The sequence below is a fragment of the Mucilaginibacter sp. P1_D10 genome (assembly GCF_056406215.1).
This window is the reverse complement of record NZ_JBFUAP010000009.1, coordinates 1-57671: the sequence shown is the minus strand read 5'-3', so window position 1 is coordinate 57671 and position 57671 is coordinate 1. Positions and strand designations below refer to the sequence as shown.

The 57671-nt window shown below is 46.5% G+C and carries 46 protein-coding genes and 1 rRNA gene (1 of these 47 running past the window's edge); 24 read left to right on the top strand and 23 right to left on the bottom strand.

Going from position 1 to position 57671, the window contains the following annotated elements; all coding sequences use genetic code 11:
* Positions 1 to 788: the 3' end of an ABC-F family ATP-binding cassette domain-containing protein gene (locus AC1DYT_RS15550; RefSeq protein ID WP_477470499.1), read on the top strand. It extends 835 nt beyond the left edge of the window; only the last 788 of its 1623 coding nucleotides appear in the window; its start codon lies off the left edge, out of view; the stop codon is at positions 786 to 788.
* A 718-nt stretch (positions 789 to 1506) separates the two neighbouring features.
* Positions 1507 to 1947 carry a tetratricopeptide repeat protein gene (locus AC1DYT_RS15545; RefSeq protein WP_477470498.1) on the top strand — a complete coding sequence of 147 codons (441 nt, stop codon included), beginning with the start codon at positions 1507 to 1509 and terminating at the stop codon, positions 1945 to 1947.
* Between the two features lie 477 nt (positions 1948 to 2424).
* Here AC1DYT_RS15545 and AC1DYT_RS15540 read toward each other — a convergent pair whose 3' ends face one another.
* The gene (locus tag AC1DYT_RS15540) at positions 2425 to 3570 is read right to left on the bottom strand and encodes a hypothetical protein (protein ID WP_477470497.1); all 1146 of its coding nucleotides are present in this window, start codon (positions 3568 to 3570) and stop codon (positions 2425 to 2427) included.
* A gap of 139 nt (positions 3571 to 3709) precedes the next feature.
* Here AC1DYT_RS15540 and AC1DYT_RS15535 point away from each other — a divergent pair, with 139 nt between their 5' ends.
* Both AC1DYT_RS15535 and AC1DYT_RS15530 read left to right on the top strand, forming a co-directional pair.
* A complete protein-coding gene (locus AC1DYT_RS15535; protein ID WP_477470496.1) occupies positions 3710 to 4261 on the top strand; it encodes an REP-associated tyrosine transposase in 552 nt (183 codons plus the stop codon).
* Between the two features lie 180 nt (positions 4262 to 4441).
* Complete coding sequence (locus AC1DYT_RS15530) at positions 4442 to 4759, top strand: hypothetical protein (protein ID WP_477470495.1); 318 nt, start codon at positions 4442 to 4444, stop codon at positions 4757 to 4759.
* A 285-nt stretch (positions 4760 to 5044) separates the two neighbouring features.
* Here AC1DYT_RS15530 and AC1DYT_RS15525 read toward each other — a convergent pair whose 3' ends face one another.
* Positions 5045 to 5566 carry a hypothetical protein gene (locus AC1DYT_RS15525; protein ID WP_477470494.1) on the bottom strand — a complete coding sequence of 174 codons (522 nt, stop codon included), beginning with the start codon at positions 5564 to 5566 and terminating at the stop codon, positions 5045 to 5047.
* Between the two features lie 301 nt (positions 5567 to 5867).
* Here AC1DYT_RS15525 and AC1DYT_RS15520 point away from each other — a divergent pair, with 301 nt between their 5' ends.
* The 3 genes from AC1DYT_RS15520 (at position 5868) to AC1DYT_RS15510 (ending at position 9560) form a co-directional block, all read left to right on the top strand.
* Positions 5868 to 6821 carry a Fic family protein gene (locus tag AC1DYT_RS15520; RefSeq protein WP_477470493.1) on the top strand — a complete coding sequence of 318 codons (954 nt, stop codon included), beginning with the start codon at positions 5868 to 5870 and terminating at the stop codon, positions 6819 to 6821.
* A gap of 144 nt (positions 6822 to 6965) precedes the next feature.
* Positions 6966 to 8396 carry a S41 family peptidase gene (locus AC1DYT_RS15515; protein ID WP_477470492.1) on the top strand — a complete coding sequence of 477 codons (1431 nt, stop codon included), beginning with the start codon at positions 6966 to 6968 and terminating at the stop codon, positions 8394 to 8396.
* A gap of 348 nt (positions 8397 to 8744) precedes the next feature.
* On the top strand, positions 8745 to 9560 hold the full coding sequence (locus AC1DYT_RS15510) for a carboxypeptidase-like regulatory domain-containing protein (protein ID WP_477470491.1): 816 nt from the start codon (positions 8745 to 8747) through the stop codon (positions 9558 to 9560).
* A gap of 167 nt (positions 9561 to 9727) precedes the next feature.
* On the opposite strand, the gene AC1DYT_RS15505 is transcribed toward AC1DYT_RS15510, so the two are convergent.
* The 4 genes from AC1DYT_RS15505 to AC1DYT_RS15490 are packed head-to-tail and all read right to left on the bottom strand — an operon-like array spanning position 9728 to position 13180.
* A complete protein-coding gene (locus AC1DYT_RS15505) occupies positions 9728 to 10552 on the bottom strand; it encodes a hypothetical protein (RefSeq protein ID WP_477470490.1) in 825 nt (274 codons plus the stop codon).
* A gap of 13 nt (positions 10553 to 10565) precedes the next feature.
* A complete protein-coding gene (locus AC1DYT_RS15500) occupies positions 10566 to 11534 on the bottom strand; it encodes an RICIN domain-containing protein (protein WP_477470489.1) in 969 nt (322 codons plus the stop codon).
* 19 nt (positions 11535 to 11553) lie between these two features.
* Entirely contained in the window at positions 11554 to 12102 is a 549-nt protein-coding gene (locus AC1DYT_RS15495; protein ID WP_477470488.1) for a hypothetical protein, read from the bottom strand.
* Positions 12103 to 12139: 37 nt separating this feature from the next.
* Positions 12140 to 13180 carry an OmpA family protein gene (locus AC1DYT_RS15490; RefSeq protein ID WP_477470487.1) on the bottom strand — a complete coding sequence of 347 codons (1041 nt, stop codon included), beginning with the start codon at positions 13178 to 13180 and terminating at the stop codon, positions 12140 to 12142.
* 134 nt (positions 13181 to 13314) lie between these two features.
* Between AC1DYT_RS15490 and AC1DYT_RS15485 the strand changes: the two genes are divergently transcribed.
* Positions 13315 to 15282 (top strand): sensor histidine kinase, encoded by a 1968-nt coding sequence (locus AC1DYT_RS15485; protein ID WP_477470486.1) that lies wholly within the window; start codon positions 13315 to 13317, stop codon positions 15280 to 15282.
* A 4-nt stretch (positions 15283 to 15286) separates the two neighbouring features.
* Positions 15287 to 15901, top strand: coding sequence for a response regulator (locus AC1DYT_RS15480; protein WP_477470485.1), 615 nt, complete (start codon positions 15287 to 15289; stop codon positions 15899 to 15901).
* A 175-nt stretch (positions 15902 to 16076) separates the two neighbouring features.
* On the opposite strand, the gene AC1DYT_RS15475 is transcribed toward AC1DYT_RS15480, so the two are convergent.
* From AC1DYT_RS15475 to AC1DYT_RS15460, 4 genes are all read right to left on the bottom strand, one after another.
* A complete protein-coding gene (locus AC1DYT_RS15475) occupies positions 16077 to 17129 on the bottom strand; it encodes a hypothetical protein (protein WP_477470484.1) in 1053 nt (350 codons plus the stop codon).
* Entirely contained in the window at positions 17129 to 18466 is a 1338-nt protein-coding gene (locus AC1DYT_RS15470; RefSeq protein WP_477470483.1) for a hypothetical protein, read from the bottom strand. The genes AC1DYT_RS15475 and AC1DYT_RS15470 overlap by 1 nt, the downstream gene beginning before the upstream one ends.
* A 449-nt stretch (positions 18467 to 18915) precedes the next feature.
* The gene (locus AC1DYT_RS15465) at positions 18916 to 20409 is read right to left on the bottom strand and encodes a TonB-dependent receptor (RefSeq protein WP_477470482.1); all 1494 of its coding nucleotides are present in this window, start codon (positions 20407 to 20409) and stop codon (positions 18916 to 18918) included.
* 232 nt (positions 20410 to 20641) lie between these two features.
* Complete coding sequence (locus tag AC1DYT_RS15460) at positions 20642 to 22660, bottom strand: AAA family ATPase (RefSeq protein WP_477470481.1); 2019 nt, start codon at positions 22658 to 22660, stop codon at positions 20642 to 20644.
* 276 nt (positions 22661 to 22936) lie between these two features.
* Here AC1DYT_RS15460 and AC1DYT_RS15455 point away from each other — a divergent pair, with 276 nt between their 5' ends.
* Together AC1DYT_RS15455 and AC1DYT_RS15450 are read left to right on the top strand one after the other, a co-directional pair.
* Complete coding sequence (locus tag AC1DYT_RS15455; protein ID WP_477470480.1) at positions 22937 to 23554, top strand: hypothetical protein; 618 nt, start codon at positions 22937 to 22939, stop codon at positions 23552 to 23554.
* A gap of 21 nt (positions 23555 to 23575) precedes the next feature.
* Positions 23576 to 25468, top strand: coding sequence for an AAA domain-containing protein (locus AC1DYT_RS15450; RefSeq protein WP_477470479.1), 1893 nt, complete (start codon positions 23576 to 23578; stop codon positions 25466 to 25468).
* A gap of 300 nt (positions 25469 to 25768) precedes the next feature.
* On the opposite strand, the gene AC1DYT_RS15445 is transcribed toward AC1DYT_RS15450, so the two are convergent.
* The 7 genes from AC1DYT_RS15445 to AC1DYT_RS15415 form a co-directional block, all read right to left on the bottom strand.
* Positions 25769 to 28012, bottom strand: a complete 2244-nt coding sequence (locus AC1DYT_RS15445) for a tetratricopeptide repeat-containing sensor histidine kinase (RefSeq protein WP_477470478.1) — start codon at positions 28010 to 28012, stop codon at positions 25769 to 25771.
* 177 nt (positions 28013 to 28189) lie between these two features.
* On the bottom strand, positions 28190 to 29119 hold the full coding sequence (locus AC1DYT_RS15440) for an alpha/beta fold hydrolase (RefSeq protein WP_477470477.1): 930 nt from the start codon (positions 29117 to 29119) through the stop codon (positions 28190 to 28192).
* Between the two features lie 33 nt (positions 29120 to 29152).
* The gene (locus tag AC1DYT_RS15435; RefSeq protein ID WP_477470476.1) at positions 29153 to 30157 is read right to left on the bottom strand and encodes an MBL fold metallo-hydrolase; all 1005 of its coding nucleotides are present in this window, start codon (positions 30155 to 30157) and stop codon (positions 29153 to 29155) included.
* Between the two features lie 39 nt (positions 30158 to 30196).
* Positions 30197 to 31981: an amidohydrolase gene (locus AC1DYT_RS15430; RefSeq protein WP_477470475.1), complete on the bottom strand. Its 1785-nt coding sequence runs from the start codon at positions 31979 to 31981 to the stop codon at positions 30197 to 30199.
* A gap of 21 nt (positions 31982 to 32002) precedes the next feature.
* Positions 32003 to 32785 (bottom strand): alpha/beta hydrolase, encoded by a 783-nt coding sequence (locus AC1DYT_RS15425; RefSeq protein WP_477470474.1) that lies wholly within the window; start codon positions 32783 to 32785, stop codon positions 32003 to 32005.
* Positions 32786 to 33152: 367 nt separating this feature from the next.
* Positions 33153 to 33434, bottom strand: a complete 282-nt coding sequence (locus tag AC1DYT_RS15420; protein ID WP_477470473.1) for a hypothetical protein — start codon at positions 33432 to 33434, stop codon at positions 33153 to 33155.
* 87 nt (positions 33435 to 33521) lie between these two features.
* The gene (locus AC1DYT_RS15415; RefSeq protein ID WP_477470472.1) at positions 33522 to 33815 is read right to left on the bottom strand and encodes a hypothetical protein; all 294 of its coding nucleotides are present in this window, start codon (positions 33813 to 33815) and stop codon (positions 33522 to 33524) included.
* Between the two features lie 576 nt (positions 33816 to 34391).
* On the opposite strand from AC1DYT_RS15415, the gene AC1DYT_RS15410 reads away from it, so the two are divergent.
* Positions 34392 to 35762 carry an alginate export family protein gene (locus AC1DYT_RS15410; RefSeq protein WP_477470471.1) on the top strand — a complete coding sequence of 457 codons (1371 nt, stop codon included), beginning with the start codon at positions 34392 to 34394 and terminating at the stop codon, positions 35760 to 35762.
* Between the two features lie 152 nt (positions 35763 to 35914).
* Here AC1DYT_RS15410 and AC1DYT_RS15405 read toward each other — a convergent pair whose 3' ends face one another.
* Entirely contained in the window at positions 35915 to 37867 is a 1953-nt protein-coding gene (locus AC1DYT_RS15405) for a sigma 54-interacting transcriptional regulator (RefSeq protein WP_477470470.1), read from the bottom strand.
* 6 nt (positions 37868 to 37873) lie between these two features.
* Positions 37874 to 40123, bottom strand: a complete 2250-nt coding sequence (locus AC1DYT_RS15400; RefSeq protein ID WP_477470469.1) for a tetratricopeptide repeat-containing sensor histidine kinase — start codon at positions 40121 to 40123, stop codon at positions 37874 to 37876.
* Positions 40124 to 40433: 310 nt separating this feature from the next.
* Here AC1DYT_RS15400 and AC1DYT_RS15395 point away from each other — a divergent pair, with 310 nt between their 5' ends.
* From AC1DYT_RS15395 to AC1DYT_RS15375, 5 genes are read left to right on the top strand one after another with little or no spacing between them, the layout of a single operon-like run.
* Entirely contained in the window at positions 40434 to 40901 is a 468-nt protein-coding gene (locus tag AC1DYT_RS15395; protein ID WP_477470468.1) for a (2Fe-2S)-binding protein, read from the top strand.
* Positions 40898 to 41506: a c-type cytochrome gene (locus AC1DYT_RS15390; protein WP_477470467.1), complete on the top strand. Its 609-nt coding sequence runs from the start codon at positions 40898 to 40900 to the stop codon at positions 41504 to 41506. The genes AC1DYT_RS15395 and AC1DYT_RS15390 overlap by 4 nt, the downstream gene beginning before the upstream one ends.
* Positions 41507 to 41530: 24 nt before the next feature.
* Positions 41531 to 43687 carry a xanthine dehydrogenase family protein molybdopterin-binding subunit gene (locus tag AC1DYT_RS15385; RefSeq protein ID WP_477470466.1) on the top strand — a complete coding sequence of 719 codons (2157 nt, stop codon included), beginning with the start codon at positions 41531 to 41533 and terminating at the stop codon, positions 43685 to 43687.
* Between the two features lie 38 nt (positions 43688 to 43725).
* Positions 43726 to 44832, top strand: coding sequence for an XdhC family protein (locus tag AC1DYT_RS15380; protein WP_477470465.1), 1107 nt, complete (start codon positions 43726 to 43728; stop codon positions 44830 to 44832).
* Positions 44833 to 45402 carry a nucleotidyltransferase family protein gene (locus AC1DYT_RS15375; protein ID WP_477470464.1) on the top strand — a complete coding sequence of 190 codons (570 nt, stop codon included), beginning with the start codon at positions 44833 to 44835 and terminating at the stop codon, positions 45400 to 45402. It begins immediately after the preceding gene.
* Positions 45403 to 45510: 108 nt separating this feature from the next.
* On the opposite strand, the gene AC1DYT_RS15370 is transcribed toward AC1DYT_RS15375, so the two are convergent.
* Together AC1DYT_RS15370 and AC1DYT_RS15365 are read right to left on the bottom strand one after the other, a co-directional pair.
* Entirely contained in the window at positions 45511 to 46269 is a 759-nt protein-coding gene (locus AC1DYT_RS15370; protein ID WP_477470463.1) for a ThuA domain-containing protein, read from the bottom strand.
* A gap of 33 nt (positions 46270 to 46302) precedes the next feature.
* A complete protein-coding gene (locus tag AC1DYT_RS15365) occupies positions 46303 to 48150 on the bottom strand; it encodes a glycoside hydrolase family 9 protein (RefSeq protein WP_477470462.1) in 1848 nt (615 codons plus the stop codon).
* A gap of 17 nt (positions 48151 to 48167) precedes the next feature.
* On the opposite strand from AC1DYT_RS15365, the gene AC1DYT_RS15360 reads away from it, so the two are divergent.
* The 3 genes from AC1DYT_RS15360 (at position 48168) to AC1DYT_RS15350 (ending at position 51167) form a co-directional block, all read left to right on the top strand.
* Positions 48168 to 48527 (top strand): hypothetical protein, encoded by a 360-nt coding sequence (locus AC1DYT_RS15360; RefSeq protein ID WP_477470461.1) that lies wholly within the window; start codon positions 48168 to 48170, stop codon positions 48525 to 48527.
* A 31-nt stretch (positions 48528 to 48558) separates the two neighbouring features.
* Positions 48559 to 49737: a DUF5009 domain-containing protein gene (locus tag AC1DYT_RS15355; protein ID WP_477470460.1), complete on the top strand. Its 1179-nt coding sequence runs from the start codon at positions 48559 to 48561 to the stop codon at positions 49735 to 49737.
* Between the two features lie 326 nt (positions 49738 to 50063).
* Complete coding sequence (locus AC1DYT_RS15350; protein WP_477470459.1) at positions 50064 to 51167, top strand: PAS domain-containing sensor histidine kinase; 1104 nt, start codon at positions 50064 to 50066, stop codon at positions 51165 to 51167.
* 42 nt (positions 51168 to 51209) lie between these two features.
* On the opposite strand, the gene AC1DYT_RS15345 is transcribed toward AC1DYT_RS15350, so the two are convergent.
* On the bottom strand, positions 51210 to 52082 hold the full coding sequence (locus AC1DYT_RS15345) for an AraC family transcriptional regulator (protein ID WP_477470458.1): 873 nt from the start codon (positions 52080 to 52082) through the stop codon (positions 51210 to 51212).
* A gap of 138 nt (positions 52083 to 52220) precedes the next feature.
* Between AC1DYT_RS15345 and fucP the strand changes: the two genes are divergently transcribed.
* The 4 genes from fucP to AC1DYT_RS15325 are packed head-to-tail and all read left to right on the top strand — an operon-like array spanning position 52221 to position 57180.
* Complete coding sequence (fucP, locus tag AC1DYT_RS15340) at positions 52221 to 53498, top strand: L-fucose:H+ symporter permease (RefSeq protein WP_477470457.1); 1278 nt, start codon at positions 52221 to 52223, stop codon at positions 53496 to 53498.
* 46 nt (positions 53499 to 53544) lie between these two features.
* A complete protein-coding gene (locus AC1DYT_RS15335) occupies positions 53545 to 55062 on the top strand; it encodes an alpha-L-fucosidase (protein WP_477470456.1) in 1518 nt (505 codons plus the stop codon).
* A 5-nt stretch (positions 55063 to 55067) separates the two neighbouring features.
* On the top strand, positions 55068 to 56108 hold the full coding sequence (locus tag AC1DYT_RS15330; RefSeq protein ID WP_477470455.1) for an aldo/keto reductase: 1041 nt from the start codon (positions 55068 to 55070) through the stop codon (positions 56106 to 56108).
* Positions 56109 to 56163: 55 nt separating this feature from the next.
* Positions 56164 to 57180, top strand: a complete 1017-nt coding sequence (locus AC1DYT_RS15325) for a zinc-binding alcohol dehydrogenase family protein (RefSeq protein WP_477470454.1) — start codon at positions 56164 to 56166, stop codon at positions 57178 to 57180.
* 347 nt (positions 57181 to 57527) lie between these two features.
* Here the strand turns inward: AC1DYT_RS15325 and rrf are convergent.
* Positions 57528 to 57639, bottom strand: a 5S ribosomal RNA gene (gene rrf / locus AC1DYT_RS15320).
* Between the last annotated feature and the right edge of the window lie 32 nt (positions 57640 to 57671).

Here is a 57671-nt window from a genome sequence, read left to right as displayed (position 1 = left end):
CTAAACAAGCTACCAGCCGTAAAAAGGCCCTCGATAAAATCAACCTGGATGAGATACAACCATCTAACCGCAAGTACCCGGGCATTATATTCAACAACCTGGGACGCGAAGCCGGCGACCAGATATTACAGGTAGAGAAACTGAGCAAAAGCCTAAACGGCGATTTGCTATTCTCGAATATAAACCTGCTGGTGAATAAAGGCGATAAAATTGCCATACTATCCAACAACAGCCTGGCAACAACGGCTTTATACGATATCCTTACCGGTCGCGATAAGGATTACAAAGGCAGCTTTAAATGGGGCGTTACCATCAACCCTGCGGATATCCCTATCGATAACTCCGAATACTTTAAAGGCAAGGACCTGAACCTGATCGACTGGCTGCGCGAGTATTCGCCCGGCGAAAAAGACGATCAGTTTATCCGCGGCTTTTTGGGCCGCATGCTGTTCAGCGGCGAAGAGGTATTGAAGAAAAGCAATGTATTATCGGGCGGCGAGAAGATGCGCTGCATGTTTAGCCGTATGATGCTGCAACAAGCCAACCTGCTGATGTTTGACGAGCCAACCAACCACCTCGACCTGGAATCCATCACAGCGCTTAATAATGGCCTTAAAGACTTCCGCGGCACTGTCCTGTTCACCTCGCGAGATCATGAACTGGTAGAAACCGTAGCCAACCGCATCATCGAGATTACCCCCGGCGGTATCATAGATAAATTGATGACCTACGATGAATACATCAACAGCGATGTGGTACAAAAACAACGCGATGAAATGTACGCGTAAGGCGTAAGGAAGTTGTTAGCTGAAAGCATTATTTATCATACCTATCATAGCGATGGGTTTAAAACCTTGAGTGTTCGAAACGTACGGTCATGTCCGCATCGCGAGTTGACTCACCCCGACGGCACTATCGTGCGTCGACCCTCCTTGCTTCGCAAAGAGGGTAAAATTTTGTCCTACACCCTCTTTCCGCTTGCGGAGAGAGGGTCGGGCAGCGATAGCGTACCCGGGGTGAGTCAAATATGCGAGGGATAAGAAGTCAATTCAAGGTTTCGAACACCCAAGGTCTAAAACCCATCGCTATGATAAAACAATCCGTCGCCATGCTGAACTTGTTTCAGTACCCCACACGGCAGGTCATCGGCACGCATAGCGGCTGAGCAATTGGCCACTTTTATGATGGGGTGTTGAAATAATCAACATGACGGGTGTTTTTTTGATTTTACGCCCCCCCCCCCGCCGGGTCAAGCGTCCCGCTTGAACCAAAGCAAATGTAAGCGCCCCGCTTACAACAACGCTTTTGCAATGTCAGGAAACATGCGCATATTTATTACCATGCAACTCAGGTCAGCGAGACGCTGACATGTATGTGGGTTCAAGCGAGACGATTGAACCGGCGAGGGGACGTTTCCAAGCAAGCTCCGCCTGGGTTCAAAGAGTGGTGGGATAAACAGCATCCAGACAAACCATTTTAGTTTACAAGCATGAAAGGAAAATACGAATGAAAGGACAACATGCATACAACTTAGCGAAAGTGATTCATATGAAAATGTACGATAATTCGGCTAGTTTATCACTAGAAACGCAACATAGTCTATATATGGAGTATTTTGAACTAATTAAAAAATCAGCTTATTTGGGTAACATAGAAGCGATGTTCGATATGGGACAACAATATGAAGATATTAGTTATCTAGGGATTCCTAACCCGTTATATAACCCGAAGAAATGCGTATACTGGTATACCAAAGCTTGCAGAAACATGCATGGTGAAGCATGTAATAATTTATCAAACTTTTACGCACTTGGGGAAGGCTGTAAGCAAGACTTTGACTTAGCTTTGCAACTGCTAAAGAAATCATCCGACTTGGGGGCTTCTTTAGGGAAGAAGAATTATAGAATGAAAATTCGACATTTGGCTAAAACAGGCAATTATCTGTGAGTTTCTCCGTCTAGCGCGGGTGGGTAGCCTTTTCCGCCTTTGTTGGTGTTCGTGGTGCTGGCCGTTGTTGTGCGTTATGACCAACAACTGAAGCGCGGGAATGCCCCCGGCGGTACCATATGCTGGTGGGCGCGTGCTTTGTGTGTTTACCCTTCATTCGCAGTAGGGATTGAAAGGGGAAGCCGCCCGCGCGGGGCCTGGGTGGCAGTCAGGGAGGCCGAAGCGCAGCGTAGCCCGATAAAGCCCGGGCCGAAGGCACTGCCATAATGCTTTTTCACTTACCGCTACCCCCCCCTACACCGATTACTATATCAGCCCCTACTTTCAACGAAAACGGGCGGGTGGTAAAAACGTATTACAATGCGCTTACCGACTCCCCACCTGGCGCGAGTAGCAACGCAGGCGCAGCGCGTGGTGTACTCGTGCCTAAGTACTTGCAAGGCAGCTGGCTATATGGTCATAGGACCAACAAAGGCATCAATCGGCATATGCGGTGCGGTACAAGGTATTCGCCTTAAGGTAAATCATGTTATTTTGAAAATCTAACACTGTATTGAATCGTTTCAAAATGTCGGTTCCCAAAATATGAATACTTGCTCCCCGGAGCGGCTTGTTCTGTCCGATTAGCTGAGCAGGCACATCAACCAGCTCATAGTCTCCCAATTTCAACATTTTCAGATTGGCAGTGATTACCGGGATTTCATTGCCTTTAATGCCGTGCATGATCACTTTTTTAATGACCTTCATATCCCCAACCGGAAATTGTGCCTGTTTCAGAAGGTCATCATCCAGCATAGCCGTTCTTTGATAACCCAGGTCGAAGAGGAACCAGTTTTTACTTTTGCTATCGCGTTGATATATTTCGCCTTCGATAAAGGGCTTGTTCTTAAAATACCTGATCTTAAATTTTGAATAGGTATGGTCTTTTGCTATCTGCCCTGGCATTTTAGAACTGACGATCATCCGGTTGTGATCATAATCAAGTTCTACGATCATCCCATCGAAGTTGTCCCATCCTATAAGCCCGTCAGTTTCGTTTCCTGCAAGCCGGATATCATAGATTTTGCTTTTAAAATTCCCTCTTCCGATCTTTAAATTATAAAATGCACTATAAAGCCTGGGATTAGACTTGATCTTTTGCTTTAGCGCATCTTCTGTAAAAGAAACCTCGGTGGCGCCGGTATCAAAGTTCATCATAAGCGTATCGGCATTATTGAAAAGCACCGGTATGAAGTTGGTATTGAACTTGTTTACAAAAAAAGGAATGGTGTCGTGAACTTCGGGCGATAACTTACTGAAGTTCTTTACTTCCGGGCTTTGGATGCGCGTAAGGCAGGTATCTTTACCATTCAGGAGAACTAAAAAATCTTTATACTGGCCGGGTTTCAGTCTGAAGCTGATGGAATCAATATCGGTCTTAAATTTTATTAATGAAGTTTTGACCAGTTTTCCTGTAATGTGGGCATCCAGCTTAATTTTAGGGTTGATAGTCCAATTGGACGCCGGATCATCCTTTTCGTAAATTTGTGCTTGTATAGAGGTAGCTTTGATAAGGGGCAGCTTGTTCTGGGCCTCGCTTTGTGCAATAATAGAAAATAATAAAAAAGTAAATATGCACTTCATGATAGGGGTTTCAAGTTTTGATTAGTTAAAGGTAATCTTAAATTAACAGCGGGGTATGTATTTGTATAATTATAAGCCCTGGTAAGTTCCTACCCCACCCCGCCGGTTCAAGCGTCCCGCTTACAACAACGCTTTTGCAATGTCGGGAAACATGCGCATATTTATTACCATGCAACGCAACGCCTCAACCGACGAACTTTACTTTGTCACGCTAACCGTAGTAGACTGGATAGACGTGTTTACCCGTCGCTATTACAGCGATTTCATCATCGAAAACCTGGCTTGGTGCCAGCAAAACGCGAATCTCAATATTTACGCCTATGTTATCATGACCAACCATATCCACATGGTGGCCAATGTTACTGATGGCTCACTGGGCGATGTATTGGGGCGCTTTAAAAGCTACACATCAAAAGAACTCTATAAGATGATAGCCGCCAACACACAGGAAAGCCGGCGCGAATGGATGCTGAAGGCTTTTGACAAGGCGGGTAAACACAACGCGGTAAATGAAAAACATCAATTTTGGCAGAACGGGAATTATCCTGTTGTACTTTATACACCTGCTGTTATCGAGCAAAAAATCGATTACACTCATGAGAATCCGGTAAGGGCCGGGTTCGTGGGTTCGGCACATGAGTACTGGTATAGTAGCGCGAACCCTGAAAGTCCGCTACAGATTATTTGGTGATGTTGGCAGAGTGCCGGCTGGTACGTGTGTTTCGGCAGATTTAGCAGTCGAAAGCTTGTGAATCCCGCTAAAAATCGTTTCGTTACGTCAGCGGGACGCTGACATGTGTGTGGTTCAAGCGGGACGCTTGAACCGGCGAGGGGCGTAAGTTATACTAAACCGCTATTTGAATAGATAAATATGGACAAGGACTTAAAGTTATTTCTGGCGATTTCCGTTACAATGTTTTTGTTATTTTTCGGTTTTTTTATATACCGTTCAAATGTGGCATTTAGTAAAAACTTATCTTACAATTTTGCGGGGGTGATACATGCTGTCACCTATGATGAAAAGGGCACGCCAATAATTCAAATAAATAACGAGGAATATATTTTAAATGCCGGTTATGATTTCGAATATCAAATAGAAAAAGGTGATACCTTAAAGAAAACAAAGGGGGCTTCCACTTACACGCTGATTAAACATAAGACCGGAAAAGTAATTGTATTCAGAAATTAAGGGAACTGAGTTAAAATATGGCCCCCGCCGGTTCAAGCGTCCCGCTTGAACCAAAGCAAATGTAAGCGTCCCGCTTACAACAACGCTTTTGCAATGTCAGGAAACATGCGCATATTTATTACCATGCAACGCAACGGCTCAACCGACGAACTTTACTTTGTTATCAGCCGAAAGCCTGGAAAACCTGCTAAAAATCATTTCGTTACGTCAGCGGGACGCTTGAACCGGCGAGGGGTTGGCCTCAGCCGTTGTTGGTCTTGTGACCATAGCCGTACACTTATGGAATTATTTTAGCGTTTTATCTAAAACCCGACTTAGTTTTACCACTTGTCCAATCGCGAAAAAATCGCCTCCTTTTGTTTCGTCTGGTCGCAATATAAATGCAACATCAGCTTTTATTGCTTTTTCCAAAGCTTCCAATTCCAAGGCCGTTACCAACGTATTTTTCTTTAGGATGAATAAAACCTCGAGGACTTTGCCTGAGGGAGCTACGTAGAGTGTCATTGTTATTATATTTTCGGGCGATAGCTGCTGAAGTCTCGACTCGCTAAAAACCTGTTGAAAAGCGTTTAACAATCCCGATTTATCCGCTCGTTCAACAGATGTGATATTAGTTGGTGCTACCCTGGGTATTTTATGTGTTAAAATATTGCTGCTGTTGCTAACAATCAAATTGTTAAATTGATCTAATTTTGTAGCAAATGAAGCCGACTGTGCCTTAATGACCGTATTAGGCTTTAAACGCTGAGCACAACATATAGTAGCAATACATATAAATACTGCTAAAAGTGAAGCGATTTTTTTCATATTTATCTTAATGAGAACAAACCCGAAGAATTTGCTAAATTAAACATTGGGTTAAGCATTTAAATAATTAGTGAATACGCCTATTTAGCAAAACACCCCTTTGCATTTTCGACCTAAGCTGTTGCAGGCCGGTACGTGGGTTGCGGCACAAGATTAATGATATAGCAGCCGAAAGCTGGAAAACCCGCTAAAAATCATTTCGTTACGTCAGCGGGACGCTTACATGTGTGTGGTGTATACCCCTCATATTGCAAACCTACAATAGTTCGTATATTTGATAGTATCAAATGATAGTATCAAAATGAATCCACCTTACGAAATAACGCCAAGAATATTAAAGCTAATTACCTCTATTTCCCAAAAAATAGGAGAAGTAAATGCAAAACATTTGGTAAGACAAAATCCTAAACTTAGAAAAAAAAATCAAATAAAGACAATTCATTCTTCATTGAGCATTGAAGGGAATACACTATCAGAAGAGCAAATAACTTCCATTATAGAAAACAAAAGAGTTGTTGGACCCGAAAAAGACATCAAAGAGGTATTAAATGCTCTTGAAGTTTATAGAGAACTAAAAAAATTTAAATACAATTCAGAAAAGGATTTTCTAAAGGCTCATAAACTGCTAATGAATGGGCTGGTTTTAGATCCTGGAAAATATAGGACTAAAGGAGTTGGAATAGTAAAGGGCTCTAAAGTTGAGCATATCGCACCTCCATTTTCAAATTTAAAATATTTGATGAATGAATTATTTCAGTACCTGAAAGACAAATCAGAACTAACGCTTATAAAAAGTTGTGTTTTTCATTACGAAATGGAGTTCATTCATCCTTTTATGGATGGCAATGGGAGAATGGGGAGACTGTGGCAAACTTCGATCCTAATGAGCGAATACCCACTATTTGAGTTTTTACCTTTTGAGACATTAATCTCAAAAAACCAAAATGATTATTATAATGCCCTTTCAATTTCAGACAAAGAAGGCAAATCAACTATATTTATAGAATTTATGTTGAATATAATAGATCAATCATTTGATGAATTATTAGAAAACGACACCAAAAGATTGAATGAAACTGAAAGGTTAGAGATTTTCTTAGAAAGTTATAATGAAAAATTTACTCGAAAAGACTACATGAAACATTTACCGGAAATATCAACTGCTACTGCGAGTAGAGACCTAAAAAATGGTTTTGAGAATGGACTAATTGAAAAATTTGGAGATAAAAAAACGACCTGTTATAAAAAGAAATAATACGCCTAAAAAGGGTTTTGCAAAATTGACGGAAAATGTTCTTCTATATTGCATAATAAATTAATGTAACCGCCAACATCGGCAAGCCCCGGGTCGTTATGTGCCATTTTAGAGCGACAGTACAGCAACTAACAAGAAAAAATAATGAAAAGACTTTTAACTTTTTTATCCCTCGCTATTGCAAACTTGTCTTTTGGACAAAATTGTAATTGCGACAGCTTATTTTTGCAAACTCAAAAAATTGTAGAAGCCAATTACGCAGGTTGGTTTGACAAAGTAACTACAAGTAATCAAACAGCTTACAATGGGTGGACAGTTAAACATTATTCATTATCAAAAAAAATTAATACTGACAGTTCATGTGCAAAACAAATACAAGAATGGATTACTTTCTTTAGAGACAAGCATTTGCGAATTAAATACAATAAACCAAAAGAATTTTCGGACAACAAAACAGAACCAAAAGACTTTCAAATTCTAACCACTAACTTGACACAAAGTCAAATAAATAATTACTTCTCAAAAGCAAAAAAACTTGACCTAATAGAAGGCATTTATGAAAGTTCAAGCTATAAATTAGGTATTACACAAGTGAAACCCAATTTATTTTATGCAACCATAATTAGCACTAAAAACGAAAATTGGAAAGTAGGGGAAGTTAAATTGGTGATTAAAAAAACAGGAACCAAGTATGAAGGTACATTTTATGAAGGCGATAAATCAGACATTTCTACCCATAAAGTTCAAGTAGTAGATAACATTCTTGATTTTGACATTGTGTTCTATGAAAAAACATTTCCAATAGTTAAAACAAAAAGAGATATTATAGAATATGAAATGTCAAAAGACAGATATGCGCCAAGTTTAACTTTTAAAAACGATGTTGCTATTTGGAGATTTCCTTCTTTTGAAAATAATACTTATGAACAAACAGCATATCTTTTGAAAAAATATAAAGATAAGTTAGAAGCAACGCCATATTGGATATTAGATATGAGCAACAATAGTGGTGGCGATTATAGTATTGGGCTTCAATTACTAGAATACATTTACACAAACCCAATTATATTTTACAATGCAGAAATGCGGTTGACAAAAAGCAATTTTGACATTTGGTATAAGAGTTACATTTCAAATTATTACGAGAGTTTGGATAGTGCTGGAAAAAATAAATTAGATGTGAGGTTTAACAAAATGAAGGCTAATTACGATAAAATGTATAATGAAGATGGCAAACCTACCGACACATTAAAAATGGCAAAAGCAAAACCTTTCCCCAAAAAAATTGCGTTGCTAATAAATGAAAATACTGTTAGTAGTGGTGAATTGTTTACTATGGTAGCAAGACAAAGCAATAAAGTTGTAGTCGTTGGCGTAAATTCAGGTGGAATGATGGACTATGGAAATGTTGTGCATTATAAAACAGCCTGTTCAACATTTCGCATTCAATTGCCAACCAACAGACAACTTTGGTTAGACACAGGATTTTCAGTAGACAAAGAAGGGATTAGACCTGACATTTATCTTAAGGGAAGTGACTGGACAGAACAAGCAATCAAGATAATTAAGAAATAAAACAGCACATAACAGGCGTTCCTATGTAAAGCAGTTTTCCTGAGAGTGTTAAATAAACTGTGTCAAAGCGTAATTAATTACCTTTACCCCGCCGGTTCAAGCGTCTCGCTTGAACCAAAGCAAATGTAAGCGTCCCGCTTACAACAACACTTTTGCAATATCAGGAAACATTTGCATATTTATTACCATGCAACTTACGTCAGCGGGACGCAGACATGTGTGTGGGTTCAAGCGAGACGCTTGAACCGGCGACGGGGCGCTTGAACCGGCGACGAGTGCTTTTGGTTTTTGATGAACGAAATGTATTTTAGTGCGTAACCATTTACTGCGAAAAACCGTCTTGCCAATATGAAAAACCTTTTCTTTACTGCCCTGTTCGCCTCTGTAAGTTTATTTGCCAAAGCACAGATTTTCGATGGCATTGTAAAAGATGCCAAAACCAACCAGAACCTCGAATTCGTGAACGTGGGTATCGTGGGCAAAGCCGAAGGTACCGTTACTGATGCCAACGGGCATTATAGCATATCGCTCACCAATAGCGATGCCGATAGCCTGCGCATCTCTATGGTGGGTTATGTGCCCCGCTCCTTCCTGATAGCCGATTTCCGCAAGGAATATAATAGCTATAAGACTATAGCCCTGCAGCCTGCGCTGCGCCAGCTTAACGAGGTGAAAGTAAGCAACCACAAATGGAAACAAGTGGTGCTTGGCAATACCACGCAATCACAATCTACCAACGCAGGTTTTACCAGTAATAAACTGGGCAACGAGATTGGTGCTATCATCAAAATAAAGAAATCGCCCACCTACCTTAAGCAATTCAACGCCTCTATAGCCAGCGATGTTACCGACTCTGTAAAACTGCGTCTCAACTTTTATACCGTGAAAGATGGCCGCCCGGATCAACCCCTGCAACAGCAAAGCATATTTGTTACCGTACATAAGGGCGATAAGAAGATAACCGTTAACCTGGAACCTTACTTCATTGTGGTAGAGGATAAATTCTTCGTGAGCCTGGAGTGGATAAAGGACTCCCGTGGACACGGTATTATGTTTTCGGCCAGTTTGTTTGCCAGTGCCGTAATATCGCGCGAAACCAGCCAGGCCGAATGGGAAAAAGAAAGCATGGCGGGCGTTGGCTTCAATGTTTTGGCGGAATATTAAGGGGAAACTTACTACGGCTATATGTGTAGTAATTAATCTCGCGCCAGGTGGTGTGCTACACCCGTAACCCTGACTCTTTGCGATTACACCCCGGCACGCAGTGGCAGTACAAATCCGTTTTATAACGATGCCCGGCGCAGTTGGTTACCCGCGCGCGGCCGAATAAGCTATTTACCTATCGTGGCTTGCAAAGCTTTCCAGTCGGTTTTGCTGATTACCTCGCGCACGCGTTGTTCATCGCCTTTTATCCAAATCACGATATTTTTTATAGGCCCCATGGTGGGTTCGGGTACTTTTACGGGTATTACCTCATCTTCAATATAATTGCGTTTACCGGTAAGTGGGGTTGATACAACTTTTACGGGCGCCGGCGTAATGATGATTAATGCTTCATCCATGTGCATATCATATTGGCCAACAGAGCCACCGTCGTCAGCCATCAACTCTGGCCCAACAGGCACCGTGTACAGGTATGCATAGCCGGTAATGGGTATATCCAACTTTATTTTTTTTGTGTTTGCCCGGTATCCGGCGGTCGAACTTATCATGTAGTTGGCAAAGGCATGTATGCGCAATTGCCTGCAATCGCGCATTTTATCCTGTCTGGCCAGCAGGGCTTTGTATTTGGCCTGGTCGGATATATTGTTTACCGCATCGTATTCCAATTGCTGCAACTGATTTTCGGTTTCCTCGGTTTCGTCTATAAATTTTATCTCGTAATATGGGTGGTTTCCTACCGGCTGGTTTTTATTATCAACCACGGTTAAAGGTTGCCGGGCTTTATTGAATTCGGCCCATAAAGAAAAATCACGGCAGTTGCACGAGTCGATGCGCCAGTCTTTATAATTTTTCGGGAAGGCTGCGCCCAGCCCATCCGAAATTTTTTGCCAGCGTTCTTTTTCGGCCGCAGTAAAAGGCCTAACTCCATTTTGCTGCGCGCACACCGTTGTAATTGCCGCAAATAGCAGCAGGGTAAAATAATATCGTTTCATAACCAGGTTTAATTTATAATTTTTCGATGACCCAATGGGCGTTGTAGTTGGTATTGTTGCCACTCACAACCGTAAGCCTTCCGTTTTGGATAAGCAGCTTGGCGTTGTCTTCAGCATTTTTTAGATAATAAGTGTTATTACGCCCGGTTTCTTCCAACACCCACATCGCTTTTGGGGAACGCCCATCTTCTGAGATGAGATTAATGTTATCGGTACTGATGAAAGTATTTCTCCAGCGGTTACGCAACTGCACATAATTAGTGCCGGGCACGTATAATATATCCCATTGTGCGCTCCACCAGTTGAAATCAATACTCGTGCAGGCCACCGGCCCGTATTGTATGTGCAGGTAATTACTGGTTGAGTAATTTTTTAAGCGCGCAAGGCCCATGCCGGTTTGCTGGGGTTGCCGTTCCTCATCGAGTGGTGTTATAAACGCCCCATGGTTGCTGCCTGTCTCCGGGTAAAACGTAACCGACATGATAGGCTTTTGGTTAAGAGGCACAATCATGATGCTGTTGCTTGATATGGTTTCCCCTGGCTTTATCCAATACCCCAGATCCACAAAACGGTTGTTACGAACGGTTTTGCCGGTGGTGCAGTCTTTATCTTCCACATCGGCGAGTACCTGGCATGGCGGCATGTACAGCGTATGTTGTTTATTGGTGAAACGGGCACCGGTAGCGTTGGCACATTTAAACAGTACTACTGCCGAGTTTACCGAGCCGATATTACTGAACAAGCCCGCCTTACGGTACAATATCCTTGCCTCGGGTGTGGTGTTGGTAACAAAGAATTTGATCTTGTACCTGCTAAAATCACCTTTGTTGCTCACTTCCTTTACCGAAGCCTCGGTAATAATATAACCGGCACGCAGCCCGTTCATGGTAACCGGCACCGAATCGGTAACCGGGTAAATGGGTGCTTGGGCAAAAGCAGCTGTTTGGCAAAACAGCACGGCTAACAACAGTATCTTTTTCATGTGATAAGGGGGTAATGGGTTATTCTTCGGTATAGGTAGCGGCGGAAATGGTGGCGTTGCTAAATGCCCCGCCGTTTAAAGCATCGCCGGTAAAGTTGTAGGTATTGTAAAAAAGCTGCTGTGCCGCCTCCTTTAAAACCATTTTGCTTGTGCTGCCGGTAAGCGTGGCCGTAGTCCTGCCCGGATTCTTTACATGGTAGTAATTGATATGCTTGGCGGTAAGGTCAACCTCAACAATGCTCAGTATTATCTGTGTTGATTTTAAGTCCGCAACGCCTAACGAGTCGCTCGCCAAAATATAGCTGCCATCGGCCGGGCGTGCTGTACCGCCGTAAAACACCGACTCCACAATAGCGGCCTTCTGCTTATCCGACGACATGGCCGAATCGCGCAGCTCGACAAACATGGGGTTCATCACTTTAAATTTGGCGCTGACAGATGTATAAGTGGTACCGTTCAGCACAAATTGGTTGCTTGGTTTTTCTTCTTCTTTTGGTTTCTCGTTCGATTTTTGGCAGGACGCAAAGATTGCTGTAAATGCCATTAGCATAAATAATCTGTTTTTCATTGGTGTAGTTTTATATGTGTTTATTGATAAGATGCTTTTACATTTTTACAAATTCTACCCGGCGGTTATTGGCCTTGCCGGCAAGCGTAAGGTTATCGCTTATAGGTTTTGTTTCGCCGTAGCCTTTGGCGGTTAACCTGGCAGCCGGTATACCTAATTGTATCAACTGGCTGCGTACCGCTTCGGCGCGTTGTTGTGAGAGGCGTAGGTTGTAAGCGTTATCGCCATCGCTATCAGTATGGCCGCCTACCTCAAATGTTATTTCGGGGTTTTCCTTCATCACACGGGCTATCATATTCAGCGTGCCCATACCTTCGGGCTTAATGGTGGCTTTATTGTAATCGAAGTTGATACCGTGGGTGATGATCTTGGTATCGGTAAACTTTTTGCCAAGCATATTCATGCCCCCACCCTCGGCTATCCTGAAGTTTTTTATCAGCATGGCCATACCTTCGCTGGCGTTGCCGCCAAGGGCTATGCCGGTAGCTTTAAAATTGTTATTGGGTACTACCAGCACACGGTATTGGTCGCAGTAAACCTTCATCTGGTTTCCGTTTACTGCAATGGCAACATGATGCCATTTATTATGGTAGCCATCGCCGCCAATTGCTGCGGGTAGGTCGCCGTTAAGGCGGCCGTCGCCAAATTCCATCCTGAAAGCACTATGGTTGGTAAAAAGTGTGCCTATCCTTTCTTTCCCTTTGCGGAACTCGATATAGGCACCTTCGTTGCTGTCGTAAGCAGCATCCAGCCAGGTATCAAACTCAATGGTATATTGCAGGGGCAGGTAAATAGCTTTTTTTATCGCGGGGGTATAAATGCTGTAATATTTGGTGATGGCAAACACCACATCTTCGCCCATTTTATTGACAACGCCCTGGCCCTCGCCCAAATTCCAGTGTGCGGGGAACTCACCGTCCTGGTCGCCACGAAAGTCATCTTCAAAAATGATGGCCGCTCCTGGTACAAAATCGTAATTATTATAAGCCTTAAACGGCTGATCCTGTGCAGATGCGGTTTGGCCGATGATGACATTGTTTAATATTAGTACGCTTAACAGGCAAAAATACTTCTTCATGGTTTGGATGTTTGTGTTACCCAAAAGTAGAGGCACTGATACACAATATATTTCCACCAAAAGGGGGAATTTTTTGGTGAGGCACATATGTACTTTTGAAAGGAGGAAATGTTAACTTTATCTTATAAAAGCTGATGCAAGGGGCCTTATCACTACTTACTTTATTATTTCTGTTGGCCACCGCCAAAACCGGTGAAGCCCAAAATACCCCTTTGCAAAAAAGCGATACCCTGATCATGCAGTTGCGCCGTGCGAAGGATGATACCAATAAGGTAAAGTTGCTAAACCATATAGGCGACGAGTTTGCCTATAACGATATAAAAAAGGCGCGTGTTTACTACAACCAGGGTTACGAGCTAAGCAAAAAACTTGATTTTACACGTGGTATCATCCGCTACTACAGCAGCGAGGGCGAACTACTAAACCTGGAAGGGAAATATGATGCCTGCATGGGCTTGTTGCGCCGGGGCGTAAAGCTTACCACCGAACGGAAAGACGAAATGCGCCTCGGTATAATGTACGAAAATATGGGCAACACCTTCGGGCTGATGCAGCAGCTGGATTCGGCTATGCGCTATTACCTTAACTCAATGGTGATATTTGAGAAATTTGGCGATAGCGTGAAAATGGCCAATGTGTACACCAACCTCTCCACTATCTTCACGCAAACCGACAGGCAGGAAAAAGCGCTGTTGTATGCCGATAAAGCCTTAGCTATTTCGAAAGAAAATAAGGACGGTTTTTATATGAGCCACCTGGTAAACAAAGCGGCTATTTTGTGGAAGCTAAAACGCTACGATGAATCGGACCGGATAAACGATGAGATCATAGCGCTTGCCATTAAACTGAACGATGACGTAGGGTTGGCGGATGCGTTGCAAAGCTACTGCAAGCACTGTGTAGAGCGGCGGAATTACGCTAAGCTTAGCAATTTTACCGCCCGGCTGGCAAGCGTTGCCGGCAGGCTGCAAAGTAACGACAGGCTCGCCGTATCAAATTATTGGCTGGCTGCCGAAAGTTATTATCATAGGCAATTAGGCGCTGCAAAGCAGTACATCAATAAATCGATAAGCCTCGCCACAAAAGACAATAACCGTAACCGGCTTAAGGAGTGCTACCAGCTGTATGCTAAAATATTGCTGGCCGGTGGCTACGTAGAAGAGTCGGAGTTTTACGCGGCAAAGGCAGATTCGCTGGAGCAAATAACATTCAATGCTGATATACTTAAAACCACCCACGACCTTGAAGCACGATACGAAACCAACAAAAAAGAAGCGCTAATACAGCTGCAGTCGGTAGAGATCGCCCAAAAACAAAGAATGACCTATATCCTGGCCGTGTCGTTATTGTTGACCGTTATTGCATTGGCTTTATTCTTTTTGTGGATGCGTAACCGGCAGCGCGTGATGCAGCAGGAAAAAATGATACAGCAGCAAAAAATAACCCAGTTAGAGAACGAAAAACAGATAGAGGCTACCCTATCCGTAATCAAAGGGCAGGAAGAAGAAAGGAGCCGCCTGGCCAAGGACCTGCACGATGGGCTGGGTGGCATATTATCGGGCGCAAAATATTCCTTTAAACGCATGAAGCAAAACTTTGTAATAACCGAAGACAACGCCCTGGCATTTGAAAAAAGCATGGCCATGCTTGATGAATCCATCGCCGAGCTGCGCCGTGTGGCACACAATATGATGCCCGAAACACTGATGAAGCTAAGCCTGAACGAGGCCCTGCAAGATTATTGCCGACAGACCGACGAAAGCGGCCCTATCCCCGTAAGCTATCACAGCCTGGGCATGGATGGACTGGAACTGGATAACACCATTAAAATATCGGTGTACAGAGTTGTGCAGGAACTGATAACAAACACGGTTAAACACGCCGATGCCTCTAATATAATCGTACAGCTGATAGCCAAAGACAGCACTTTACAGATGACAGTTGAGGATGACGGAAAAGGCTTTGATACCAAACAAGCAGAATTTGCGAAAGGTATCGGCTACAAAAACATTCGCAGCCGAATTGACGCCCTTAAAGGCACGCTGGATGTAGAATCGGGCGAAGGGTTGGGAACATCGGTTTACATAGTAATACCCCTATAATCACATGATACAGGTTTTAATGGTAGAAGACCACCCGCTGGTAAAAGAAGGCATTATAGCCATATTGGCTGATGAAACGGACATCAACTGCGCCGGCCATTTTTACAACGGTACCGATTTGTTGTACCGCCTAAAAAATTTTCAGCCGGACGTGATATTGATGGATATAGACCTGCCCGATATGACGGGTTTAGACCTGTGCAAAAAAGTAAAAGTTTTATACCCGGCTATTTGCATTATTGCTTTAAGCATTAACAACCAGGCGGGGATTATCAAAAAAATGATGGAAAATGGCGCGAGCGGCTATGTGTTAAAAGATGCCGCCCAACACGAAATCACCGAGGCTATACGAACAGTGGTAAAGGGCAAACACTACTTCAGCCGCTCTGCGAGCCTTTATCTGCGCAAGGCAGATACAGGTAAGCTGCCTCCTCTAACCCGCCGCGAAAAGCAAGTACTTGAAAAGATTGCCGACGGGCTTACCAACCCGCAAATAGCCGAACAACTTTTTGTAGATGTAAGCACGGTAAATTCGCACCGGAAGAATATGCTGGCAAAATTTGGCGTGCAAAATACCGCCGCGCTTATAAAGCTGGCCATCAAGGAAAACCTGATCTGAAAATTTAGACTTCGCCGATAAACGTGTAGGTGCTGGTTCGCTTACCTACAGTACTTCGCAATGGTAACCAAAAAGGCAACTGTCTTTAATAATGGGCGGCACACCGTCGCGATTGTGCGCGGCCCGATAGTTAGCATAATTGTTCTACCCGAGTGCTGAATAAGACTACTCAAGCTTACCACCTGTAAGAGATTTGAATTCCGGCTTTAGTTAATGGAGAATAGCTTGCGCCAATACCGAAATGATGGGGCGTATATAATGCGGCCACCTTCCACGATGTATTTTCCATAGTGTTATTGTTTTTTAAATACCCAAAACCTGCCTGCAGCAAAAGCTTATCATAGCGCAATCCATACAACAAAAAACCTCCGATATCGGTTGCGGTACGGGCATCAACAGGCAAAAGTAATTCGGCACCGATGAAATTCCCTTCTTTTGGGTCGAGGGATTTACCTATTGAATGAAGATAGGCCAATCCAAATACGTTGCTATAGCCGGAGACGATGGCGTATTGTTTGTAGGGGTTTTGATCGCCTTTAAGAACGATAAGAATAGTATCCGCTTTTTTATTTACGCTGTCTACAGCTCTTTTTACACTGTCAATATTTTTTTTCAATTTAGGCATTTTATCTTTTTGATACTCGTCTATTTCACAGATGATATGTTTATTAATATCTATTAACACGTCTGTTGAATCAATTCTTAAGCGTATTTTCTTCATCAAGTCATCTACTATGGATATTTTGAGTAAGTTTAGATACTGCTTGAAGTTGGCTGTGGCAACGAGAAATTTTTGTACGCGAGCTTCTGCATAATTCATCTGTGCCTGATACAGTTTTCTTCCTTTATATTTTTCAAAAGGTAGAAAAACAGACTCCATTAAAGATCGCTGCTCTTCAAAATGTGCAAATTCAGCATTTAGATTCATTTGTTTTATAGATTGAGACTCAAACACACTGTCAACCTTAACTTTATTTGTAACATCCTTTATATTTTTTAAGAACCCATGGATTTCGTTCCACTGTTTATCTTCAAAAACTTTCCCGCTTAACAATTTATCGGTAACAAAAACAGACAATCTATTCGCATATGTGTCTATCGATTCTGTTGATTTAATGAATGCATCTATTTTTACATTCCTAATAGAATCAATTGTCGACAGACTTTGACCTAATAAAGTAAATGGAAAACAGATGATAACTACAATACACAACCCAATATTTTTCATTATTTATTTTCTTCAAATGTGCTTCTATCTTCGGCACTACCAATTGTCCGTGCCGCTTGTTCCTTTATTAGTTTTGTTGATACTTTCACGTTGGTATCAATTGCAATCAAGAGGCTGTCATTAAGTTTAAACTTTGTCCCGTTGTCAATAAAATTTATGGTTTTATCACCGTTATTTTCTGTTTTGCTATCAGACTTTGACACATCACCGCCCGTCGCTCCTCCTCCATTTGCTAAGTTGTTTAAGCTAAAATTCAAAAAAGGTTTATCCAACTCGATGTCCTTGGAATCAATAGACCTGAACCAAGGAATTATCAATACAAAAAGCAAAAACACCAACGACTTAACCTGGCTGAGGTTGTCGCTAATCACGTCTATATCCTTCTTTCTAACTTCAATGGATGCTGATATTCTAATTTGATTACTCTCATTTTCTTCAGCTTCAAATCCTACTACCTCGTTGCTTACGTCCTGCATTTTTTTCTGCATTTTTAACCATAAACAAAGCCCCAGCATAATCAATAAGAAAAACCAGCTCATGCTTTTGTATTGCAACACTTTTAGCAACTCGGCCCATTGCTTTGCAATTGCCTTTACTTTAGCTTTCTGGATAGCGCTGCCGTAATCTACTAAAGAATGCGAAAAGACATTAATGCTGTTCGCTTCGTAAAAGTGGCTGGTTTTTTTTGTCCTTACAAGATATTCTTGATAGCAAAGCATTTGGCCGGCAAATACCTTAAGCTTTCCGATAGATTCGGAAATATTCTCTTTGCTGATCGCCTTGGTGGTATCAATTTTGATCATTATCTTGTAAATTTCCTTGAAATAGTAACCTTCGTAAACTGCCGTTTTACTATCCGCACGAACTTCTTTTGGGGAAATAAGGTCTGCCCTCGCCTGGTATCTGTCCGACTCCTTTTTTATCGAATCCAACAGATCCTTAAAATCGTTATCCAGTTCATTACGGGCTTCGTACGCATCGAAAGCGTCGTATTGCCCTGCATTGGAATATTTAAAAAGACCCTTATCCCAACCCTGGCCAACCATATTAAAAAAGAACATACCAAAAACTAATATCACTACACAACCCACAATCAACACCTCTTTGCTTATGCCGTTTATATTTATATCGTTAAAATATTGATAAACAAACCATACAAAGCAAATGATACCGATCCCTATCAGCACTATTGATATCCCAAAACTAAACCACCAGAGCGGAAAAATGAGATAGGCCAGTATCGCTATAGGGATTACGATGTCGATGATTGTTTTTACTGTTTTCCGCCTGTTTAAATATTCTGTTTTTTTATCTGGTAGAAGCACCAGGTAACCCACGTAATCATGTATGCTACAGTACAGCAAATAAAAAACATAGGGCAATATAAAATAGATGGCTACAAATACATAGTAACCGATAGATACTTTCTCCCATCCGAATATTTCTGATGTTTTGTTTAAAAATGCCGGGATAACTGTTGACAGCGATATAATACCGCCAATGATCAGCAAAAACTTATCCCTTACATCCGAAAAAAATTCGAGTTTTTTAGTTTCTTCCGCCATTGCCTTGTAATGATAAAGTGAGCAATAAGCAATAAGATGGTATAGCAGAATAAAAAGCACACAGCAGGCGCCGGCAGGTATTATTATTCATTGTGATAAAGTTTACTATAAAGCTAATACTTATTATTTAAAAAACAATAAGTTAACGCAATCTTTATCTGATACGAAAAACGGGGATTAAAAAAGGTATATGCGGTTCAAATTTCCGCAGGATATTTACACTATTCAGCCTTATCCAATATTTTGCTGTCGCCGATAGTAGTTCCTGCTTCTTCGGCCACCTGTGGCACTTCGCAGTGATACCCGAACAGGCAACGATTTTTGATCATGGCAGCCACTTCGGCAGGTACGTATTCTTCCCAACCGGCAGCCCCTTGTTTAATCAGCTGCAGCACCTTATCGGTTTCTACGTGCAGGTTGCTCTCTTTATAATGCCTGATGTCTTCAATCTTGTTATTGGCAATCAGGTAGCGGTAAAGATCTATCAGATGCGGTGGCGGGTAAAAGCGCAGGCAGTTCCATATCACGCCATCGCGCAAGGTTGGGTAGATAAACAATTTAACCTTGCGGCTGAACAGCGTGGCAAACGACTCCAAAATGCCGCCCGGCAGGTCTTTATAATGCTCTTCGGAGAAGATGTACTCCAGGTTGGGGAATCCCAATACCACGCCCATCTTCAGCTTGGTTATTTTAGATAGGTACGATACCAGTTTGTAATATTCGTGGAAGTTGGAGATAAGCACTGTTTGCCCCAGTGAGCAAAGGATATCCACCCTATCCAAAAAGTCTTTCTCGTCTATCTCGGCCGAATCGGCGGCGTTTCGCTCTTTCAACGCCTGCAGCGTAAGCTCTGTTACCACAATCACATTCTCCTTATCCACATCCGGTTCCTGCATAAATTGCTTTACGCCGGTGCTCAGCATATCTAAATGGACGTTGATGATGGGGCGGAAACGGCCACGTATTACCACGATGTGTTTTTTGTACAGCACCTCTGATGGTTGCAGGTTTTTGCCATCCGGCCCGAATACTGCTGCATCAGAAAAACCGAACTTCACCAGGTGCAGGCTCATCAGGCGGTTATCTACCTTTGTAAAGTCGGGACCTTCAAAGCGTATCATATCTATCTGGATACGATCCTTAGAGAGGTCGTCCATCAGCGAAAGCAAAAATACGTTGGGGCTATCGTAGTAGTTAAAGCAGGCATATATGAGGTTTACGCCCAAAATGCCTACTGCCTGCTGTTGCAGGTTGTTATCGTTATCCAGTAGTTTAACGTGCAGTACCACATCATTAAACTCGCCATTGGGCTGCATCTGGAAACGTACCCCCATCCAGCAATGGCCATCGTTGGTTTTGTGGTAGTTGAGTGCAGAGGCTGTATCGGCAAAAGCAAAAAAGGTGGTCGAGTCGCCGCGCTGTACGGCAAGACGCTCTATCAGCAGGCCGTATTCGCGCTCCAACATAGATATGAGGCGGTTCTCGGTAACATAGCGTTTGCCTTGCTGCTGTCCGTAGATGGCATCGGAGAATACCATATCGTAGGCCGACATGGTTTTGGCTATAGTGCCCGATGATGCCCCCGCTTTAAAAAAGTTAGCTGCAACGTCCTGCCCGGCACCAATTTCGGCAAACGAGCCGTAAATCTTAGGGTCAAGGTTAATGGCAAGTGCTTTTTGTTTGGTTCCGATATCTTTATTGTGGATGCTGCTCATACGCTTTCTGTTTAAGTCTTTCGCAAATGACAGAACACCGCAAAAATACGATTTTTTGCCGTAACAGGCGGGCAGCTTGACGAAATCAAAAAAATATTTACATGTTGATGAAAAGTAGGCAAAAAACGGCGAATAAAAAAATGTCGCTTTATAAAGCCTCACCTAATCCTCTCCAAAGGAGAGGACTTTGAGCCCCTCTCCTTTGGAGAGGGGTTGGGGTGAGGCGGCAAGTCTAAAACAAACTAGCCTGGTCTATCTCCTGTCCCGATTGCTTTTGCTGATAAGCGCGTATCATGCCGATGATGTCTGCTCCGTAGATGCTGGCCTTTTGCGGGCCCACCCCTTTAATGCCACTCAATGCTTTCAGAGTCTGCGGCAGCTTTTCGGCAATGGCGGCTGCGGTTTGTTCAGATAGCAGCATGCTGGGCATTACCTTGTCTGTTGCTGCCCTTTCCTCGCGCCAGGCGAGTATGATCCCTAAAAGTTCCTCGTTGGGTTTCGCATTCATGGCCCGCAGGTACGATCGCGACTTATCGGCCAACGCAGCTGCCTTTGCGCTCCTCTTTCTATCGAGGAAGCTATCCGTAGTAAAGGCATTCGCCCCAAAATATTCCAGCAGGCTTATTCTCGCCATCATCCACTGTATCAGTCTGTCGGCTTTGGCGGCCTTTTCTATCGAATTACCAATCAGAAAGGGTATTTGTCCGTGCAGGTTTTCGGTAGTTGTTTTTAATTTATCCAAAAAATATGCGGCAGCTTTCCTTATCCTTTCCTCATCCGCGGTTTCGGGTCGGCGCATAAACTTTTCGGCAACCTCCATAATATCTTTCTCCAGGTTGGGTGCCAGGCCCACAAAGCCTTTGAGTACCGCTTTCAGCCCTTGAAAATTGAAAAGCTCGGTAAGCAGGAACAGCCGGTAACGCTCCTGGTCGCGCTTTAGGCTATCGGCATCGGGCTTAATTCTCTCCGCCGCCTCATTGAAACGGGTAACGGATGGGTCGCCGATGATATTACGCGCGCTGATGGGGTTGCGCAATACCATGCCCGTTAAGGTACGGCAGCGGCTGAGGGCAACATAAGCCTGCCCGTGCGCAAACGCTTCCGAAACATCGATGATGGCCTTATCGAAACTTAAGCCCTGGCTTTTATGGATGGTGATAGACCATGCCAGCTTCAGCGGTATCTGCGCAAAACTCCCCGCCTCGCTTTCATTTATCTGTTCCTCCGCTAGCTGGTATTTTACGTTGGTCCATTCTACGGCCTCCACGGCAATTTCGCGGCTTTCGTTGCCGCATTGCACATAAACGGTACTGCCATCTATGCGTGCCACGTAGCCTATCTTGCCGTTGTAAAAAAGTTTCTCCGCCGACCCGTCGTTTTTTACGAACATTACCTGCGCCCCAATCTTCAGCTTAAGATTGGTTTCGGTGGGGTAAGCGTCCTTAGGGAAATCGCCGCGTATGGTAGCCGCGAACTCGTACAGCTGACCCGGCAGTGCCTCCAGAAACTCGGCATTCAGCTGCTGCGCAAGATTATTGTGCGTAGTAAGGGTGATAAACGAATCCTCCGCTCCCGGCCTGAAACCCGGCTCGTGGCGGGCATTCAGCAAAGCAAGACTTGCCTCGCTGATGGTTTGGTTGCGCACCTCGTTTAATATATCTACGAAGGCTTGTTCCTTTTGACGGTACACGTGGTCCAACTCTATGCGAACGTAGCTAGCACGCTGCATCACCAGGCTACTGAAGAAATACGGCGTGCTATAGTAGCTGCTCAGGATGCGCCATTCGTCCTCGCGAATGATGGGGCTAAGCTGTGCCAGATCGCCAATGAGCAGCAACTGCACTCCACCGAAGGGTTGCGCAGAGCCCTTTATGGTGCGGAGGATAAGGTCTATCTGATCCAGCACGTCGGGCCGTACCATACTCACTTCATCAATAATCAATAGTTCCAGGCTGCCGAGCAGTTCCCGTTTCTCGTCGCTGTAGCTTAAGTCGGGGTTCCCTGCCGCCGGGATTAGCGGCCCGAAGGGTATCTGGAAGAGGGAATGTATCGTCATGCCCCCGGCATTGATGGCTGCTACCCCTGTTGGTGCGGCGATGGCCATTTTTTTGGTAGATACCTGCCGCAGCTGCTGCAAAAAAGTCGTTTTACCGGTACCTGCTTTCCCCGTCAAAAAAACGATGGTGTTGGTACTGTCGAGGTAGTCGGTTGCCAGTTGCATGGCCGGGTTAGTATTGTTTGCGTTCTGCATGCGGTATGCGGGCAAATATAATACTAAATTATTTAGTATATTGCGCGATGGGAAAATATTAGTAGAGGTGAGTTATACGGCGATTTAAACACGGAGTTTACTGAGATAAAACACAGAGGTCACTGAGTTTTTATTGCGCTTAACCCGGCAAAAAAGCTCAGTGACCTCCGTGTAAACCTCTGCGTACTCTGTGTTTAAATAACCGCCAAATTTTATTTTGTGCTTAATCTGTTTTTTACATATGATACAGCCTACTAAATTGATAATAAAGAAATTATGCTGCAAAACCGCGTCGACCCGAAAGGGAACATCATCATAACCAAAGCGCGTGGGGCCTGGCTGGGCAACCGGGGGCAATTGCATGGCAAGGGCACAACCATCCTGCGCCCCTTTAAGCACAAAGCCTGGATTATTTGCCAGCTGCAATTCAAAGGCAGGCATCGTGAAGTAATGGCCCCCGGCTTGTGGACCGAACTCTTTTTCCTTGATGAAGCTACAGCATTCTCTGCCGGGCACCGCCCCTGTTTCGAGTGCCGCCGCGAGGATGCCAACCGATTTAAAACAGCCTGGCTGCAGGGCAATCCGGAATACGGCTTCCTATCTAAAGTATCAATCAACAAAATAGATGACATATTACAGGCAGAACGCATCGGCGCGGATAATTCTAAAGTGACTTTCGAAGCGGATATCGACGATTTGCCCGATGGCGTCTTCGTAGAGATAACGGGAGAAGCTTTCCTGGTAACAGGTGGACGGATTTATAAGTGGTCGCCGGAGGGATATGACGATGCGCTGCCTTTCCCCGCAGAAAAGCAAGTCCGCGTGCTTACGCCGCGCTCGGTGGTGAATGCTTTCAGCAGCGGATACCGGCCGCAGATGGGGATAGAAGCATAGTTTCATTACCTTTGCGCCCCGATGGACTATTTCAAGAACCTGCTGCAGCTACTGAAGACCGAACGCGACGAAGACCGTGAAGCTTACCTCAAGCTTACGCAAACCACTTCTATTGCTGATAGGCGCGCGGCCGGCATTGCCTGGTACCCGGTAGCCATCCGTGGCTCTGAACCCAGCCGTGGAGATTACCTTACCGTAGAACTGGAACGCACCACACATAAAGATGTAGCCCATCAGTTGCGTTTTGGTGCGCCGGCCGTATTTTTCTCTAACCACGATGCAGGTGCCGACCGCGTTGAAGGCACCATAGCTTATTCGGGCGGTGACCGCTTAAAAATAACCCTTTTTACCGATGAACTGCCCGATTGGGCCCGAGATGGAAAGCTCGGCGTGCAGCTACTGTTCGATAACAACAGCTACGATGAGATGCAGGACGCTCTTAAGCAGGCACAGGCATTAGCCAATCAACCCGAAGGCAAGCTCATCAGGGTCATAACAGGTGCGGATGAGGCTACTTTCGCGGCAGAGGGCGGCAATGTCCCATCGGCAAGATTAAACGCTTCCCAACAGGCTGCCGTGGGGCAAATACTCGCGGCCAATGAACTGGCGGTAGTACATGGGCCACCGGGAACGGGCAAAACCACCACCATCGTGCAAGCCATCAAACAGCTTATCCAACAAAATGGAAAGCAGGTATTGGTCGTAGCCCCCAGCAATACCGCCGTGGATTTATTGAGCGAAAAGCTTGCTGCCGAAGGCTTGAAGGTGCTGCGGATAGGCAACCCCAGCCGGATATCGGATAAACTAACAGACCTTACTTTAGATAGCCAAGCCTCGGCACATCAGTACGCCAAGGATATCAAACAGCTTAAAAAGCAGGCTTCGGGCTACAAAAACATGGCGCACCAATACAAGCGTAGCTTTGGCAAACGCGAACGCGACCAACGCAAGGCCCTGTTCGATGAAGCGCACCGCATCATGAAAGATGCAGCCAAGATAGAGCAGTTCATCATCGACGACCTCACAGATAAAGCACAGGTGATTACCGCCACGCTGGTGGGTAGCAACCACCATACCGTGCGCCATAAAAAATACCATACCGTGGTGATAGACGAGGCAGGGCAAGCCCTGGAACCCGCCTGTTGGATCCCTATACTAAAAGCTGAGAAACTCATTATGGCCGGCGACCATTTCCAGCTGCCGCCCACTATTAAATCGGCACAGGCCGCGAAAGATGGACTAAGTACTACCTTATTGGAAAAAGCAGCCATACGCCACCCCGCAGCAGTAACCTTGCTGGAAGAACAATACCGCATGCACGAAGCCATCATGGGTTTTTCTTCGACAGAGTTTTATGGCAACAGACTAAAGGCGAATGTCGCAGTGGCAAGTCGCGTTTTGTTCCCGGGCGATACGCCTATGAATTTCGTAGATACAGCCGGTTGCGGGTTCGATGAGAAAGCTGATGGCACCAGCACCGTTAACCCGGATGAAGCCGCCTTCCTGCTGAGGCACCTACAGGCACTGGCAGAGCAATTGATGGCAACAAAAAGCCCTTTTCCCTCGGTAGCGATCATCTCGCCTTATAAGGCGCAGATACAGGTACTGAAAGAACTCTTCCAGGCCTCGCCTCTGTTGCCCTATGCCGACCAGATAAGCATCAACACCATCGATAGTTTCCAGGGGCAGGAACGCGACGTGGTGTACATCAGCATGGCCCGCAGCAATACTGATGGGCAGATAGGCTTCCTGGCCGATACCCGCCGCATGAACGTTGCTATAACCCGCGCCCGCATGAAACTGGTCGTAATCGGCGATAGTGCAACCATCACCCGCCTGCCTTTTTATGCCGATATGGTAAAATATGCCGAACAATGCGGGGGCTATCAAAGCGCCTGGGAACTGCCGGCGTAAACGCAAATATCCGGCCTGCCACGTAATATCGCTAAGGCGATGTGATTCAACGAAATACCATGACTAAAGAATTGAAAATAAAATCAAATTATTGATAATGTGATAGTTGTGATTTTGGCTTAAAGTTTGACTTAGAGGTATAAACCAAAAACAACGCCATGGAAATCGTATTTTACATCATCAGCCGAATTATGCTTGTCGCATGCCTGTTTGGGTTCGCTTATATAATTGCCGAACCCGAAAGCAGTGAATCTAACCGCCCGGATATCTGGTAGACTGCCCACAGCCCAAAAGCCGACCTCAGAACGATTTACTATCGTAACGGGGCGTTGCTTTAAACAGTATGTTGATGGCCACTCCCCCGCTATTCTCTAGCCGGAACGTGCCACCAAGCTGTTTACTGAGGCCTTTTATCAAATTGAGCCCCATGGAATTACTTGTAGCCGCGTCGAAGTCGTTAGGAAGGCCTGCTCCATAATCTTTAACCGTCAACAGATACTTGCTGGCCTCGGCGTTCAGCAACGATACCTGTATAGTGCCACCCTTGCCGGGATAAGCATATTTGATAGCGTTGGTGATAGCCTCGCTTATGATAAGGCCCAACGGCAGAGCCTGAGCTACTGCCAACTCAATATCATCAACCCTTTTTTCGAAATAGAGTTGGTTGCCGGCGTCGTAGCAGTCTTTAAGATAAGTAATCAACTCATCTATATATTCAGGCATGCTTATCTGGTCGAGATTATCGGTCTGGTAAAGCTTTTGATGAATAAGAGCTATGGAATGCAACCTATTCTCGCTGTTGCGGATGGCCGCCAGTGCCTCGGGGTTATTGATATAGCCCGACTGCTGCTGCAACAAGCCCATTACGATCTGCAGGTTGTTTTTTACCCGGTGGTGTATCTCTTTTATAAACCATTCTTTTTCTTCCAACAGCACATCCTTTTCGCGCAGCAAGCTGTTCAAGGCTACATTGTTGCGCTGTTTGATGCGGTAACCGTAATAAAGCAGGCCCATAAAAAGCATCAGCACAACCACGCCTAAATAAGTAAAGTTACGGGCGTTGTTGGCACGGCCGGCGTTATCGCGCTGTAATTGGGCATCTTTGGTAAGCAGTTTTATCTTGTTCTCGCGCTGGGTGGTTTGGTATTGCAGCTGCAATTCTTCTATCTGCTTGCTTTTGCGGATGTTGAAAACAGAATCGTTAAGGAATTTATATCTGCGGAAATGCGACATAGCCGGCAGGTATTTCTTTTCGGCCGAGTCTATCTTATAAAACAACAATTCGTCTTCTATCACCCCCAGGAACTCGAAGGCCGACGCCGGGACAAACTTAAACTGTTTGGACAGTAAGGCACGCGCTTTTGCATATTGCCCGCGCTGTACGTAAAACCTGCCCAAAGCTTTATTAGCCCGCGAGGCATAAAAATCTGAAGAACTGTATAAGCGCGCCATTTTGAGGAAGTACTGCTCGGCCTTATCATAATCTTTTAAGCCGTTGTAGCAATTGCCCAAAATCTCGGCTACGGCACCCTGCTCCAAGTCATAAGTCGGCGGGATGGCGGTAATTACTTTCCTGGCAGTTGCCATCGCTTCGTTCGCCCTGTTATATTTTGTCAACTCGAGTACCAGAGCATTAAGCACGAGGTAATTGTCGAGAAACTCAGACTCGAGGGCATTACTGGAGTATTTTTGGATAGATAATTTGTACATGGCAATGCTTTTCTCGCCATCGCCCAAATCCTGGTAAACCTGGCCAAGCAAGGCATAACCATTCACATAAATAGAGTGTTGCAGCGTATCGCCCCTTTCCCTTGCATTATCCATACATTGCATGGCATAGGCCAGGCTTTTATTGAGGTTGCCCTTGTACCTATTGACTACGGCCAAATGATAATATATCAACGACAGGAAATTATAGTGGACGGCCTTTGATATTTGCAGGGCCTGCAGCAGCTCTACTTCGGCGCTATCAGTTTGGCGGTAATAAAGGTGATACATCCCCATTTCCTGCAATACCTCGGCTTCCTTTTTCTGATTATGTATCTGGCGATAAAGAGACAATGCCTTGTTGAAGTAAGGCAGGATGTAGGGATAACCATAAACGCCGGTTTTGCATTTGGTGCCCATCCTTAGCCAGGTGCGTGCTTCCCTTGCCTTATCGCCGGCCTCCTGATAGATTTTGATGTTCTGCATGAACCAGGCCTTGCCTGTTTCATAGTCTTTCACCTGGAAATAAGTTTCGCCTATCCTGCTCCTGGTTTCGCTTTGGAAACTCAGCCTGCGTTCCTTCAGGCCGTTGCTCAGCTTTAAAGCCTTATTAAAATAAAGCAATGCCGAATCGATATCGGTTTTATACGCGCCCGGCTTGTACAGGTAATACTTGCCTACTTCCCAAAAGCGTTCTATTGTTACGATATCCGGTTCGCCGGGGCGGTATTGCTTCAACAAATCTTCCACCTGTTTTTTACTGCCCAGCACATCCTGCGCAAAACAAATAGGCGGGCCCGCCAGAAGCAATAAAAACAATACTAACAATTTGTACATATCAACGCATGCAGGACTTTAAAACCGTAAATTACTTATTATTATATCGCAACAAAACGGCATACCGCGCTTTTTTTAAAGAGCGGTATGCCGTGGAGGTTTTTGTCGCCGTATTACCGGTCGGAAAAACTTTATATGATGTCTTTTAAGTTATTTAAAATCAATAACTTATATCGTTTACTTCAGGAAAAAATCTAACAGGTCTTTTTGTACCTGGGGCGTATTTTCCTGTACCACCCAATGGCCGGATTCTTTGATGATGGATTCATACACGTCGGTAGCAACCAGTTTGGTATGCGCCGCCAGGAACGAACCAGCAAAGTGGTCAGAACCCATGGCCAGTACCGGCATCGGTAATTTGGTCTTTGCAAATTCAACGTTGTCTTTAGCATCCTGGTTAAACGCGCCGAACCAATGGAAGGCACCGGTTGTTGCGCCCGGTACCGAGTACGCACGGATAAATTCGGCTGTCTCGGCTTTGGTGAAGGCATTTTTTTGAAAGCCCACAGTCGGCCAGAAATCGGTAAAGAACATGCCTACTTTGCCCGAAACGAGTTCGCCGGAATGCGGCTGCGCGAAGAAACCGAACCACCATGCCTGCGATTTTACCTGGCTCCAAACCGGCTCTATACCCGGCAGCAAGGCATCCATCAAGGCCAGTTTTCTTACTTCCGTTGGGAATTGTGCCGCGTAAGCATAAGCCACCATAAGGCCTATATCGTGCCCGGCCAGGTTAATGTGTTTATAGCCGAGTTTTTTCATCAGTTCGTGCATATCTACGGCCATATTCTTTTTATCGTACCCACCAGCCGGTTTGCCCGATTCGCCCACGCCGCGCATATCCGGCGCTATCACGGTAAAGTGTTTAGATAGCTCGGGCAGCAGCCTGTTCCACATGTACCAGTTTTGGCCAAAGCCGTGTACCAACAGCAGCGGCTCGCCTTTACCGCCGGTTACGTAGTGTATTTTTACGCCGTTTACCGTTGCGTACAGGCTCTTAAAATTTGGGGGCGGTGCAGCCGGCGTAACGGCGGCCCATGCATTGCCGATGGAAAAGGTTAATAATAGTACCGCTAAAAGGTGCTTCAATTTGTTTATTGTTTTCATGATTATGTTGTTTTGATGTTTGTGTGCGTTTGATTATTTCTTTTTGTTGCTGCTGATATCCTTATAGGCATTTGGCAGATTGAAGTTGAAATGCAGCCAATTGAACAGCACGTAGCCTTTATTGTATGCCTTCATGGTTACAGCGGCCTTGGTTTGCTCCAACGTGAGGCCTTTGTCTACCGCGGCTTCCACTTCTTTTTTCAATTCCTCCACGTAATCGATGGTGTATTTGATGCCTGCCTTGGTGGTGATGCGGCCGTGGCCGGGGATGACGATGGCATCATCGGGCAGGAAATCGTAAACCTTCTTAAGGTTAGCGGCAGGTTCTAAAAAGAAGCCATCGAAAAGCCAGGGGATAGCCGGGCTTTCGGCAATAAAGGGGTTGCCTGCCCAAAAAACCTTTTGGTTGGGCATCCATACGAACAGGTCGGCCGGCGATTGTGCGGTACCTACGTTCAGTAGTTCTACGATTTTGCCGCCGCCCATATCAATTTTGAGGTTGCTGTTCTTGGGGATAACGATATCCGCAGGGCGATAAACCGATGCCTCGATTCCCCTACCCGCACCGAACAGGCCTACCATAAACTGCTTGATGCCCTCGTAATTTTTGGCGAGGTTATCTTTGGCGAATTCGTTCTGGATGATGGCCGTGGTGGCCGGCAGCAGGTAGTTGCTAAAGCAATGGTCACCGTGGTCGCTGGTGTTTACAGCGTAGATGATAGGCTTATCGGTAACCGAACGGATAAGTTTCACTTCCTTGTCGTAGAGGCGTTTGGAGAGCATCACTTCGATCAGCAGCACACCCTTCTCCCCTACGATAAAGCCTCCTGTGGTGGCCTGCGGGATGCCTTTAGTAGTTTCGACCTCCGCAGTTGTTGGGATAATGGCGTAAACATCCGGCGCCACTTTATGCAGGCCGAGTTCGACTTTGTTGGCATCCCAAATGGGGATGGTGGGCGGCATTTGGGCTGATGCGCTACCGCATAAAGCCAGGATGAACAGGTAGAGGCCTGATAATTTCAAAAGCAGGTTTTTCATTTTATGGTGTGTTTAAGTGTTCGATAAAGGTGGATGGGTTTAGCGTTGGTAGCCGCCATAGTATTTCACCGGCGACCAGCTTGGGATAACCTCGGGTATCGGCGGGCTTTGGGCAGCGTAATTGCCCGAGGCATACACTATTTTGCCGTTCACGATGGTCATCAATGCGGATATGTGCTTTACTTTTTCGGGCTGGGCCGCGAAATAATCATCGGTAAGGATTACCATATCGGCGTACATACCTTTGATCAGCTTGCCTTTGAGTTTTTGTTCGCCCGAGCACCAGGCGCTGCCTGAGGTATATAATTGCAGCGCGGTGAATTTGTCCAGCACCTGGTCCTTTGGCCAAAACTGCATGCCGCCGATGGTTTTGCCGGTGAGCAGCCAGTGCAGGGCCATCCATGGGTTGTAGGTAGAGATGCGCGGTGCATCGGTACCCATACCCACGGGGATGCCCAAAGCCAGCATTTTTTTGATAGGTGGCAGCTGCGTTTTAGGCTGCCCGTACATTTTGGTATAAAGCTCGCCCTGGAAATACATGCGGAACTGCACCGCAATGCCGCCTCCAAGCGCTTTTACGCGGACGAGTTCGGAGTCGGTAATCGTTTCGGCATGGTCGAAAAACCAGCGGAGGCCGTTGAAGGGCGTATCTTTATTTACCTTTTCGAAAACGTTCAGCATCCTGTCGATAGATTCGCCGTAGGTGGCATGCAGGCGGAACGGCCAGCGGTTTTTCACCAGCAGGCGGATAATGGGCTCCAGGTCGGTTTCCATATCGGGCGAGAGTTCGATCCTCGGCTCTAAAAAGTTCTCGAAATCGGCAGCCGAGGCCACGATATTCTCCCCCGCTCCTTCCATCGCATAGCCGTTGGCCATCAGCAGGTGGTCGTTTTTGTTCGGATAGGTTTCATTTACCCATTTCTCATAATCGCTTAATTCCTTGCCCTTTTGCTGCGCGAAGAGGTAATAAGCGGTGCGCACCGTTAGCTTCCCGTCCTTAGCCAGCACGAGGGAGGCCTGGTAATCGGCATCGTAGTTTTGCCCACCCCCGGCGGCATCCACCACGCTGGTGATACCGAAACTGTTTATTTCGCGGTAAAAATGCAGCGAGCTGTTGATGCGCTCCTCGGGCGTTAGCGTACTAGTGAGGGCCAGCGTACGGTAAATGGCCATGGGCGTTTCTTTGGCGAACAGCATGCCGGTTGGCTTTCCGTCTTTATCCAGTTCTATCACACTGCCGGGGTAACTGGTATTTTTATCGTAACCAAGCACTTCTATACCTTTTTTATTGAGGAAAGCCTTGCCGTACAGGTAGGTGATGAACACCGGCTTGTCGGGCACGGCTGCGTTTATCTCATCCAAGGTGGGCTGCCGCTTTTCCTCGAACTGGAACTCGTTCCAGCCGCCTACTACTTTTACCCAGGCACCGGGCGGGGTGCGGGCGGCCTGCTCTTTCAGCATCTGCATGGCGTGTTTCAGGGTTTTCACGCCGTCCCAGCGCAGTTCCATATTAAAGTTGAGCCCCTCGCGGATGGCGTGCATGTGGCTATCGTTCAAGCCGGGGATAACGGTTTTACCCGCGGCATCAACCAATTTGGTTGCAGTTGCTTTGTAGGCTTTAAGTATGGCTTGCGTACTGCCCGTGGCCAGGATGATGCCGTCTTTCATGGCTATAGCCTGCTTAAATTCGCCGGTTTTGGCCATGGTAGCTATTTTGCCGTTGTAAATAATCATGTCGACTTTTTGCTGGGCCGAGGCACTTACTGCAATGCTTACCAATAGCAAGCATAACAGCGTTTTGATGATAGTGAGTAGATTTTTCATGAGGGTTTGTGAGATATGATGTTAAAGTTTAGCAAGCCAGCTTAGCGCGTACCCGGCAACTTCTTCCCAACCGGGCTGGCCAAGCACGAAGTGGTTACGGCCGACAAACTCCTTATAGGCCGTTACCGAACCGGGGTGGCTATATTTTTTGTAGTTGCTGTAATTAAGCGGTGCAGGGATAAAGCGGTCGGCACTACCGGAGAGAAATAACAAGGGTGCATGCGGTTTGGTAAAGTCAATTTTTGCCGCATCAGTAGTGGCATCCCTTACCACCAGTTTAGATTCGGGCACGGCCAGCATGTAGTAAGCATCTTTTTGCTCGTCGTAAGGCATGCCATTGGTAAAGGCATATTGCCACTGCGCAAACGTCATCATATAGCTTTTGCGGGCATCGGTAAAAAAGCCCAAGGCCGGCCACCCGGCTTTGTAAAACGAAAATTTAAAGGTGAAGATGCCCTGCGGTTGCAATGAATGGATGGCAACGCCAGCGACAGCCAAACCTTTTTGTAAAAGCAATTGGGTTATCAGCCCGCCCATAGAATGGCCGATAAGTATTGGTTTTCCCGGCAATTCCCTTACTATCGCTTCATAATAAGCAGCAAGGCCGGCTAAACGCTGGCTGGCGATTTCGGCATCGGGATGCCTTTGGCGAAGGGTGCAGGCAGGCGCATCTTTATGCGGCCAGGCTGGGGCAAGCGTATTGTAGCCCTGCTGTTCGAAATAGGTTTTCCATTCATTCCAGCAATCGCTGCTTACGAAAGCGCCGGTAATAAAAACAATGGTTGTAGTGGTAGTAGTTTCCATATGATTGTTAGCCGTATTAATTGTTTAGGCACGGTTCAGCATTGGCAAGCCTTGGGCCACTAAATCAATGCGCTAAAAATCAAATAGTTGTATTTTTCACGGGCAAGTACTACTGCTATATATCGTAATTGGCAACGATATTCGGTAAAGAGCAAGGGGGATTTAATGGACGGACTACGATGGGGCTTAGGTTACCATCGACAAGAATTAGACAGCGTTTAATAAGCCGGGACGAGGGCATCTTTAAATGCAGGAACAGGTGGGCGCAGTGCAAAAAAAGCCGCAGCTTAAATGATAGCTGCGGCACAATGATATATGGCTGAAAGACTGGCAATGAGCGTGTGCCGAAGGCGGATGCGCGCGCATTTTAATCTGGCCATTCCATAGTTTCGGCCAGTATGCCGGCAAATTCGTGTATAAAAACCGCGCAGAACGCCATCGTTTTATTAGCTAAAGGTCCCTGGGATGTTTCGGCGTAAAGCGATTGGAATTTGGACAATACGGCGTGCCTGTCGGCAGTTTGCATGCCCAGCCATATACTATAGGCAAGCCTAACCTGCGGGAATGCTTCCGTTTGTACGCTGCTACCTAACAAAGCATGGCTTTGGTAGCTATCTGCCGATAGATAGCGGCTTATTTCTCCCTGCATAAATATCGCAGTTAAACAGCTTTCTAAATGTTGGCGTAATTGGGCAGATTGCGGTTTGGGGAATAAGGGGACGTTTTGCATCTCAGCTTAATTTATAGTTTCGCAGCTTAAGGGCAATATGCCGTTGGTAATCAATAAACCACGGTACCCAACCTGGGTATCTATGGTGTGCAGGTATTGGTAAGTGCACGTGAGTAGGTCGTAGTCACAGTCGACAAGTTTTATGCGCAGATCGGTCACCGCAAAGCTTTCGCCGCTTTGCAGGCACCGGACTCTTTCTTTACCGATAGCCTGAAAATCATCGGTATAACCTTTCTGGTGCAGGTTGATTACCCATTTGGTTAGCGTTAGGTTCAGTTTTTTTAAGGGTTGCCTTTTCATGGTGCGTTGTGCTTGTTGTTGGTTTACGCACCATACCAAACCCTGTTCCAATCATTTAAACATCTATCCATCAGTTGTTTATAAATTATGTCAGTTTTGAAATACGCGCCATTTCGCAATTTCGCTATCGTGGCAACGATATTTAGTGAGTAAAACGATAGTCCGGGCTTGAGTATCAGCGATGTGGACAGGTCCGCGTCGTAAGTCGACTCATCTCCCGCCCCTTCTCTGCTGCATAAAGAGGGGGAGATATTGGGGTTATGCTTTTCTTCTGTTCTTCGCCCTCTTTGCGGAGCAGAGAGGGCCGACGGGCGGAGCCTCGTCGGGGTGAGTAAACTCGCCGCGCGATAAGAAACAGATTCGAAGATTCAAGTACTCCCACCCCTCCGTCCCTTTCACCATGATACCCAACGTAAGCCCCCAACGTAATATCGTTGTATTATCCCCCAAACACCGAAATTCAGCCACGTAAGCCATCTTGATTAATTTCAAGTAATTGATATACAATATATTGACCGAACGGCACAGCTATTGGCAATACAGGGAAAACTATGTTTGGCCCTACAATCACCATCTATGAAAACCCTTGCTATCTCCCTCGCATTATTTACATCCTGCGCCTGTATGGCTCAGGACGTACCGTTTAAACAATTAAGGTACGATGAAGACTACGCCGCATTGGCAAAGGATACCACCGCCAATTGGTACCAAAAGCTAAAATTCAATCCCCTATCGGGCGACAAGAAAACCTACATCAGCTTCGGCGGCGAGGTGCGTTACCAGTATTTCCACTTTACCAATCAGGATTGGGGCGAAGCACCCGTAGATAAAGATGGCTTCGTGCTAACCCGCTACCTGGCGCATGCAGATTTCCATGCGGGCAAGCATCTCAGGGCTTTCGTACAGTTGCAAAGCAGCCTGGCCGGCGGCGAACCTGAGACCCCGTCGCCGGTTGATCAAAACATTCTGGATCTCCATCAGTTTTTTGTTGATTATGCCGGAACCGTCGGCAATGGCCAAAGCCTTATCCTGCGCCTGGGCAGGCAGGAGTTCTCCTACGGCTCGCAACGGCTAGTCGCTGTTCGCGAAGCACCCAATAACCGCCAGGCTTTCGATGCGGCTAAGCTGATGTATGGCAGCAAAAAGCTTAAGCTGGATGTATTCTATTCACGCTACGTACAAGCCCGGCCCAATATATTTGATGATGCCTTTAATAATAGCGTGCAGTTTTGGGGCGCATATGCGGTGATTACCAAAGTGCCGGTATTACAAAATCTTGACGTTTATTACCTGGGTATCAAAAAGAAGTCCGTTGCATTCGATGATGGCAAGGGCATGGAAAGACGGCATTCTATTGGCGCACGCGTGTGGCAAACCGCACCCGACTGGCAATATGACCTGGAAGGCGTTTACCAGTTTGGGCATTTTGCAGGCGGCGAAATCTCGGCCTGGACGCTCTCCTCGAACATATCCTATGTGTTCAATACAGCAGCGGTTAAACCCAAAATTGGCCTCAAAACCGAAGTCATCAGCGGCGATAAAGCCCATGGCGATGGCCGGTTGAATACCTTTAATCCACTGTTCCCCAAAGGGGCTTATTTTGGTCTGGCCGCGCTGATAGGCCCTTATAACCTGGTTGACGCGCACCCTTATATAGAACTTGCCCTCAGCAAGAAGCTGACGCTCTCCGGAGATTACGATATGTTTTGGCGGCTGAACAAAAACGATGGCTTATACGCCGTAAACGGCAGGCTCATCTATCCGGGCAATGCCGGTGCGTCAACAAAGATAGGCCAACAGCTGGGTACCGAGCTGGCTTACACGCCCAATAAGTATCTGTACTTTCGGCAGGAAGTCACCTGGTTCAGTGCCGGGGATTTTTTAAAGCAAGCCGGGCCCGGCAAAAATATATTGATGTTCGGGAGTACGGTTACGCTAAAATTTTAGTGGCATCGCATTAAAAAACCGTTCGAAATAAATTTGGCTCTGTGTCCTCTGTGTTACTCCCTTTGTGCTCTTTGTGGTAAAATTTTCAACCACAAAGAGCACGAAGATTTTGCACAAAGTTCACAAAGCTTTGTTGTTCAATCGTGATCCTCTCAGGCACCAAAATCCTTACGGATGCCCAGCTTCTTCATTTTAGAATTCAGCGTGGTTGGCGGTATATTCAATAAACTGGCAGCGCCGCCTTCGCCCCATATTTTGCCGTTGCATTTTTTTAGCGCGGCCAGTATATGGGCGCGTTCCCCCTCGCTCATGGTAGTAACTTTTTCTGCAGTTGGTACCGCCATTGCTGCGGGCTGCTCCAGTTGGGTAGGCAGTACCATGTTGTTGATGGTATCGTCGCGGGTAAGCAGCACGTTGCGCTCTATCAGGTTCTCCAACTCGCGTATGTTGCCGGGCCAATGGTAGCGTTTCATGTTATCCAGCACCTGCGGCGCAATGCCCCGCACGTTTTTTCCGGTTTTTCGGGCATAGATATGGAGGAAGTGCATGGCCAGGTCGGTAATATCCTCTTTACGATCTCGCAAGGGCGGCATCATTATCGGGAACACGTTGATGCGGTAAAACAAATCGAGCCTGAAACGGCCCTCGGCCACCTCCTTATCTAAATTGCGGTTAGTAGCGGCTATGATGCGCACATCGGTTTTGATGGTTACACGCCCGCCTATGCGTTCTATCTCCTTCTCCTGCAAAACCCGCAACAGTTTCGATTGCGATTCCAGCGGCAGCTCCCCTATCTCATCTAAAAATATGGTGCCCGTGTGCGCTTGCTCAAAGCGGCCTATCTTTTTTTCTATCGCCCCGGTGAATGCGCCCTTTTCATGCCCGAATAATTCCGAATCGATAAGCGAGGTGGGCAGGGCCGCGCAATTTATCCGGATGAAGGGCTTATCCTTTCGTAAAGATAAGGAGTGGATGCGTTCGGCTATTTTCTCTTTGCCGGTACCGCTTTCGCCCAGTATAAGCACCGAGGAATCTGATTTGGATACCTGTATCACGTGATCGAACACGGTGAGCAGCAAGTGGCTGCTGCCGATGATACCGCTAAAAGGGTTCTGCGGTTCTGCTGCTGCAACCTGCCTTTTAACGGCAAAATTGCTCAGCCTATTTACCAATGGGCTGCCTGCCGTTTGCGCCATACTCTCCATAAAGTTGGCCAGCAAAGGCTGCAGCCGGTTGCATTGCACCAGGTGATCGGCCTGGTAAGCATCCGGCCGGCGACTATAAAAATTGAAATAGCAAACCTTGCCTCCGGCTAACGGCACTGGCCAGGACAGGTGCGACCTGAGGTTGTAGGTATCGGCAAATAATTTTTTTAACGATGGCGTTTTCAGCAATGCCTGTAGTTCTGGCTCGTCGTACCATGTGGCAATCAGCCCAGCCGGGTCGTTCGCCTTAAGCTTGCCTAGCTCGTGCTGCTTGCGGTTGGTAATCACCATCAATTCGGGGCACCCGATTAACTGGTATTCATCGAAACCTATCCGCGAGAAACCTAATTCGTAAAAATTCTCTATTTCTTCCTGCATCATGCCCATCGATAAAAACTCGAAAGGGATATATGGCTGCAGGGTTTTGGCTATTTGCAATACTTTAAGCTCCCAACTTTGGGCCGAAGTCAAAATCTCTGCGGCCTTTTTTTGCAGCGAGGCGTTCTGCCGCAGGCCGTTCTCCACGTGGTTTTCGTAGCGATAAACGGCTATGTCTATGGCTATCAGCACGTCTTTCTCGCGGAATGGCTTCACCACGAAACCGTAAGGGTTGGTAACTTTGGCTGCCTCCAGCACCTTTTGGTTGGAGTTGGCCGAAATAAAAATGAAAGGGATGTCGCGGTCGGCAAGTATGTGCGCCAGGTCGATACCTGTTTGCTTGCCCTTCAGGAAAATATCCAGCAGCACGAAGCCCGGCTGCGTTTCTTCTATAATTTCCAGCGCTTCTTTCACGCTATCGGCAACGCCGCACACCTGATAGCCCGCCGTTTTAAGGATGTTGCTCAGTACATCGGCAATGATAAATTCGTCCTCAACAATAAGGATTTTCTTCTTGTTCATGGCTTACTAAGTTAACGTTATTTGTGCTTCTGTTCTGCCTCTTACGAATATTTCGGTGCGGAAGCATACGGTTATCATGCAACCCTGCTCGTTGGCAATATCCAAAGTGCCGCCCAATTGCTTACTGAGCCCTTTCATCAGGTTTACGCCTAATGATCCGCTTTTTGCCGGGTCGAAGCCGGTAGGCAAGCCGGGCCCGTTATCGCCGATGATGAGTTCCACTTCGCAGTCGCTGCCTTCCACCATCGAAATATAGATAATGCCCGAAGCATCCCTTGGGTAGGCATATTTTATGGCATTGGTTATGGCTTCGTTCAATATCAGGCCAAGTGGCACGGCTTGCGCCACATCTAAGTAAAGGTCGTCTATCTGCTTTTCGAAAAAGATACGGCTATCCAGCCCGCAGCTATCTTTCAGGTAACTCACCAGTTCATCTATATACTCCGGCATAAAAATCAGGTCGAGGTTGTCCGACTGGTAAAGCTTTTGGTGGATAAGGGCTATAGAACGCATGCGGTTCTCGCTGTTTTGGATGGCCTCCAGCGCGTAGTTGTTATCGATATATGCCGATTGCTGCTGCAGCAGGCCCATCACTATCTGCAGGTTGTTTTTTACGCGATGGTGTATCTCTTTCAGCAGCCATTCTTTTTCGGTGACCAGGAGGTTAAGCTCGGCGTTCTTTTTACTGATGGCTGTGCTGTTTTTTTTGTTGATGCGGTAGCTGTAGAATAATAGCCCGGTTATGATGAACAGCGCGGCGGCGGCCAGCAGCGTAATGTTGCGTATATTATCGGCCTCGCGCACTTTGTTATGCTGCAGCAGGCTGTCTTTCTTAAGCGATACCAGTTGCTTTTCTTTCTTCTCTGTTTCGAAGCGCACCTGTAACTCTTGCATCTGCTTATCTATGGTTGCCTTCAACAAAGAATCTTTCAGCAGGGCGTAATGCTGGTATTGCTGCAATGCCGAAAGATAATTGCGCCGCGCCGAATCGATGCGGTAGCCAAAGATGTAGATGCCCTGGCTAACCCTTACTTTAAGCGGTGCCTTACTTATGGCTGTTTTGTACTGGGGCAGTAATGCCGCAGCATCGTCATACTTGCCGTTAGCCATCAAATACTTTAGTATAGATTGCAATGCTTTGGCTGTCGTATTGGCGTTTGCGCCGACAATCCCATAGGTATTAAGCAGCCTGAGGTAGTAAGGCTTTGCCCGGGCAAATTGCTTAAGCCTGGTATAAGCGTTTAAATAAATTACGTCGTAAACAACGCGTTCCGTCGGGCTTATAACGGGGGATTTTTTTTCGCCTTCCCTTAGCACTGCAATTGCCTCTAATGGCTGGTCCAGCCCGTTAAGGCTGTTTGCCAGGTTGTATGCTAAAGCCACGGCAACCGCGTCGTGGTATTTGTTAGCCACCGCCAGCGCTTTGGCGAAGTAGTATTTAGCCGGGGCATACTGGCCGGTTGCGAAATATACCATGCCCGTATGGTTATAAACGGCGCAAATATCCATGGTGGTATCGCCCAGCATCTCGGCTGTTTTTACGGCCAGCAGTTGGTACTTCAAGGCATCCTGCAACCTGTCCAGATAAAGATAGTCAGTGCCAAGCAGGTCGTACGTATTTTGTACGCCGGTTTCGCCGCCCAGTTTATAATGGGCCAGGGCCCGGTTTAGGCAATCTATAGACCGGGGATAATCATCTATCTGCAGATAAAAATCGCCCAGGTTACTTAAGGTAGCTGCAGCCCTAAGATGCGCCCCCGCCTTTTCGAACATCGGCAAGGCCTTGAGGTAATATCCAATCATTACCTTATAATCACGGCTGCCGGTGGCCAGGTAAAATTCTTCCATATTGAGGTAGGCTTCGGCAGCGTCGCGATATAAATTATTGGTCACGAAAATGGCTACCGCCTTTTTAATTAGCGCATCGCACTGCACGAAATCTTTTTTCTTGCACCAGGCTTGGGCCATTGCCTGGTAGCTCAATCCAATGCCTTCGGTGTAGGATAGCCCGGCCGAAAGCGTATAGGCCCTGGTGGCCGTTGCCAGCGCACTATCCTGTTGGATTGGTTTGTCAACAGCTCTGCCCGCGTAATACCGGCTCATGCCGATCAATATGCTTACGCGGCCCGTATCGGCTTTGCTTTGGGCCAGTTGCTTCTGTAGCTTGTAAATATCCTTAGGGATAGCAGGTTGGGCATATGCGCATACTGTTAGCAACAGGTACGATAGTATAGCAATGACGGGGTTTTTGAGCATTATCCTTAGTTTGATCGTGATGAGGATTACGAGGCAGTCGACTTGAAACGCCGAAGCCACACTACGCCATCCACAAACCCTGCCACAGTCAAGCCTTGTGCCCGATGGCTGGACAATAGCCCCTAAATGATGAGTTAGTGCATCGTTTGTTACTCAAGGCTTGCCGATAGAGGGTATCACCACAACGAGGCAACGATATATCGTTGCCGGCAACTACGAAATGTCGTTGCCTCGCGCCAAAAAAAACAAAATGCTTGTAGATGTTTTATCAAAATAATTAGGCTAAATTTACTTTATCCAATTATCGCTTATGAATATAACTGTAAACGGGCAAAAACGGGAGGTAAACGCCGACCCCAACATGCCATTGCTATGGGTCATCCGTGACATCCTGGGCCTAACCGGCACTAAATTCGGCTGCGGCGCGGCACAATGCGGTGCCTGCACCGTGCATTTAAATGGCGAGGCTGTACGATCTTGCGTAACCAAGGTAAACAGGGCCGCCGGGCAGGAGATAGTCACCATAGAGGGCCTATCCGCTTCCAACAACCATCCCCTGCAGCTAGCCTGGAACGAACTAAGCGTACCACAGTGCGGCTACTGCCAGTCGGGCCAAATTATGTCGGCTGCGGTGCTGCTGCGCCAGAACCCTCACCCTACAGATCAGGACATAGACGATGCCATGGCCGGCAATATCTGCCGTTGCGGCACTTATCAACGCGTTAGGGCGGCTATCCACAAAGCAGCAGAAATGCCTATGGAGGGAGCCAAACTATGAAAAAGCTGGGCATTATAAGCTGCATAGCCATCATCGTTGCCGCTATTACGCTTTCATTCAGGCCGCAACCGGTAAAAGAAATCATCTATAAAGCGCCTGCTAAAGACAGCGTGGGCTCGGTAAAGGCTTTCATGGCCGTTTACAAAGTGCTGATGAGCGCCCGCTGCATGAACTGCCACCCGGCAGGCAACGCGCCCCTGCAGGGCGACGATAGCCATATCCACACCATGAACGTAACACGAGGCACTGATGGGAAAGGCGTTTACGCCGCTCGTTGCAGCAATTGCCACCAGGCCGAGAATACCGCCGGCCTGCATATGCCTCCTGGCAATCCTAAATGGGGTTTGCCGCCGGCCAATATGCGTATGGTTTTCCAGGGCCGCACGCCGCGCCAGTTGGCTTTGCAATTATTAGATACCAAACAGAATGGCGGGCGCAGCAAAGCGCAGCTGATAGACCATATGGCCAACGACGATTTGGTTGGCTGGGCCTGGCGCCCCGGCGATGGCCGTACGCTGCCGCCTTTAAGCCGGGCAGCATTTGCGGCGCAGGTGCGCCAATGGATAGCTAAGGGCGCCTATGCCCCATCGGCTAAAGCAAAATAAATATCAAACTCAAACTTAGCCATAATGGAAACTAAAGGAGTATCGAGAAGAGATTTTATACGGGCATCGGGCCTGGCAGGCACCGCGCTTTGCTTAGGCTTTTACTTCCCGGCCAATGCAAAAAGGGCACAGTTGGTTTCGGCAGGCACAGCAGAGGCCACAGGCTTCGAGTTCAATGCCTGGATGCATATAGGTACGGATGGTAAGGTTACCTTAACGGATCATCGTGCCGAAATGGGCCAGGGATCCTACCAATCGGTTCCGCAGATTATAGCCGAAGAGCTGGAGGTAGACCTTAAAGATATCGAAGTGGTATTCGCCAAAGGCGACCCCAACAAATACGGCAGCCAGATTACCGGCGGCAGCTCTACCATACGGGGATCTTACAAACGCCTGCTTACGTTAGGTGCCACCGCGCGCCAAATGCTTATTATGGCAGCCGCCGCCAAATGGAATGCCCCCGTTACTGATTGCTATGCACAATCGGGCCAGGTTATTCACCGGCCAACCGGCAAAAAATTGAATTACGGCGAACTGGTTGCAGATGCTTCTAAACTTACGCCGCCAAAGGATGTACCACTTAAACCGATGGCTGATTACAAGCTGATACGCAAGCCCCTCAAAAAGCTGGATACGCCGATGAAAACAAATGGCGAAGCTATTTTCGGCCTGGATAAAAGGCTTCCGGGCATGCTTTTCGCCAGCGTAGAGCGCAATCCCAGGCTGCGCGGCAAGCTCATTAGCTTCGATGATACCGCGGCCCGTAAAGTACCCGGCGTAAAACAGGTATTCAAGATACAGATGTTGGTTTTCAACACCACGCGGGATGGCGTAGCAGTGTTGGCCGATTCTACCTGGGCGGCCATGCAAGGGCGCAAAGCTTTGAAAGTGATATGGGACGAGACCGGCTTCGAGCACATCAATACTGCCGATATTTACAAAAACCACCAGGAACTGCTCAAGACAAAAGAGGGCCTTTCCTTCAAAAAACAGGGCAACCCCGATGCGGTACTGGCTAAACCGGGTAAAAAATTAGACGTGATTTATCAAACGCCCTATCAGGCGCACGCAGCCATGGAGCCTCTTAACTGCATTGCGCATTACCAAAGCGATAAGATAGAGATTTGGGGACCCATACAAGCACCGGATTGGGTACAAGGCGATATCAGCGATAAATTCAAGATGCCCAAAGAGAAGGTAGAGGTAAATATGACCTTCCTCGGCGGCGGTTTCGGTCGCAAGGCCTTCCTCGATTATACGCAGGAAGCCGTGGCCATCTCGAAACAAGCAGGCGTACCTGTGCAGGTAGTTTGGACCCGCGAAGACGACATTAAACAAGGCCCATACCGTGCAGGCATATCCTACAGGGGCCAGGGTGCAATAACGAACGGTGCGATTACTGCGCTCAAGTTCAAGATGGCCGGCCAGAATATCGACCACTGGAACGGACCCGGGCGCAGCAAACCCAACGGTAGCACTACCGAAGGTTTCCTGAAACCTTATTTCGATAGCATCAAAGACATCAGTTTTGCCGATGTGCCTTACGAAATGCCGCTGCCCAATATGTGGTGGCGATCGGTATATGCCTCTACCAACGGCTTCGCATACGAAAGTTTCATCAACGAGATGGCCCTGCTAGCCGGAAAAGACCAGCTTAGCTTCCGCAGAGAATATCTTAAGGATGCCCGCTGCCAACGTCTGATAGACCGTATGGAAGAAGTATCCGGCTGGAAAGCGCGGAAAAAGAACGAGGGCTATGGCGTAGCCATTACCGAATGCTTTGAAACTACGGTGGGCCAGGTAGTGAAGGTATCGCGCAATGCGGCTGGCAAAATAAAGATTGACAAAGTGTGGGCGGTGATGGACTGCGGCTGGTACGTAAACCCGGATATCATCAGGGCGCAGGTAGAAGGCTCGGTGGTAATGGCATTAGGCGCAGCTACCATACACGAAATTACTTTCAAAAACGGCCTTGTAGAACAAAATAACTTTTTCGATTACCTGATGCCCCGCATCACCGATATGCCGCCGGTAGAGGTACATATTATGGAGAACACGGCAGATGCAGGCGGCGTAGGCGAACCGGGCCTCCCCCCCTTCGCCCCTGCCCTTACTGATGCCATCTTTGACCTTACGGGCAAACGCATCCGTAAACTGCCGTTTAACATGAACGTCGTATAAAGCAAAAAACCGGATAGCCTGCGGGCCATAGGTTAAACATGAAAGAAATCAACGACATCGTGGCGGCGTATGACGACGCCGTAAAACTTGGAATTAAAACCGCGCTGGCTACCGTGGTACTGGTAGAAGGTTCGGCCTATCGCCGCGCGGGTGCCAGGATGCTGATTACTGAAGACGGGCAACTGACCGGCGCCATAAGCGGCGGCTGCCTGGAAGGCGATGCCCTGCGCAAAGCCCGCATGGTAATTATGCAGCAACAACCCTTGCTTGTTACTTACGATACTATGGACGATGACGATGCCAAACTGGGCGTTGGCCTTGGCTGCAACGGCATCATCCACATCCTGATAGAGCCTATCAGGCATGAACACTCTAACCCGATTACCTTACTGAAAGCCGTAATAGCCTCGCGCGGCCATGCTGTGCTGGTTACGCTGTTTTCCCTCCAAAATCGAAAGGCCGCCCAACCCGGCTCGTGCCTGTGTCTTACAGCGCAGGGCATCATACGCAACGGGGCAACAACGCCTTATGATAGCCTTTTGCTTGGCTATGCAATGGAGGCATTGGACGGCCAACGCTCGGCGGTGAAGGATTATGAGGAATATACCGCATTCGTAGAATGCGTAAAGCCGTCGGTTTCGCTGGTAATTATTGGTGCGGGGAACGATGCCATACCCCTTACCCAGATGGCTGCAGTGCTGGGTTGGGACGTTACGGTTGTGGATGGACGGCCGAATTACGCTACTGCCGAACGCTTTCCGCGCGTGGGCAAAATACTGATTGCAAAAGCCGATGAAGTACTAGGCAAGCTGGAAGTAAGCGCGCAAACAGCATTTGTGCTGATGACGCATAACTATAATTACGAAATAGCATTCCTGAAAACGCTTTTGCCGATGCAGCCACCCTACATAGGCATTTTAGGCCCCCGGAAAAAACTGGAACGCATGCTGGACGAATTGGAAACCAACGGCACCGAAATAAGCGCGGGCAATATGGAAGCCATATACGGTCCGGTAGGATTGGATATCGGTTCTGAAACGGCCGAAGAAATCGCTTTAGCTATCCTTGCCGAAATAAAGGCTGTATCCGCTCAACGCAACGGCAGATCATTGAAGTATAAAACAACCATTATCCACAGCCTGTAAATGACAGCGGCAATTATCCTTGCGGCCGGCGCATCAAGCAGGCTGGGCCAACCCAAGCAGAACCTGTTGCACAATGGCCAAACCCTGCTGCAATATACAGTCGAGTGCGCGCAGCAATCTAACTGCGAGCAAATAGTGGTAGTGCTCGGCGCAAATACCGACCAAATAAAGCCGATTGACGGAACCACGACGCTTTATAATAACCATTGGCAGGAGGGCATGGCCTCCTCTATCCGGCTTGCGATTGCCCAGGTAAATAAAGATACGTCCATAGAAAATGCAATCATCTTATTATGCGACCAGCCTTTCATAAGCCCCGGATTGCTGGACAGCCTGATTGATAAACATACCGAAACCGGCATGCCCATTATTGCCTGCACCTACGGCGATACTACGGGCCCTCCGGCATTGTTCCACCACTCCTTATTTTCAAAGCTCCTTTTGCTACAAGGCCACGATGGCGCAAAAAAAATACTCCTGACCCATCCAGATGAAACTGCCCTTGTGCCCTTCGAAAAGGGAAGCATTGATATAGATACGATTGACGATTACGAGAATCTGATAAAGTAGAATCCGGAAATCTATTTGAATTGTGAGTTCCGATGGTGTAGGGTTGCTAACGGAAGCAAGAGGCAAATGGGGGTTAATCTATTAAACACGGTGACAAAAATTTAGGGGTTAATTTTTATTAGCGGCCCAGAAAATAGCGTTGCTGAAAAGTTTCTTGTAATTCGCATCGTCGAACAATACCGGCGAGTGGCCCATAAAAATGTAAACGTTGCGGGCTTTGTAGGCGGGATTGGTCCACACCACGGGGTGGTCGCCCATTTTTACCTCGCCGTTTGGTACGTAGCTGCTTTCATCAACTGATGCCAGCACGTGTACATTTGGCCTTGGGCTTTTATCGTAGGTGTACCACTCTTCTTTTTGTACCCAGAATGAAGACGGGATGCCCTTCATTACGGGGTGAACTTTATCCTCCACGTTCACTTGCCCTTTTGCAAAGGCAGGGATATAGTTTTTAAACTTTATCTGCCCCATAAACTGATAGAACCATGGCCACAGCGGGTAACCATCAAACTCGCCCAGCAGCGTGGCATGGTGGAAACCTATCCAGCCTCCCCTGCCCTCGTTGATATACTGCTCAAAGGCCTTCACGGCTTTATCTTTCCAGGCATACGGCGGGAAATCCAGTTGGATAAACAACTGGTATTTGCTTAAAAAGGCACTATCGATATTATCGGTATTCTGTATATAGTCTACCGTAAAGTTGCTGTCAGCGGCAAGTTTATCCAGCCATGGCTTTGCTGCCTTGGAGTATTCGAGGTGGTGCCCGCCATTTTCGTACAGGGCTATAACTTTAAAGCGCGGCGTTTTTTGCGCGTTACACGCAAACGCGAAAAGGCAGAACAGGCTTATGACGACTGATTTTTTCATAGAGGTTTTATAATAGTCATTGGTGTTCGATAGTTATGGTGTGGCTACGGCTAAAAGGTACCAGGCGGCATGCGGCAACCACTGCTCTGCCCAGCGCCAGTCCGAATCTTTGCCCGATACTGCGTAGGGAATATTAAAATCGATATCGTGTTCATCCTCAAAACCTGATGTAATGCCATTGACGATACCACCCGGTGCATTAGTGTACTCGAACGTGCCGAAAAAACCATAGGCAGGATTATTGTGGCCGGTGCCCTGCAGCATACTTGCATCGAATGGATTAAGCCCAAGTATCCAGTTCAGTTGGTCGAGTGCGAAGCTTTGCAGCTGGTCGTGAAATGGCTTGTCATCCTTAAATAATTGTGCGGCCATTTTTGCGGCTGTGGCGATTGAACCCAATCGGGCATTCTCGCCCTGCCACCAGGGCGATGCATCGCTGCCATGTGGAAAAAAGAATGTGCTGCGGCGGTTACCCAGGGTATCCTGCACCAACTGCCGACTGTATCCAAAAGGATTGTTTACCTCGTGCGTAATACCCAGTTCAAATTGCAAGGATGCCTTTACGGCGGCCTTTATTTTTTGCTGCATCGCTTCGCTTGCAAGCGGATAGAATTCCAACAGGCTCACCACAGGCATCCCGGCATCAGATGGGTGGAAATACGGCCTGTCCCTATCATCGGCGCGCCAGTAATTTTTGTATTGAGCCCATGCTGCAAGCCTGGCAATGAGGTTATCGGCACGTTGCGTTGCCGCTGTTTGATAAATATCTTTATGAGTAACTTTATATAATTCGGTAGCTGCAATCAAGGCGCAATAATCGTCGAGGATATTTTCCTTGCCATCGTAATCAATCGTAGCGTTTTGTTTTTCGAGGAATGCGAAGGCATTTTCTGCGGCCTTTAAATAATCGGCATTGCTAAACTCGCCCGATGTAGGATAAGCAGATGCCAAAGCCAGCGAGGCAATGGCCAAGCCACCGCCTGAACGATAACTTGCCAAATAGCTTCGCAGGCTCTTTTGTTCAATAGTTTTGGTGAACGACTGGCTCTTGTTCACCTTGATGCGATAACTACCTTCATCTGGCTGTACTACCCTGTCTTTCGGCAATTTGCCCGGCCCCGGCGCACCAACCGAGCGATAGAACGAGCCATCTTTCACCTGTAGCCGCACCAGGTAATCGGCACCGTACATGGCCTCATCCAAAATACGGCGATTGAATTGGCGATAATCTGTACCCGTGCGGGCACTTAATAACTCGTAGGTTTTGAACAGGCTCCAGTCGGTAAGCGATATCTGCTGCGGATTGAAATAAACCGAGAACGAGAGGTGCGAAAGATGCTTGCCATAATCGCCCGTGGCATCGTACCAGCCGCCGTGGACATCGATAGTATCTTTTCCTTTACCCGACAAGGTCAACGTACGGTCGGCCTTATCCAACAAGCCAGAACTGCGTTGCCCTTTAAAATAATAGACTACTTCTGATATGGTTTTCTGCTCCAGCAGGTTTTTACCAATGGCGAACGGGAAGGAGCTCACCGTTTTTTGCGGCAGGGTAACCACAAGTTTATAATTGCCAATTGTGTTAAAGCTGCTGAAATCGACAGTATAGAACTGCCAGTGTTTCCATTTATCTACCGGGCCACTGTAAGCCGCTTTGCCGGTAAAAACCACCTTGCCGCTTTCTGCATCTATTAATTTAACGCTGCTCACTACAATTTTGCTTTCAGCAACCAATACGGCGTGCTTAGGTTTGTCAAATTCGTAACCCACGTGGTTGGTAACAATTTTCACCTGTTGCGCAATCGCACAAACAGGCAGCGCCAATAGTATCCATAACGTACCTTTTTTTAATAACGAAGCATATTTACTTTTTCTCATCATATATAACAAGTGTTAGCGTGGTATGGCTATTAGTTTACAATCCAAAGCTAAAAGATTTAACGCCGCCCCCAATAATTTTGTACCATTACAACAACACTACCTATAATAAATACTTAGATTTATCAACCAATTTCCTGGCGACCAGCATCAAGAGCGGCAAAACCATCTCCCTGCATATGGATGGAGCCGATGACTTGAGCGCAGCAGTGGCCATGGATATTTTTTTTGGATACCTTAAAGCAGTTATAAGAGATAATGAAGTTACCATCACCAAAAACGAACAGGAATTTGATAACACTGTGGCCTGGCGCATTATTGCCCAGATGCTGAAGAAAAGCAACTCTGATTACGCCAAAGAACGCTGTTACAACTGGTAATAACAAACGAGCCTATACCCTGATAATCAATATGTCGCAATTACCAAAACGCCTTTTATCCATTGATGTGCTGCGCGCCGTCACCATGTTTTTAATGATATTCGTTAACGATGTTGGCGGCGTAAAAAACATCCCCGAATGGATAGATCATGCCAAAGCCAGCGAAGATGCATTGGGCTTCGCCGATATTATATTCCCGGCCTTCTTGGTCATAGTAGGGTTGTCGCTGCCTTTCGCCATCAAAAACCGCATCAAAAAAGGCGATAATGCCCGCCAGGTATTCGTCTACATACTCACCCGTAGCGCGGCATTGCTGATTTTGGGGTTCTTTCACGTCAACCTCGAATCGTATGACGAAGCTACAGCACCGATAGTACAAGCCGCCTGGGCACTTATGATTACGGTAGCCTTCTTTTTAATATGGCTGGATTACCCTAAGAATTCTTCAAAAATCTTTAAAAATCTAATGATTTCTGCCGGTATTGTTTTGTTGCTGATAATGGCCATTATCTACAAAGGCTGCGACGACGATGAAATTGCGCATGGCATGCGCCCGGGCTGGTGGGGCATATTGGGCATCATTGGCTGGGCCTACCTGGTTTGCGCCATATTATACTACCTGTTAAAAGGGAAGCTGGCGTACCTTATTACCTGCTGGGTGGCGTTTGTGGCCCTCAACATCGTTTGCCATAGCATCATGCCCAAAGGCAAGGTTTGGCTCGTCGGCGATGGCGCATCGGTTGCGCTGGTGATGACGGGTATCGTTATTTCCGGCACATACACCCGTTTGGTAGAACTGGGGAAAACGCAATTACTATGGGTCACTTTCAGTGCAATCGGTGTATTGCTGCTGGTAGCGTGTTTTGTTATCAGGTCCTATGCGCAGGGCATATCCAAAATACATGCTACGCCGGCCTGGGTATTCATCTGCGCCGGTATCACCATACTGGTTTTCGAGCTGCTGATTTACCTGGTTGATATGCGCGGCAACAAGAACCTTTTCAGTTGGATACGCCCGGCAGGTACCAGTACGCTCACCTGCTACCTCATGCCCTACTTCCAGGTGTTTTTATTGAAACTGTTCCTGATAAAATATCCACTGTTTATCAATACCGGCGCGGTGGGTATCCTGCGGTCGCTGGCGACATCCTTTATACTGATACTGCTGGTGGGCCTGATGGAAAAGAAAAACCTCCGCCTGAAAATTTAACCTGATTAACCCCGATTGATATAAACGAATTAAAACATCAAATATCCTTAAAACCAAAATTACCCGACGAATACCCGAACGAGGCGATTACAGATTAAGTTAATGGCTACAGCTTGTTTTCATTAAAGGTCGGTTGTTGCTATTTTAATAAATCAAAAATCGCCCGCGTATTTCATTGAGCCCTGGTGCAAATTAGAAGCAATCACTCGAATCGTTGTGAGGGAAGCGTTGAAACGAAAGATTGCCTTAATAATATAACCACTATTTCTTCTGCACCTAATCACTTTAAAATACCGTATTTTTGGCCTGATTTGGATATGAGCAGTATGATGAATGAACTTTCTGAGAACAAACCGGCAACTGATCCTGACAAGCCATTTTTGACCCTTGATGTTGCGCAAATGGCACTCGATTCCGCCAACGTCGGAATTTGGATAATGGATGCTGTAACCAATAAATTCCTTCCCTCTAACCGTACCAAGGTTTTATTCGGCTGCTCGCCGGAAGAAGAAATGTCGTTCGATGATGCCTTGTTAAATGTGGTAGAAAAGCATCGCCGAAGCGTTCGGGCAGCAGTAGACAATGCCATTAAACTACATACCAATCTATACCTGGAATGTCCGGTTATCTTGCCTTCCGAGAAAAAAACTCATTGGTTGAGTATTACCGGCGGTTTCAGTACATCCGATATTAACAACACCTATTTCTCTGGTATTGTAATCGACATTACCGAACAAAAGCAAAACGATTTGCGGCGTAGCAAATTTATCGGCATCGTTAGCCATGAACTTAAAACCCCGCTGACTGCTTTAAAAGCCTATGTGCAAATGCTAAATAACTGGGCGAAGAAACAAAAGGATAGTTTTTCAATTGGTGCGCTTTCAAAAGTGGAAAAACAGGTGAGGAAAATGCTCAATATGATTAACAGCCTCCTCAACTTATCCGGTGCCGAAGCAGGGAAGATCCACCTCACGAAACAAACGTTCAGCTTGAATGAATTGCTTAGCGAAGTGATGGAGGAGACGCTTTTCATCACTGCTACCCACCCGATTATTATGGCACCTTTCGAAACAGTCCTGATTGAAGCCGACCGTTCTAAAATAGAACAGGTACTCGTTAATTTGCTGAGCAATGCCGCTAAATACTCAAACACCGGCATGCCAATTGAAATAGGCTGCGACCTGGACGAAAGTAAAGTTACGATTAGCATACGTGACCAGGGCATGGGCATATCTCCGGAAAATATTGAAAAACTTTTTCTCCCTCATTATCGGGTAGAAAGTAAGGAAACAGAAAAAATAGATGGTTTTGGCATTGGGCTTTACCTGTGCTCTGAAATCATTAATCGCCATAAGGGCAAAATTTGGGTGGATAGTGAAATAGGAAAAGGCAGCACGTTTAATTTCACCTTGCCAATCCAAAAATCTTAAGCCGTCTATTTAAGACTTCGCTACAGCGCTTTCTCCACTCGCTTAACAATTCACATCAAATTGCTGAGCGTATAACAGCGGCGTTTTCCCGGTTGTCTCTTTAAAAATCTTATGAAAACAGGAAAAATTCCGATAGCCGCATTCGTAGCATATTTGTTTCACCGACAACTTATTCTCGAGCAATAATTTGCAGGCATACCCAATTCGGATGTCTGTCAAAAAGTCGAAATAGCTTTTGCCGGTATAATGTTTAAAATACCTGCAAAACGAATTCGAGGTCATCCCGGCAATTTCGGCAACCTCGGCTAACAGGATTTTACGCTGAAAATTCTTGAGTGTGTAGTTATAAATGGCATTGATCCGCTTATTTTCAGATTCAGGGAACTCATACTTGTAACCGATGGATGAAAGTTCGGTAACCTGACTTGATGAGGCCATAAAGCACAAGCATTCGATAAGAGCGATTATTTTATACAAACCATCCTTTTGGTGAACTTTTTCAATTAGCGCGGCGGCTTGTTCCGAATCGGTACCGCTGATAACCACCCCGCGGCGCGCTCTTTCCAGGAAATTTTTTACTGGCCTGGCTTCGGGCAAATGCAGGAATCGCTCTCCTATAAAATTTTCAAAAAAATGGATAACGGTAGAATACGGTTCTTCAACGCCGGGTTCGTTTAAGTCATAATTTTCAAATTTCCAAAAGTGAGGCAAATTACTGCCCACCAGCACAATATCCCCCGGCCCAAATTGTTTGATGTTATCGCCAATGAACTGTGTGCCCTGCCCCTTGTGGAAATAGATCAGTTCAACTTCCGTATGATAATGCCACCTGTTGTTGATATTAGGCTTCATTTCCTTTCGCACGCCAAAAGAATGGTCAGGCTCATAAGGCACCTTAAGTAGTTGTGGTTTCATTTCAATAAATATTCCTAAAAATAGCAATTAGAATGAATAGAAGATAAAATACCTTAATAACCGGATAATTTTTTTTCTCCATAGATCTTTAAACGCGCTTTCTTTGGACAACCAATTGTAACATCATTCCTGGATTTTATGACACAGAAAGCGCAAAGCACCTTGTTCCCGGTAATTCTAATAACTTCGTTATTTTTTTTGTGGGGTTTTGCCCATAATCTCGACCCTATACTCATACCGCATTTAAAACGGTCGTTTACACTTTCAACCGTACAGGCCACACTGGTAGATTCTGCCGTATTCATCGCTTATTTTATTATGGCGTTGCCCGCCGGCTATATCATGAAAAAGTTTGGCTATAAAACCGGTATTATAACCGGCCTGCTGTTTTTTGCTTTGGGCTGCTTTCTTTTTATCCCGGCGGCCAACACGCAGGAATATGCCCCGTTTTTAGGTGCGTTATTTGTTATTGCCTGCGGCTTAACCATACTGGAGACTGCCGCCAATCCTTATATCACCGTTCTGGGCGACCCGAAAAACGCTACCTTCCGATTAAATTTTGCGCAGTCGTTTAATGGGCTCGCTGCTACGCTTGCCCCTATTATTGGTGCGCGACTTATTCTAAACAAAGGCAATACGCCCGCCCAATTAGATGCAATGGGCGCAAGTGCACGTAAAATAGCGCTTGCAGCCGAAGCATCAACCGTAAAAATGCCTTATTTGGTTTTAGGTGCCATCCTGGTGCTTATTGCTATTGTCTTTTCGTTCACTAAACTCCCTAAAATCCAAAATAACGACGGGCCTGCCGCGAGTAAAAATATCCTCCATGCACTTAAACACAGGCATTTATCGTGGGGAGTAGCCGCGCAATTTTTTTATGTAGGCGCGCAGGTATCAGTATTTAGCCTTTTTATTTTATACGCAACACGCGCCGCAAAATTATCGGATATAGAAGCGGCCGATTACCTTGGCATATGCGGTGGCGCGTTCCTTGCCGGGCGATTTGTGGGCACGGCGCTAATGAAGTTTTTTAAATCAGAAAACTTGCTCGCCATCTACGCCATCATCAATATCGCGCTTTGTTTGGTAGCCGTTTTTGCTCATGGCATTATCACGGTTTACACCGTAATCGGTATTTGCTTTTTCATGTCTATTATGTTCCCTACCATATTTGCGCTGGGCATTAAAGATCTGAAAAGCGATACTGAATTCGGCAGCAGCCTCATTATTATGTCAATCGTAGGCGGAGCGATCATCCCCCGCATATTCGGCTACGTTAGTGATGCTACAGGCAATATCCAGGAGGCCTATTATGTGCCACTGGTATGTTTCATCGTAATTGCACTGTTTGGCCTAAGGGGGCATCGCGTGAGCAAGCTCACACCAACCGAATTACCCGTTTCCTCGATTCTTTAATACCTCCATTTAAATTGATCTTAATTAAAAATCAAGCCAATAAACTATGAGAAAAAAACTAACATTAACCTGCTTAACCGTAACGGCACTGGCAATGAGCGTATCGGTTGTTTGCGCCCAGGAACTGCCAATAAATAGTGGGCCTTTTAAACCTACGGATGCGTCATTAAAAGAATATAAATACCCGGAGTGGTTTAGGGATGCCAAATTCGGCATCTGGGCACACTGGGGGCCACAGGCTGTTCCGCGCCAGGGCGATTGGTACGCCCGCAATATGTACGTGGAGAACAGCAGACAAAACAAATATCATGTAGCACATTACGGCAGCCCTTCAAAATTCGGGTACAAGGATATTATCCCATTATGGAGAGCCGAAAAATGGAACCCCGAAAAACTAATGGCGCTTTACAAACGGGCGGGCGCAAAATATTTTGTGAGCATGGCCAGCCATCACGATAATTTCTTTTTATGGAATTCAAAAATCCATAAATGGAACGCTGTTAATATGGGGCCGCATAAAGATGTAGTGGGCCTTTGGCAAAAAGCCGCAAAAAAACAGGGCCTTAGGTTTGGCGTATCAGAACATTTGGCGGCCAGCTATACCTGGTACCAGCCTGCACACGGTGCCGACACCGCCGGGCAATATAAAGGGATACCTTATGATGGCGCAGACCCGCAATACGCCGATCTTTACCAAACCAAGGCCGCAGCCGGCGATAACGCATGGCTAACTACCAACCCTGAATACATGAAACAATGGTATGCAGAAATTAAAGAACTGGTGGACACCTATCACCCCGACCTGCTGTATTCTGATAGTAAATTACCTTTTGATGTGGTGGGCCGCAGCATGCTGGCAAATTATTACAATGGGGATATTGACCACAACGGCGGCAAACTAACGGCAGTTTACAATTGTAAAGAAGCATCTGACGGAAAATGGGCGCAGGATGTAGAGCGCGGAGTGCTCGATTCTATAAGCACCTACCCATGGCAAACGGACACCTCTATAGGCGACTGGTTTTACCAAACCGGGCAAAAATACCGTACAGGTACAGAAGTAATACAAATGCTACTGGATATCGTAAGCAAGAACGGAAACCTGCTGATAAACGTTGTGCAAACACCCGAAGGCGACCTGGAGCCCGATGTACTGGCTATTGTAGAGCAGATTGCAGACTGGATACCGGCGAACGGCGAAGGCATTTATGGTACCCGCCCCTGGAAAATTTACGGCGAGGGCCCTTCAACCGTCAAAACAAACCAGAAAAAAGGCCAGTTTGGCGGCTTAAGCGATGTTAATGCTTATCAGCCAACCGATATCCGCTTTACCACCAAAGGCAACAACTTATATGCGTTCTGCATGGATACTCCTACGGGAGACATCCGAATTACCTCGCTTGGGAAAAATTCAAAAGTAAATGATAAGACCATTAAGTCGGTAAAGCTATTAGGCAATACGCAAAAACTGCAATGGAAACAGGAAGATGATGCGCTCGTTATTACAAAACCAGCCAATATGCCCGCCTGGACCGTACTGGGCTTAAAAATAGAACTAAATTAAAGAGAATGACAGGCATTAACCTACCTGAGGTAATTTTTGGCACCAGCGGCCTGGGTAATTTATATGTTGCCTTGCCGGATAGCGTTAAACTTGCTATCGTAAAAGAATGCATTGCTTCCTCTGCAAAGCCGGTTGTTTTTGACACCGCCGGAAAATATGGGGCCGGCCTTTCGCTTGAATGCATCGGAAATTGCCTGAAACAAACAGGTGTTGCACCCGAAGACGTGCTCATCAGCAATAAACTGGGCTGGTTGCGCACTGAGTTAACAACCGAAGAACCAACTTTTGAACCCGGCGTTTGGAAAGGGCTTCAATACGATGCCGTACAAAGCATCAGCTACGACGGGATATTGCAATGTTACGAACAAGGCAACCACCTCTTAAACGGGTATAAAGCTTCGCTTGTATCTGTGCATGATCCTGATGAGTACCTGCTGGCCGCAGATAGTGACGGCGACCGTGACAAACGTTACCGGGATATACTGGAGGCTTACCACGCACTGGCGGATTTAAAGCAAAAAGGCGAAGTAAAAGCGATAGGCGTTGGCGCAAAAGATTGGAAAATTATTCAAAGAATAACAAAAGACGTAAAGCTGGACTGGGTGATGATTGCTAACAGTATGACCATCCACAGCCATCCGCCAGAACTGATACGCTTTATGAAAGAGCTGGAAGCCAGGGGTATAATCATCATTAATTCCGCTGTTTTTAACGCGGGGTTTTTAACCGGCGGCGGGTTTTATAATTACCGGCCGGTAGACCCGCAGGCTGATGAGGGTAAAGGGTTGATTGCCTGGCGGGATAGTTTTGACACCATTTGCCGTGAGTTTGGCGTTATGCCTGCTGTTGCCTGTGTGCAGTTTGCTTTGAGTGCTCCTGGAGTTACCAGTGTTGCATTAAACACTACTAATCCGGCGCGGGTTAAACAAAATGTGGCCATGGCCACTTCGATTATCCCTGTCGAGTTTTGGCAAAAACTAAGCGCCGATGGTCTAATAACTGCTGATTACCTGCCCTTCATCATCAATAGGGTTTATCAACAGTAACATTCACCGGATACTCAAAAATTGGAATTATGAATAAATCATTTAAACAGAATAAATGAAAATATTAACGTGTATTAAGCCCGGGCATTTGGAATACGGCGTTGCGGCTTTACCGGAATTGTTACCAGGCAATGCCTTGCTAAAAATTAAACGGGTAGGCATTTGCGGTACCGACCTGCACGCCTTTGAGGGTACGCAACCCTACTTTAGCTACCCGCGTATTTTGGGCCACGAGTTAGCAGGCGAATTGATAGATACAGGCGGAGCGGAAGGTTTCGAAAAAGGCGAAGCAGTTACCTTTATCCCTTACTACAACTGCGGGCACTGCATTGCCTGCCGTTCGCAAAAGCCAAACTGTTGTACCAGCATACAGGTTTGCGGTGTGCATACCGATGGCGGCATGGCCGAATATATGCAGGTGCCTACGCGTTTACTTATTAAAGGCGAAGGATTGGGTTTTGATGAGCTGGCGCTGATAGAACCTTTAGCCATCGGGGCTCACGGCGTGCGACGAGCGTGTATAAAACAAGGCGAATATGTACTTGTTGTTGGTGCCGGCCCAATAGGGTTGGGAATTATGGAATTTGCGCGGATGGCCGGTGGCCGCGTAATTGCTGCCGATATGAACGGGCAGCGTTTATCATTTTGCCGTGAAAAGCTAAATGTTGACTTTACCATTAACGTGCAAACAGAAGATATCGCCGGCCGCTTAAACGAAATTACCGGCGGCGATATGCCCACCGTTGTGATAGATGCAACCGGCAGTCAAAAGGCCATTAACAACGGATTTAATTATTTGGCGCATGGCGGGCGATATGTTTTGGTTGGGCTGCAAAAAGGCGATCTTATTGTTAGTCACCCCGAATTTCATAAACGGGAAGCCACGCTGATGAGCAGCCGTAATGCAACCCGCGAAGATTTTGAACAAGTAATACAAGCCATTAAAAACGGCTGGATAAAACCAGAAACCTACATTACCAACCGCGTTGCATTTGATGAAGTGAGCGATAACTTCGAGAGCTGGCTTAACCCGGCAAACGGCGTGATAAAAGCAATGGTAACATTTGAATAGTATTGCTACCGATGATAATATAACTACATCCAACAATAAAAGTGGTGACACGATTTTGACACCATGCGCAAATTTGGAAACTCCTGATTATGAGGGGTATGGTAGTGTTCACGGTGTTCACGCTGCGCAGCGTGAACGCTTTGGGGGGATGGGCAGGCAAAAATAGTCTATAAATAAAGAAACCCCCAAGCTTGCGCAAGGGGGTTTAACTTTAAGATTTGGCACCGACCTACTTATGTCCCGGCTATCCGGGGCTCCCATCCCGTACGTACGGGACAGTACTATCGGCTCCGTCGGGCTATAAATAAAGAAACCCCTTGTATTGCTACAAGAGGTTTAACTTTAAGATTTGGCACCGACCTACTCTCCCACATTTTACTGCAGTACCATCGGCTCTGGCGGGCTTAACTTCTCTGTTCGGAATGGGAAGAGGTGGACACCGCCGATATAGGCACCTGAAGGCTTTTAGATTTGAGATGTTAGATATGAGA

Bases quoted from the DNA above. Each gene is read 5' to 3' on its own strand.
- AC1DYT_RS15545 (WP_477470498.1), top strand. From the start codon at position 1,507: ATGAAAGGACAACATGCATACAACTTAGCGAAAGTGATTCATATGAAA.
- AC1DYT_RS15540 (WP_477470497.1), bottom strand. From the start codon at position 3,570: ATGAAGTGCATATTTACTTTTTTATTATTTTCTATTATTGCACAAAGC.
- AC1DYT_RS15535 (WP_477470496.1), top strand. From the start codon at position 3,710: ATGTCGGGAAACATGCGCATATTTATTACCATGCAACGCAACGCCTCA.
- AC1DYT_RS15530 (WP_477470495.1), top strand. From the start codon at position 4,442: ATGGACAAGGACTTAAAGTTATTTCTGGCGATTTCCGTTACAATGTTT.
- AC1DYT_RS15525 (WP_477470494.1), bottom strand. From the start codon at position 5,566: ATGAAAAAAATCGCTTCACTTTTAGCAGTATTTATATGTATTGCTACT.
- AC1DYT_RS15520 (WP_477470493.1), top strand. From the start codon at position 5,868: ATGAATCCACCTTACGAAATAACGCCAAGAATATTAAAGCTAATTACC.
- AC1DYT_RS15515 (WP_477470492.1), top strand. From the start codon at position 6,966: ATGAAAAGACTTTTAACTTTTTTATCCCTCGCTATTGCAAACTTGTCT.
- AC1DYT_RS15510 (WP_477470491.1), top strand. From the start codon at position 8,745: ATGAAAAACCTTTTCTTTACTGCCCTGTTCGCCTCTGTAAGTTTATTT.
- AC1DYT_RS15505 (WP_477470490.1), bottom strand. From the start codon at position 10,552: ATGAAACGATATTATTTTACCCTGCTGCTATTTGCGGCAATTACAACG.
- AC1DYT_RS15500 (WP_477470489.1), bottom strand. From the start codon at position 11,534: ATGAAAAAGATACTGTTGTTAGCCGTGCTGTTTTGCCAAACAGCTGCT.
- AC1DYT_RS15495 (WP_477470488.1), bottom strand. From the start codon at position 12,102: ATGAAAAACAGATTATTTATGCTAATGGCATTTACAGCAATCTTTGCG.
- AC1DYT_RS15490 (WP_477470487.1), bottom strand. From the start codon at position 13,180: ATGAAGAAGTATTTTTGCCTGTTAAGCGTACTAATATTAAACAATGTC.
- AC1DYT_RS15485 (WP_477470486.1), top strand. From the start codon at position 13,315: ATGCAAGGGGCCTTATCACTACTTACTTTATTATTTCTGTTGGCCACC.
- AC1DYT_RS15480 (WP_477470485.1), top strand. From the start codon at position 15,287: ATGATACAGGTTTTAATGGTAGAAGACCACCCGCTGGTAAAAGAAGGC.
- AC1DYT_RS15475 (WP_477470484.1), bottom strand. From the start codon at position 17,129: ATGAAAAATATTGGGTTGTGTATTGTAGTTATCATCTGTTTTCCATTT.
- AC1DYT_RS15465 (WP_477470482.1), bottom strand. From the start codon at position 20,409: ATGAGCAGCATCCACAATAAAGATATCGGAACCAAACAAAAAGCACTT.
- AC1DYT_RS15460 (WP_477470481.1), bottom strand. From the start codon at position 22,660: ATGCAGAACGCAAACAATACTAACCCGGCCATGCAACTGGCAACCGAC.
- AC1DYT_RS15455 (WP_477470480.1), top strand. From the start codon at position 22,937: ATGCTGCAAAACCGCGTCGACCCGAAAGGGAACATCATCATAACCAAA.
- AC1DYT_RS15450 (WP_477470479.1), top strand. From the start codon at position 23,576: ATGGACTATTTCAAGAACCTGCTGCAGCTACTGAAGACCGAACGCGAC.
- AC1DYT_RS15445 (WP_477470478.1), bottom strand. From the start codon at position 28,012: ATGTACAAATTGTTAGTATTGTTTTTATTGCTTCTGGCGGGCCCGCCT.
- AC1DYT_RS15440 (WP_477470477.1), bottom strand. From the start codon at position 29,119: ATGAAAACAATAAACAAATTGAAGCACCTTTTAGCGGTACTATTATTA.
- AC1DYT_RS15435 (WP_477470476.1), bottom strand. From the start codon at position 30,157: ATGAAAAACCTGCTTTTGAAATTATCAGGCCTCTACCTGTTCATCCTG.
- AC1DYT_RS15430 (WP_477470475.1), bottom strand. From the start codon at position 31,981: ATGAAAAATCTACTCACTATCATCAAAACGCTGTTATGCTTGCTATTG.
- AC1DYT_RS15425 (WP_477470474.1), bottom strand. From the start codon at position 32,785: ATGGAAACTACTACCACTACAACCATTGTTTTTATTACCGGCGCTTTC.
- AC1DYT_RS15420 (WP_477470473.1), bottom strand. From the start codon at position 33,434: ATGCAGGGAGAAATAAGCCGCTATCTATCGGCAGATAGCTACCAAAGC.
- AC1DYT_RS15415 (WP_477470472.1), bottom strand. From the start codon at position 33,815: ATGAAAAGGCAACCCTTAAAAAAACTGAACCTAACGCTAACCAAATGG.
- AC1DYT_RS15410 (WP_477470471.1), top strand. From the start codon at position 34,392: ATGAAAACCCTTGCTATCTCCCTCGCATTATTTACATCCTGCGCCTGT.
- AC1DYT_RS15405 (WP_477470470.1), bottom strand. From the start codon at position 37,867: ATGAACAAGAAGAAAATCCTTATTGTTGAGGACGAATTTATCATTGCC.
- AC1DYT_RS15400 (WP_477470469.1), bottom strand. From the start codon at position 40,123: ATGCTCAAAAACCCCGTCATTGCTATACTATCGTACCTGTTGCTAACA.
- AC1DYT_RS15395 (WP_477470468.1), top strand. From the start codon at position 40,434: ATGAATATAACTGTAAACGGGCAAAAACGGGAGGTAAACGCCGACCCC.
- AC1DYT_RS15390 (WP_477470467.1), top strand. From the start codon at position 40,898: ATGAAAAAGCTGGGCATTATAAGCTGCATAGCCATCATCGTTGCCGCT.
- AC1DYT_RS15385 (WP_477470466.1), top strand. From the start codon at position 41,531: ATGGAAACTAAAGGAGTATCGAGAAGAGATTTTATACGGGCATCGGGC.
- AC1DYT_RS15380 (WP_477470465.1), top strand. From the start codon at position 43,726: ATGAAAGAAATCAACGACATCGTGGCGGCGTATGACGACGCCGTAAAA.
- AC1DYT_RS15375 (WP_477470464.1), top strand. From the start codon at position 44,833: ATGACAGCGGCAATTATCCTTGCGGCCGGCGCATCAAGCAGGCTGGGC.
- AC1DYT_RS15370 (WP_477470463.1), bottom strand. From the start codon at position 46,269: ATGAAAAAATCAGTCGTCATAAGCCTGTTCTGCCTTTTCGCGTTTGCG.
- AC1DYT_RS15365 (WP_477470462.1), bottom strand. From the start codon at position 48,150: ATGATGAGAAAAAGTAAATATGCTTCGTTATTAAAAAAAGGTACGTTA.
- AC1DYT_RS15355 (WP_477470460.1), top strand. From the start codon at position 48,559: ATGTCGCAATTACCAAAACGCCTTTTATCCATTGATGTGCTGCGCGCC.
- AC1DYT_RS15350 (WP_477470459.1), top strand. From the start codon at position 50,064: ATGATGAATGAACTTTCTGAGAACAAACCGGCAACTGATCCTGACAAG.
- AC1DYT_RS15345 (WP_477470458.1), bottom strand. From the start codon at position 52,082: ATGAAACCACAACTACTTAAGGTGCCTTATGAGCCTGACCATTCTTTT.
- fucP (WP_477470457.1), top strand. From the start codon at position 52,221: ATGACACAGAAAGCGCAAAGCACCTTGTTCCCGGTAATTCTAATAACT.
- AC1DYT_RS15335 (WP_477470456.1), top strand. From the start codon at position 53,545: ATGAGAAAAAAACTAACATTAACCTGCTTAACCGTAACGGCACTGGCA.
- AC1DYT_RS15330 (WP_477470455.1), top strand. From the start codon at position 55,068: ATGACAGGCATTAACCTACCTGAGGTAATTTTTGGCACCAGCGGCCTG.
- AC1DYT_RS15325 (WP_477470454.1), top strand. From the start codon at position 56,164: ATGAAAATATTAACGTGTATTAAGCCCGGGCATTTGGAATACGGCGTT.